35 protein-coding genes (2 of these 35 only partly in view) are annotated in these 57,671 nt (G+C 52.7%); 30 read left to right on the top strand and 5 right to left on the bottom strand.

Annotation, left to right across the window (positions count from 1 at the left end):
• The 13 genes from EV294_RS13925 to EV294_RS13865 form a co-directional block, all read left to right on the top strand.
• Nucleotides 1-174: the 3' end of a carbohydrate ABC transporter permease gene (locus EV294_RS13925; RefSeq protein WP_132308030.1), read on the top strand. 702 nt of this gene lie to the left of the window's left edge; 174 of the gene's 876 nt are visible here — the last part of the coding sequence; the start codon falls outside the window, past its left edge; the stop codon is at nt 172-174.
• Nucleotides 167-985, top strand: coding sequence for a carbohydrate ABC transporter permease (locus tag EV294_RS13920; RefSeq protein WP_132307697.1), 819 nt, complete (start codon nt 167-169; stop codon nt 983-985). Before EV294_RS13925 ends, EV294_RS13920 begins: the two co-directional genes overlap by 8 nt.
• A gap of 83 nt (nt 986-1,068) precedes the next feature.
• Nucleotides 1,069-4,125 carry a beta-galactosidase, LacZ type gene (gene lacZ, locus EV294_RS13915; RefSeq protein WP_132307695.1) on the top strand — a complete coding sequence of 1,019 codons (3,057 nt, stop codon included), beginning with the start codon at nt 1,069-1,071 and terminating at the stop codon, nt 4,123-4,125.
• A gap of 629 nt (nt 4,126-4,754) precedes the next feature.
• Nucleotides 4,755-5,558, top strand: coding sequence for an ABC transporter ATP-binding protein (locus tag EV294_RS13910; RefSeq protein ID WP_207918146.1), 804 nt, complete (start codon nt 4,755-4,757; stop codon nt 5,556-5,558).
• Between the two features lie 57 nt (nt 5,559-5,615).
• Nucleotides 5,616-6,431 carry an ABC transporter permease gene (locus tag EV294_RS13905; protein WP_132307694.1) on the top strand — a complete coding sequence of 272 codons (816 nt, stop codon included), beginning with the start codon at nt 5,616-5,618 and terminating at the stop codon, nt 6,429-6,431.
• Entirely contained in the window at nt 6,428-7,324 is an 897-nt protein-coding gene (locus EV294_RS13900; RefSeq protein ID WP_132307692.1) for an ABC transporter permease, read from the top strand. The genes EV294_RS13905 and EV294_RS13900 overlap by 4 nt, the downstream gene beginning before the upstream one ends.
• Before the next feature lie 65 nt (nt 7,325-7,389).
• A complete protein-coding gene (locus tag EV294_RS13895) occupies nt 7,390-8,448 on the top strand; it encodes an ABC transporter substrate-binding protein (protein ID WP_132307690.1) in 1,059 nt (352 codons plus the stop codon).
• Nucleotides 8,449-8,562: 114 nt separating this feature from the next.
• Complete coding sequence (locus EV294_RS13890) at nt 8,563-9,837, top strand: M20 family metallo-hydrolase (protein WP_132307688.1); 1,275 nt, start codon at nt 8,563-8,565, stop codon at nt 9,835-9,837.
• A complete protein-coding gene (locus EV294_RS13885) occupies nt 9,830-10,711 on the top strand; it encodes a nitrilase-related carbon-nitrogen hydrolase (protein ID WP_132307686.1) in 882 nt (293 codons plus the stop codon). The genes EV294_RS13890 and EV294_RS13885 overlap by 8 nt, the downstream gene beginning before the upstream one ends.
• Nucleotides 10,712-10,739: 28 nt before the next feature.
• Nucleotides 10,740-12,095: an NAD(P)-dependent oxidoreductase gene (locus EV294_RS13880; protein ID WP_132307684.1), complete on the top strand. Its 1,356-nt coding sequence runs from the start codon at nt 10,740-10,742 to the stop codon at nt 12,093-12,095.
• Between the two features lie 80 nt (nt 12,096-12,175).
• Nucleotides 12,176-13,480 carry an NAD-dependent dihydropyrimidine dehydrogenase subunit PreA gene (gene preA, locus EV294_RS13875; protein ID WP_132307682.1) on the top strand — a complete coding sequence of 435 codons (1,305 nt, stop codon included), beginning with the start codon at nt 12,176-12,178 and terminating at the stop codon, nt 13,478-13,480.
• Between the two features lie 3 nt (nt 13,481-13,483).
• The gene (gene hydA / locus EV294_RS13870; RefSeq protein WP_132307681.1) at nt 13,484-14,905 is read left to right on the top strand and encodes a dihydropyrimidinase; all 1,422 of its coding nucleotides are present in this window, start codon (nt 13,484-13,486) and stop codon (nt 14,903-14,905) included.
• Nucleotides 14,906-14,960: 55 nt separating this feature from the next.
• Nucleotides 14,961-15,191, top strand: coding sequence for a hypothetical protein (locus tag EV294_RS13865; RefSeq protein ID WP_132307679.1), 231 nt, complete (start codon nt 14,961-14,963; stop codon nt 15,189-15,191).
• A gap of 8 nt (nt 15,192-15,199) precedes the next feature.
• Here EV294_RS13865 and EV294_RS13860 read toward each other — a convergent pair whose 3' ends face one another.
• A complete protein-coding gene (locus EV294_RS13860) occupies nt 15,200-16,813 on the bottom strand; it encodes a PucR family transcriptional regulator (protein WP_132307677.1) in 1,614 nt (537 codons plus the stop codon).
• A 149-nt stretch (nt 16,814-16,962) separates the two neighbouring features.
• Between EV294_RS13860 and ald the strand changes: the two genes are divergently transcribed.
• From ald to EV294_RS13820, 8 genes are all read left to right on the top strand, one after another.
• Nucleotides 16,963-18,090, top strand: coding sequence for an alanine dehydrogenase (ald, locus tag EV294_RS13855; RefSeq protein WP_132307675.1), 1,128 nt, complete (start codon nt 16,963-16,965; stop codon nt 18,088-18,090).
• A 510-nt stretch (nt 18,091-18,600) separates the two neighbouring features.
• Complete coding sequence (locus EV294_RS13850) at nt 18,601-19,791, top strand: HupE/UreJ family protein (protein ID WP_132307673.1); 1,191 nt, start codon at nt 18,601-18,603, stop codon at nt 19,789-19,791.
• A gap of 37 nt (nt 19,792-19,828) precedes the next feature.
• Nucleotides 19,829-26,626 carry an S-layer homology domain-containing protein gene (locus EV294_RS13845; RefSeq protein ID WP_132307671.1) on the top strand — a complete coding sequence of 2,266 codons (6,798 nt, stop codon included), beginning with the start codon at nt 19,829-19,831 and terminating at the stop codon, nt 26,624-26,626.
• Between the two features lie 166 nt (nt 26,627-26,792).
• Nucleotides 26,793-27,329 (top strand): DUF402 domain-containing protein, encoded by a 537-nt coding sequence (locus EV294_RS13840; RefSeq protein WP_132307669.1) that lies wholly within the window; start codon nt 26,793-26,795, stop codon nt 27,327-27,329.
• A 77-nt stretch (nt 27,330-27,406) separates the two neighbouring features.
• Complete coding sequence (locus tag EV294_RS13835; protein ID WP_132307667.1) at nt 27,407-28,348, top strand: methylenetetrahydrofolate reductase; 942 nt, start codon at nt 27,407-27,409, stop codon at nt 28,346-28,348.
• 449 nt (nt 28,349-28,797) lie between these two features.
• Nucleotides 28,798-32,328: a PA14 domain-containing protein gene (locus EV294_RS13830; RefSeq protein WP_132307665.1), complete on the top strand. Its 3,531-nt coding sequence runs from the start codon at nt 28,798-28,800 to the stop codon at nt 32,326-32,328.
• A 26-nt stretch (nt 32,329-32,354) separates the two neighbouring features.
• Entirely contained in the window at nt 32,355-33,929 is a 1,575-nt protein-coding gene (locus EV294_RS13825; RefSeq protein WP_132307663.1) for an S-layer homology domain-containing protein, read from the top strand.
• Nucleotides 33,930-33,957: 28 nt separating this feature from the next.
• On the top strand, nt 33,958-39,756 hold the full coding sequence (locus EV294_RS13820; protein WP_132307661.1) for a glycoside hydrolase domain-containing protein: 5,799 nt from the start codon (nt 33,958-33,960) through the stop codon (nt 39,754-39,756).
• 99 nt (nt 39,757-39,855) lie between these two features.
• On the opposite strand, the gene EV294_RS13815 is transcribed toward EV294_RS13820, so the two are convergent.
• Together EV294_RS13815 and tlp are read right to left on the bottom strand one after the other, a co-directional pair.
• Nucleotides 39,856-41,433: an acetate--CoA ligase gene (locus tag EV294_RS13815; RefSeq protein ID WP_132307659.1), complete on the bottom strand. Its 1,578-nt coding sequence runs from the start codon at nt 41,431-41,433 to the stop codon at nt 39,856-39,858.
• Between the two features lie 117 nt (nt 41,434-41,550).
• Nucleotides 41,551-41,763, bottom strand: a complete 213-nt coding sequence (gene tlp / locus EV294_RS13810; RefSeq protein WP_132307657.1) for a small acid-soluble spore protein Tlp — start codon at nt 41,761-41,763, stop codon at nt 41,551-41,553.
• A gap of 229 nt (nt 41,764-41,992) precedes the next feature.
• On the opposite strand from tlp, the gene EV294_RS30680 reads away from it, so the two are divergent.
• The 4 genes from EV294_RS30680 to melA all read left to right on the top strand — a co-directional run bounded on the left by EV294_RS30680 (nt 41,993) and on the right by melA (nt 45,718).
• Complete coding sequence (locus tag EV294_RS30680; RefSeq protein ID WP_243711660.1) at nt 41,993-42,535, top strand: DUF1232 domain-containing protein; 543 nt, start codon at nt 41,993-41,995, stop codon at nt 42,533-42,535.
• Between the two features lie 95 nt (nt 42,536-42,630).
• A complete protein-coding gene (locus EV294_RS13800) occupies nt 42,631-43,119 on the top strand; it encodes a hypothetical protein (RefSeq protein WP_132307655.1) in 489 nt (162 codons plus the stop codon).
• A 64-nt stretch (nt 43,120-43,183) separates the two neighbouring features.
• On the top strand, nt 43,184-44,110 hold the full coding sequence (locus EV294_RS13795) for an AraC family transcriptional regulator (protein ID WP_132307653.1): 927 nt from the start codon (nt 43,184-43,186) through the stop codon (nt 44,108-44,110).
• 99 nt (nt 44,111-44,209) lie between these two features.
• A complete protein-coding gene (melA, locus tag EV294_RS13790) occupies nt 44,210-45,718 on the top strand; it encodes an alpha-glucosidase/alpha-galactosidase (RefSeq protein ID WP_132307651.1) in 1,509 nt (502 codons plus the stop codon).
• 367 nt (nt 45,719-46,085) lie between these two features.
• Here the strand turns inward: melA and EV294_RS13785 are convergent, their stop codons facing one another.
• Together EV294_RS13785 and EV294_RS13780 are read right to left on the bottom strand one after the other, a co-directional pair.
• The gene (locus EV294_RS13785) at nt 46,086-46,499 is read right to left on the bottom strand and encodes a very short patch repair endonuclease (RefSeq protein ID WP_279513578.1); all 414 of its coding nucleotides are present in this window, start codon (nt 46,497-46,499) and stop codon (nt 46,086-46,088) included.
• A gap of 159 nt (nt 46,500-46,658) precedes the next feature.
• Complete coding sequence (locus tag EV294_RS13780) at nt 46,659-52,739, bottom strand: S-layer homology domain-containing protein (protein ID WP_132307647.1); 6,081 nt, start codon at nt 52,737-52,739, stop codon at nt 46,659-46,661.
• 449 nt (nt 52,740-53,188) lie between these two features.
• Between EV294_RS13780 and EV294_RS13775 the strand changes: the two genes are divergently transcribed.
• From EV294_RS13775 to EV294_RS13755, 5 genes are all read left to right on the top strand, one after another.
• Entirely contained in the window at nt 53,189-53,824 is a 636-nt protein-coding gene (locus EV294_RS13775) for a glycoside hydrolase family 11 protein (RefSeq protein WP_132307645.1), read from the top strand.
• A gap of 118 nt (nt 53,825-53,942) precedes the next feature.
• Nucleotides 53,943-54,854 (top strand): formylglycine-generating enzyme family protein, encoded by a 912-nt coding sequence (locus EV294_RS13770; protein WP_132307643.1) that lies wholly within the window; start codon nt 53,943-53,945, stop codon nt 54,852-54,854.
• A 112-nt stretch (nt 54,855-54,966) separates the two neighbouring features.
• Nucleotides 54,967-55,419, top strand: a complete 453-nt coding sequence (locus tag EV294_RS13765; protein ID WP_132307641.1) for an SRPBCC family protein — start codon at nt 54,967-54,969, stop codon at nt 55,417-55,419.
• A 57-nt stretch (nt 55,420-55,476) separates the two neighbouring features.
• Nucleotides 55,477-56,133: a M48 family metallopeptidase gene (locus EV294_RS13760; protein WP_132307639.1), complete on the top strand. Its 657-nt coding sequence runs from the start codon at nt 55,477-55,479 to the stop codon at nt 56,131-56,133.
• Nucleotides 56,134-56,327: 194 nt separating this feature from the next.
• Nucleotides 56,328-57,671, top strand: partial view of a DUF3320 domain-containing protein gene (locus tag EV294_RS13755; protein WP_132307637.1) — the 5' end (the start) only. Its footprint extends 4,533 nt past the window's final position; 1,344 of the gene's 5,877 nt are visible here — the first part of the coding sequence; it begins with the start codon at nt 56,328-56,330; its stop codon lies off the right edge, out of view.

The raw sequence follows: 57,671 nt of genomic DNA, 5'->3' as shown, positions 1-57,671 counted from the left end.
ACGAAGGGCGGACCCGGTAACTCAACCATGACGCTGTCGCAGTATATTTACAACCTTTCGTTCAAATATACGCCGGACTTCGGTTATGCCGCGACCGTCTCGTACGCTGTCGTTATCCTTATTGTAATCTTCTCGATTCTTCAGTTTAAACTGGCAGGTGATAAAAATGGCTAAACGGATTTTCACCTATGTATTCCTGAGCATTGCGGCCATTGTATCGATCTTCCCATTTATTTGGATGATCATAAGCGCAACGAACAAGTCGGTTGACGTAACGAAGGGCACCTTGCTGCCCGGCTCCAATCTGGGGGCGAACTGGTCGAAAATTATGGATCAGATCGATCTTGGACCGGCGCTTCTCAACTCGGCAAAAATCTCAATCTCGACAACCCTACTGGCTCTTCTGATTGCATCGCTTGCCGGTTATGGCTTTGAAATTTTCCGCAGCAAAGCGAAGGACGTTGTTTTTAACATCCTGCTGCTCTCGATGATGATTCCTTTTGCCGCTCTGATGGTTCCTCTATACCGGATGTTTGGCACGATCACGCAAAACATCCCGGCAATCGGGATCAATACCATGACGGCCGTCGTACTGCCTACGGTGACGACCGCGTTCTTAATTTTCTTTTTCCGTCAAAGTACAAAGATGTTCCCGAAGGAAATGCTCGAAGCGGGTCGAATAGATGGATTAAACGAACTTGGCGTATTCTTCCGCATTTACGTTCCAACGATGAGAACTTCGTATGCGGCAGCAGCCATTATTACGTTTATGTCCAGCTGGAACAACTATTTGTGGCCGCTCGTCGTGCTGCAATCCCCGGAGAAACGGACGATTCCGCTCCTGATCTCGAACCTCGGCTCCAGCTACTCGCCGGATTACGGCGTGAACATGCTTGTTATTCTGATTGCGACGCTGCCAACGGCCATTGTCTTCTTCCTGATGCAGAAGCATTTTGTCGCGGGAATGACAGGATCGGTGAAATAGGCTCGCAAGCAATGAATCATCACAATAGCCCGTAATAACGGGCTATTGTGGTGATAATTCATTTTAGGGAGGATTCAAACAGAATGAAAGCAACAAGGGCAGACATCAATTGGCTCAGCGATCCGACCGTTTACCGCGTAAACCGTCTGGACGCGCACTCCGATCATCGGTATTACGGCACGATGGAGGAAGCGGAGCGCAAAGCGCCAATGGCGATGCGCCATGGTTTGAACGGCGGTTGGAAATTCAGCTATGCCGTAAATGCGGCGAGCCGAATCGAAAACTTCTATAAGCAGGATTTTGATTGCAGCGGCTGGGATGATATTCAAGTGCCGGGGCATATCCAGATGCAGGGCTATGGCCAGCTGCAATATGTAAATACGATGTACCCTTGGGACGGCCTCGACGCCGTTCGTCCTCCGGCTATTCCGGTCGTCAGCAATCCGGTCGGCAGCTACGTGAAGCATTTCCGCAAGCCGGAATCCTTAAACGGTCCTGTCTATATTTCGTTTCAAGGCGTCGAATCGGCCTTCTATGTATGGCTAAACGGCGAATTTGTCGGCTATGCGGAAGACAGCTTTACGCCTTCGGAGTTTGATCTTACTCCGTTTATCCAAGAGGGCGACAACAAGCTTGCGGTGGAGGTATACCAACGCAGCTCCGGCGCTTGGCTCGAGGATCAGGACTTCTGGCGTTTCTCGGGTATTTTCCGCGACGTCTATCTGTACACGGTTCCGGAAGTCCATGTTAGAGACCTGTTTATCCATGCGGATCTGGATGACAGCTACAAGCAAGGCTCTTTGAAGGTTGACCTGGAGCTGCTCGAGCAAGCCGGCAATGCCGGCGCTTCGGTGAAACTTGAGCTGAAGGACGCGGAAGGCGTTGTTGTTGCCGCGGGCGAAGGTGCTTTTGCGGATGGCAAGCTGTCTGTTGCGGTTGAGGCAGGCGAAGTAAAGCCGTGGAGCGCGGAAGCGCCGTATTTGTACAGCGTAAGCTTGTCTGTATTGAATGCGCAGGGTCAGCTGGTTGAAGCCATCGTGCAAAAAGCCGGTTTCCGCCGCTTTGAAATGATCGATAAAGTGATGCATCTGAACGGCAAACGAATCGTATTCAAAGGCGTTAACCGCCATGAATTCAACGTACGCCGCGGCCGCGCCATTACGGCTGAGGACATGATCTGGGATATTAAGACGATCAAGGCGAATAATATGAACGCCGTTCGTACTTCGCATTATCCGAACCAGACCTTGTGGTACGAGCTGTGCGACGAGTACGGCATTTATCTGATCGATGAGATGAACCTCGAATCCCACGGCTCGTGGCAGAAGATGGGCGCGGTTGAGCCATCCTGGAACGTGCCGGGCAATCTGCCGGAATGGCAGGGCTCCGTGCTGGATCGTGCCGAGTCGATGCTTGAGCGCGACAAGAACCATCCTTCGATTCTTATCTGGTCTTGCGGAAACGAATCGTATGCGGGCGAAGTCATTCTGAACGCGACGAAGTACTTCCATGCGAAGGACCCAAGCCGTCTTGTCCATTACGAAGGCGTGTTCCACAACCGGAAATACGACGCGACAAGCGACATGGAAAGCCGGATGTACGCCAAGCCTGCGGACATTATCGAATATCTGGAAAGCAATCCGTCCAAGCCTTACATCAGCTGCGAATACATGCATGCGATGGGCAATTCGGTTGGCGGCATGCACAAATACACCGAGCTCGAGCAGAAGTACCCGATGTACCAAGGCGGCTTCATTTGGGATTACATGGACCAATCCATTATGACCAAGGACCGCTATGGCAAAGAGTTCTTTGCTTACGGCGGCGACTTTGGCGACCGTCCGACGGACTACAGCTTCTGCGGCAACGGCATTGTATTTGCGGACCGCCGCGTAACGCCTAAGATGCAGGAAGTGAAGTTCCTGTATCAGAACGTGAAGCTGGTGCCTTCGCGCACGGGCGTTAAAGTGATAAACGAGAACCTGTTCGTGAATACAAGCGAGTGGGATTTGACTGTCCGCGTATACCGCGATGGCGTAGAAGTATTCGGCTGGAACGGGGAAACGGCCGTGGAACCGGGAAGCGAAGACGTTGTGCCGCTCTCGCTGCCAGCGGAAGTAACGAAGATTGCCGGCGAATATGCGGTTCATGCCGCACTTGTACTCAAGCGGGATGAGCTGTGGGCGGAAGCCGGCCATGAAGTAGCTTTTGGCGAGTACGTATTCGAAGTGGCTGCGGAGGAAGCCGTTCCCGCGGGATCGCTTCGCGTTGTAGAAGGCGACGTGAACATTGGCGTAATGGGCGATGGCTTCACCATTCAGTTCTCGAAAGGCGTCGGCTCGTTGGCCTCGATCCGCTACGGCAGCCGCGAGTTTATCGCAGCACCGCCGGTGCCGCAGTTCTGGCGCGCGCAGACGGATAACGATAAAGGTTACGCGCATGGCTATGATGCCGGTCTGTGGTATGCGGCAAGCTTGGCGCGCAAATGCCTGAAGGTGGAGCTGGACGCAGCCGCGTCGGGCGACCGCGTTACGGTTGCCTTCGAATACGGCTTCAGCATTAGCGCCGACCTGCGCGTACGCACGACCTATACGGTATTTGCGGACGGAAGCATTGAAGTGAAGACGGACTACAAAGGTGCGGCCGGGCTTCCGAATGTGCCGATTGTTGGCCTGACGTTCAAGCTGTCTGCGGACTATGATCAGACCGAGTGGTATGCCATGGGGCCGGAAGAGAACTACATCGACCGTGCTTTTGGCGCGCGTCTCGGAACGTTCAGCCGTGCGGTGAAGGACCTGCCAACGCCGTATCTGGTACCGCAAGAGACGGGCAACCGTACGGGCGTGCGCCGCGTACGCATCACGGACAGCCAAGGCTTTGGACTGCAGCTGAGTGCAGCTCCATCAGCACCGGTGGAATGCAACGTATCGCCTTGGACAGCCTTTGAGCTGGAAAACGCCGCTCATTGGTATGAGCTGCCGCAGCCGCATTACACCGTTGTAACGGTCGCCGGACGCCAAATGGGCGTAGGCGGCGACGACAGCTGGGGCGCTCCGGTTCATCCGGAATACCAAATTTCGGCGGATCAGGACCTGAGCTTCACGTTTACGATTTCGGCGGTTGACCGCTCCACGATATAGAAGGCTGCAGAATAGAGGTTGTCCCCGAGGGGACAGCCTCTATTTTTTTGTGCGGAGAGCTGTAAGGCCGTAAGACCGCAGCCCGCCTTGCAGCAGCAAAAATTGTCCCTTGAGCTCCATACGAGGACCGTACCGGTCACTTCCCCGCCCGCCGTACTGCACGAAATACAGCATAATAAGGCTCTACGGCCCAGTAACTTGTTCGACATTGTACGTTGTGCAGCATATGGCGCAGAATATGCGTGAGAACAACAACATGAGGCCCGATTACTGCATTCCGTGCAATGTAATCTTCTACTTAGAACGTTTTACGTCCCTTATCCTGCAAAATGTACAACGTAACGGAAATGGGAGTTAGTTAAACCACGAGCTGCTCCGGTGCATCTTCGTTGGCTTAGTAACCCAACCTATTTCACGGCAGTTAACACACAAGTATTGTAACTTAGCCCTCACATCGTATGAACGCCGTCCAGCTACTTCTATACATAACGTCCATCGTTCACGCCATTTTATAAAACAGTTTGTATAATGTAATCCGAATTTCGTGTTATATAATATTACATAACAACATAAACGGCGCGTAAAGGATGACATAAACAATCTTCATCAAGAGCGAGGGGGTTGGGAAATTGTCACAAGCGAGTCAGAGGGAAATAGAGATACGGATCGACGGTGTATCGATGGTGTTTGGCCGGAAGGGCAGAGAGGTGACGGCGCTCTCGCAAGTCAGCTTTGATATCCATCGGAGCGAATTCGTCTCTCTGCTAGGGCCTTCGGGCTGCGGCAAATCCACCTTGCTCCGGTTAATCGCGGATCTCCTGCAGCCAACAAGCGGACGGATAACAATCGGAGAAGAGGAGCCGCGTGAAGTCCGGTTAAAGCGAAGGTTCGGGATTGTATTTCAAAGCCCTACTTTATTCGAATGGCGCACGGTGAAGGATAATATCGAGCTTCCGATGGAAGTGCTTGGCCTTAAAAAATCTGAATATTCAGCCATATCAAAGCGTTTGATTGACATGGTTGGCCTAACAAATTTCAAGGATCATTATCCTTGGCAGCTAAGCGGCGGCATGCAGCAACGGGTTGCGATTGCAAGAGCGTTGGCGCTTGACCCGCCGATCCTGCTGATGGATGAACCGTTCTCCGCTTTGGATGAGTTTACGAAGGAGAAGCTTCAGCTGGATCTGCTCGACATTCAGAAACAGACCAGCAAGACGATCGTATTTGTGACTCACAGCATTCCGGAAGCAGTGTTCCTGTCCGATCGCGTTATCGTCCTGTCGGCACATCCCGGACGCGTCCATGCGATCTTGGACATCGAACGCGAGGAAGGCAGCTACGAGCAAATCCGCGATTCACGCCGTTTCCACGAGATGACGGCCAAGGTGAGGGCTTGTTTTGTAGAAGATAAGAATTGCATTCGCAATTCTTAAGTAGATGCTTACGAAGTAAGAATTGCATTCGCAATTCTTTTTAGGAGCGTGATCCCCTTGATAACCGGATGGCTTAGAAAAAGCGGCCAGGGCGGCATTATCGCCATATGGGCGGCGGGAGCTCTGGCGCTATGGGAAGTCGCGGCCTGGTACATAGCCGAAATTGCCCATGTGATGGCTCCGGCCTCCAAGCTCCCTTATCTTCACCTTGTCATGGAGGCCCTGATCAAGCATTGGTCCGCATTAGCCGAGCAAGGCATGATCACCTTCGGAAACTCGATACTGGGATTTGCAGCTGGAACCGCAGTTGGGGTTGCCCTTGCCATTATCATGAGCCTGTCCAGAGCGATCGAGCTGACCTTATCTCCCTATATGATCGCTTCGCAAATGGTTCCGATCATTGGGCTAGCCCCAATCTTGTACGGCATTATTCACGATCCTGCCTTGTCGAGGGTGCTGATGGCGGGATACGTAACCTTTTTTCCGGTAGCCATCCATATGCTTCGCGGCCTTCGGAGCATTAAGCCGGAGCAGGAGGAGCTGATGCGCTCGTACGCAGCCTCTGGATGGACGACGTACACCAAGCTGCGGCTGAAGGCATCGCTTCCCGGTCTTTTTGCCGGACTGAAGCTGTCCGCCCCCCTCGCGATTACCGCTTCTATTATCGTTGAGCTGATGGGCGCGCCAAACGGCATTGGCGTATTAATGCTCAGCTCTCTTTACTACGGCAGCTCGCAGGTGTATATGTTCTGGTCCACGATTCTAATCAGCGTTGCAATCGGGTTAATTTGGTTTCTGCTGGTCACGCTGGCTGAGCGGTTATGGACTCCATGGCAGCCGGAATTCCGCTCGCAAGGAGGTGGGGAGAGATGAAGGAGATGACCGCCCTCCATACGGAGCCGCCCCCAGTCCCGCCCCCGCAGCCTAGATTAGCAACAGACCATACGGCAGGACGGAACGCTAAGATTAGCGGTCTAACCCCAAGCTCCTTACGAAAACAATCCGCAAGCGCGCTTTGGCTGCCTATCGGATTCGGCCTCCTCTTTCTGGTTATCTGGCAGCTAAAAGGATTCCACAAGCTCTTTCACCTGGAGCTTTATCAGTTGCCGATTCCGTCAGCCATCGGAAAGGCTATTCAGACAAACCGCGATCTCCTCTGGAACTATTCCCTCTACACCGGCGCGGAAATGCTGGGAGGCTGTCTGATTGGCTCGTCTATTGGGCTCCTCGCTGCTGTTGCAGCTTCCTTTTTTCCGCAACTGGGCAAAGGCGCCGTCACCTTAGTCGCTGCCTTCAACGCCGTACCCATCGTTGCGCTCGCGCCGGTAATGAACAATTGGTTCGGTGACGGCATCGCCTCCAAGATGGCGATTGTCGCGATCATGACGATGGCCGCAATGGCGGTTAGCGCCTACAAGGGGCTGCGTTCCGTTGAGCCCGCCTATCTGGAGTTGATGCACTCTTACGCGGCAGGGGGGTTCGCCATCTTTTACAAGCTGCGACTTCGGCTTGCACTGCCATATATTTTTACAGCGCTCAAGATTAATATGGCAACCGGCATTATTGGGGCGATAGTTGGCGAATTTTTTATTTCCTCCAGAGGGCTGGGCTTTCTGCTATCCGATCAGATCAAGCTGGGCAATATGCCGATTGCCTGGTCCTGCATCGTTATCGCTGCCGCGCTTGGCATTGCTTTCTATTCCCTCATACAGCTAATTGAGAGAATCGCGATTCCGTGGCATGTCGCCCGGCGCAAGCTGCAATAACTTCTTACGCAACAGGGGATGTCATTATCTTGCAAATAGATAGCGATAGGGAGAGGATGAGGTAGATGAGAAAGAGAAACCGGGTCATTAAGGGCGTAACCTCGCTGACGATGGCATTGGCGCTGGTTATTGTCGCGGCCTGCGGCAATAACAGTCCATCGGAGTCTTCTGCGAACGAGGGCAAGTCAAGTGAACCGCTGAAGAAGGTAAAGATCCAGCTGAAATGGGTGCCGCAGGCCCAGTTCGCGGGGATATTCGTTGCCAAGGAAAAAGGCTTCTACGAGCAAGAAGGATTAGATGTGGAGATTGTGCCGGGCGGGCCGGATGTCGTTATTGAGCAGCAGGTGGTGAACGGCGCGGCGGATATCGGCGTCACGAGCTTCGACAGCCTGTTGGTGAACCGGGACAACGGATTGCCGCTCGTCTCGGTGGCGCAGATTTTGCAGAAAAGCTCTTATCGGTTTGTTGCCGGCAAAGCTTCCGGGATTGACGCGCCGGCGAAGATGAAAGGCAAGAAGGTAGGCATGTGGACGGGAAGCCAGCAGTTCCAGGTGCTCGCTTTTATGGAGAAGAACGGCCTTGATCCGCAGAAGGATGTCGAGCTGGTGAAGCAGGGCTTTACGATGGACCAGTTCTTTAACAAGCAGCTGGATGTAGCGATCTCTACCGTCTATAACGAGTATCATGTCGTGCTGGAGAGCGGGGTAAAACCGGAGGATTTGTTCGTTTACGACTTTGAGGATGCGGGCGTTGGGATGCTGGAGGATACGCTGGTGGTGAAGGAGGATTGGCTGAAAAATAACCGGGACACCGCGGTTAAGGCCATCCGCGCCACGATGAAGGGCTGGAACTACGCCATCGCCAATCAGGGGGAAGCCGTCGATATCGTGATGAAGGCGGTAACGGAAGGCAGTACGACGAAGGAGCATCAGACGACCATGCTGATGGAGATGGCGAAGCTTGTGAAGCCGGAAGGATTCACGGATGCCCAGGTCGGCTCCTTCGTAGATGATGCCGTGCAGCGGACGGTAGATATTTCGCTCAAATACGGATTAATCAAAGCGGCGCCTGATCTAAGCAAAGCAATAGACAAGACTATTCTGGCGGACGCGGAAAAAAGCTAGCTATTAGATGGAGAAGCTGCCCTCACCCGAGGGCAGCTCTCTGACTAGCCGTATAAATTCGAATCTCGTACATACTTATATGTCATCGGAGACTTGGACGGGAGGGAACGGGACATGAGTGTGGAGCAGCACGCAACGATTAATGCGGAACGGCTGAACCGGCATATCGAGGAGCTGGCGCAGATCGGAAGGATTGGGGAGACCGGCGTATGCCGGCTGGCTTTGTCGAAGGAAGACAGAGCCGGCGTAGAGCAGGTAAAGAGCTGGATGGAAGAAGCGGGAATGAGCGCAAGAATAGATCCTTTTGGCAATCTGATCGGCGTATATAGAGGAAAACATCCGGAGCTTCCGGTCCTTATGCTTGGCTCCCATGTCGACTCCCAGCCTTACGGCGGACGGTATGACGGGGCTATCGGCGTTCTTGGAGCGATTGAAGCGGTACAGACGATGGCGGAAAAAGGCATTATGCCCGAAATGGACATTGAAGTCGTCGCTTTCTGCGATGAAGAGGGCTGCCGCTTCAACAAAGGGTTATTTGGCGTCCGCGGCATGACGGGCAAGCTTGAGGAAGGGGAGCTTGACCGGACGGACAAGAATGGCGTAACTCGCCGGGAAGCCTTGCTGGAGTTCGGCTGCGACCCGGCAGAGTTTGAAGGATATACATTCGAGGCGGGCAGGATCGGCGCGTTCCTGGAGCTTCATATTGAACAAGGGCCGGTGCTCGAAGCGCTGGATTCGCCAATCGGCATTGTAACCGGCATTTCCGGTCCGCTCTGGTGGACGGTTGAGCTAAACGGCTTTGCCGGACATGCGGGCTCGGTGCCCATGCCGATGAGGCGGGACGCGCTGGTTGGAGCGGCCAAGGTAATCGTCGCTCTTAACGACCTCGCCCGTCTGGAGGAAGGGGCTTCGACGGTGGGGACGGTAGGCTCGCTGTCCGTATTCCCGGATTCGCGCAACATTATCCCGGAAAAGGTGACGTTTACGGTTGACCTGCGGGATATCGTGCTTTCCCGCCGGAACGAGCGGGAGCAGCAGCTGCTGGATACCATTCAGGATATCTGCGATGAGCATGGCCTGCAATATCTGATCCGGGAGGATACGAACAGCGAGCCGCGGTATTGCGCGGAATGGATGAAGGACATCTTGCGGAAGGAAGCGTCCGGCATGGGAATGAAGCCGCCCGAGCTGATGAGCGGGCCGTTCCACGATTCGCTGACGATGTCTTACGTGACGGATTACGGCATGATTTTTGTCCGGTGCAAGGACGGCATCAGCCATAACCCCAAGGAGTATTCGTCTCCGGAGGATATCGCGCTGGGTGCGGAGCTGCTGTACCGGTCGGCTGTACGCATTGCGAGCGGGAAAGGGAGGAGAAGCGATGAGTAAGGTAACGATTGGGCTAATTCAGGCATCCCATGACGTACATGGCGATGAACCGGTAGAAGCTCACAAGAAGGCTGCTATTGAGAACCATATTCGTCTCGTACGCGAAGCCGCTGCCAAAGGCGCTCAGATGATCTCGCTGCAGGAGATTTTCTACGGCCCGTATTTCTGCGCGGAGCAGGTTACCAAATGGTATGACGCGGCGGAAGAAATTCCGAACGGTCCTACAACTAAGCTGTTCCGGGAGCTTGCCAGGGAGCTGTCCGTCGTTATTATCCTTCCGATTTATGAGCGGGACGGCATTGCGAGCTACTATAACACCGCTGCGGTCATTGACGCGGACGGCGCTTATCTCGGCAAATACCGCAAGCATCACATCCCGCATGTAGCGGCAGGCGACGGGGGCTGCGGCTTTTGGGAGAAGTATTATTTCAAGCCGGGCAATCTGGGTTATCCGGTATTCGATACGGCTTACGCGAAGGTTGGCGTATACATCTGTTATGACCGGCATTTTCCGGAGGGGGCCCGTGCGCTTGGGCTGAACGGGGCGGAGATTGTTTTTAATCCGTCCGCGACGGTTGCGGGGACCTCGGAATATTTGTGGAAGCTGGAGCAGCCGGCTCATGCGGTGGCAAACGGCTATTACGTGGCGGCTATTAATCGGGTCGGATACGAGGCGCCTTGGAATATGGGGGAGTTTTACGGACAGTCGTATTTGGCGGATCCGCGCGGCTCAATCGTCGCCATCGGCAGCCGGGATAAAGATGAGGTTGTCGTCGGCGTGATGGACAAAGAACTGATCCGCGAGGTGCGAAATATTTGGCAGTTTTATCGGGATCGCAGGCCGGAAACGTACGACAGCATCATAAACCTATAATAAGCGCTGAGGGAAGGGGGATGAACGGATGACTGCAACGTTTATATCCGCAGAATCTTTGCGGCGCAATTTTGCCGAGGTGAAAGCCGGGATGAAGCCCAAGGAAGCGATCGAGGAGTCGAACCGCTGCCTGTATTGCTATGATGCACCGTGTATCAAGGCTTGTCCGACAGGCATCAACATTCCGTCCTTTATCAAGAAGATCGCCTCCGGCAACATGAAAGGCTCGGCCCGCGCCATCATGGAGGCGAATCCGGTCGGAGCAAGCTGCTCGCGGGTATGCCCGACGGAGGAGCTCTGCGAAGGGGCTTGCGTGCTTAATCATTCGTCCAAGCCGATTATGATCGGGGATTTGCAGCGTTACGCGACCGATTGGGCAATCCGCAACGAGCAGGTGCTTTTCAAAGCGGGAAGCAGCAACGGGAAAAAGGCCGCTATTATCGGAGGTGGACCCGCAGGCTTGTCGGCGGCCAGGGAGCTTGCCCGATTCGGCTTTGCGGTCACCGTGTTCGAAGCGAAGGAGCAGGCAGGCGGCCTTGATACGTACGGCATTGTAAGCTTCCGATTGCCGCAGGAAATCTCGCTCTGGGAAGTCGAGCAGGTCAGGCAGCTTGGCGTAGAGATCCGTACGGGCGTAAGGGTTGGGATTGATATCAGCATCGAGGAAATCAAGCAGCAGTACGATGCGATTGTGCTGGCCATCGGCATGTCCAAGGTGCCTAAGCTGGGAATCGAAGGGGAGGAGCTCCAAGGCGTGCATGACGCGATCGAGTTCGTGGAATCAACGAAATCGTCTATCCGGACGGACTTTGCGGGGAAAAAGGTTGCCGTTATCGGTGCCGGCAATACCGCCATTGACGCGGCGACCTGTTCGGTTCGGCTTGGAGCGGACGAGGTAACGATTGTCTACCGCAGGACTTCCGCGGAGATGACGGCCTACGATTTCGAATACGACTTTGCGAAGCAGGACGGCGTTAGGTTCCAATGGCTGACCGCGCCAAAGCGGATTGTTGGAGATTCGGCGGGCCATGTTACGGCGCTTGAATGCACGCTGATGAAGCTTGAAGAGAGCGGCGGCCGGATCCGGCCGGTGCCGGTGGAAGGCTCGGAGTTTTTTATGGATGTGGATGCGGTTGTTCTTGCCATTGGTCAAACGCGCCATATCGGCTTGATCGAGCAGCTTGGCCTTACGCATAAACGCGGAATCGTTGCGATTGATCCGGTTACGTTCCAAACGTCCGATCCGCAGGTGTATGCGGCCGGCGATGTGATTTTTGGCGACGGGCAAGGGGAAGCAATGGTTGTGTCGGCGGCGCAGCAGGGCAAGAAAGCGGCGTATGCCATCTATCGGCAGCTGGTGAAGGAGCAGGAGGAGACGGCGTAATGGATGCTTACGAGGCAAGAAACACCACCAATGGCTTAGATTAACCATTTTTATGGCAATTCTTTTTAGGAGGGAACGCGATGGCTGATTTGCGTATCAATCTGGCGGGCATATCCTCGCCGAATCCGTTCTGGTTAGCGTCGGCGCCGCCAACGAATACGGGCTACCAGGTGCAGCGGGCTTTCGAGGCGGGTTGGGGCGGAGCGGTATGGAAGACGCTTGGGGATCCGATTATCAATACCTCGTCGAGGTTTGCGGCCGTGCATTTTAACGGGCAGCGCGTGGCGGGCTTCAACAATATCGAGCTGATTACGGACCGGCCGCTTGAGGTCAATCTGAAGGAGATTTACGAGACGAAGAAACGGTTTCCGAACCATGCCGTCGTGGTGTCCCTCATGGTAGAGCCGAAGCGGGAGAAGTGGCATGAGATTGTAAAAAAAGTCGAGGCCGCAGGCGTAGACGGACTGGAGCTAAACTTCGGCTGTCCGCATGGCATGGCGGAGCGCGGCATGGGCTCGGCTTCCGGCCAGCAGCCGGATCTCGTTGAAGCGCAAACGATGTGGGCGAAGGAAGCGGCCAAAACGCCGGTCATCGTAAAGCTGACGCCCAACATTACGGATATTACGGCCACTGCCAAAGCGGCGGTTCGAGGAGGTGCGGATGCGATCTCGCTCATCAATACGATCAACTCGCTGGCCGGGGTGGATCTCGATACCTGGAACACGATCCCGCATGTCGGAGGCAAAGGCGCTCATGGCGGCTATTGCGGTCCGGCGGTGAAGCCCATCGCGCTGAACATGGTGGCGGAATGCGCGCGCAATGCTCATGTTAATGTGCCGATTTCCGGAATTGGAGGCGTCTCCAATTGGCGCGACGCGGTCGAGTTTATGCTGATGGGCGCAACGGGCGTGCAGGTCTGTACGGCGGCTATGCATCACGGCTTCAGCATCGTGGAGGATATGATTGACGGGTTGAGCAACTACCTGGACGACAAAGGATTATCCTCGGTTACCGAGCTGATTGGCAAATCCGTTCCCCGGTATTCGGATTGGGGCGATCTTGATCTGAACTATCAGGTGGTTGCGCGGATTCATGAGGAGAACTGCATCGTCTGCAACAAATGCCATATTGCCTGCGAGGATACGTCGCATCAATGCATTGAGCGCCTGACAACGGATGACGGCCGTGCTTACCTGAAGGTGCGGGAAGAGGATTGCGTCGGCTGCAATCTTTGTTCGATCGTTTGTCCGGTGGAAGATGCGATCTCCATGGTCGAGATTCCTTCCGGCGAGCTGCCCATGTCCTGGAATGAGCGCCAGAAGGCGGTTGCTTCCGTCGGCGATTCCAATCAAGCGCAAGACGGCGCGAGCAAGGAGGCGGTATAAGCGATGGGTACGAAAATCATACGAAACGGCACAGTAGTAACCGCAGCGGACACGTATCAAGCGGATGTGCTTATTGAGGACGGCGTTATTAAGCAGATTGGCCTCGGCCTTGCGGCGGAGGGGGCGGAAATCATTGACGCAGCGGGGAAATACGTGTTCCCGGGCGGGGTAGATCCGCATACCCATCTGGATATGCCGTTTGGCGGGACCGTGACGGCCGATGATTTCGAGACGGGGACAAGAGCGGCGGCCTTTGGCGGGACAACAACGATTATCGATTTTTGCCTGACGGACAAAGGAAAGCCGCTAAGCGAGTCGCTTCGGAAGTGGCACGCGAAAGCCGGCGGCAAAGCCGTTATCGACTACAGCTTCCATCTGATGATCAGCGAGATCAATGAAGCCGTGCTGGCGGAGCTGCCTTCCATCGTGAAGGACGAAGGGATTACTTCGTTTAAGGTATTTATGGCGTACAAAAACGTGTTCCAAGCGGATGACGGAACATTATACCGGACTATGTTATCGGCCAAGGAGCTTGGCGCCATGGTGATGGTGCATGCCGAGAATGGCGATGTCATCGAGTTTCTGGTAGGGAAGGCGCTTGCCGAAGGGAATACGGACCCGATCTACCATGCGCTCACCCGGCCGTCCGCCATCGAAGGCGAGGCAACGGCACGCGCGGCCGCTCTAGCCGAACTCACGGGAGCAAGGCTGTATGTCGTGCATGTCACCTGTGCGGAAGCGGTGAAGGCGATCAGCGAAGCGAGAACCCGCGGCGTTGACGTATGGGGCGAGACCTGCCCGCAATATTTGGTGCTCGATCAGACGTGCCTCGCGCTGCCGGATTTCGAAGGGGCCAAGTATGTCTGGTCTCCGCCGCTCCGGGAGAAGAGCCATCAAGAGGTGCTCTGGAATGCGCTTATAACGGGTTCATTGCAGACGCTGGGCTCCGATCAATGCTCCTTTAACTTCAAAGGGCAGAAGGATCTGGGGAAGGGCGATTTCAGCAAAATTCCAAACGGAGGTCCGGTCATTGAGGACCGATTCTCGATCTTGTATTCGGAAGGAGTTGCGAAAGGCCGGCTGACGCTTAACCAATTCGTGGAGATTGTCTCGACCCGCAACGCCAAGCTGTTCGGCTTATTCCCGCGCAAAGGGACGATTGCCGTCGGCAGCGACGCGGATATCGTTATTTTCGATCCAACGGCGGAAAGAACGATCTCGGCGGAGACTCATCATATGAACGTGGATTACAACCCCTTTGAAGGGCTGCGGGTGAGCGGCATGCCGGAAAGCGTATTGTCGCGCGGCGAGTTTGTGATACGGAATCAAGCTTTCGTAGGGGAAGCGGGGACGGGGCAATTCCTGAAGCGCGCGACATATAAGCAGGACAATGCGGGCGCCAAAGAACAGGTTGAACAGCTGTAAGCAGTGATAAGGATGCAGGCGGGAAGAGGAAGACATTCAACGGAGGTGCTTACTTATGTCCGCTTACCAGGAGTTTCTCGAAGAGAAGCAAAAGCTGGATGCTTATATCGGCAGGCAGTTCAGAATTCATAACGTAGTGGAGAATTTGAGCGGCGCAACCATTGAGCTTGTTCATCCCGGCGGGGAGAGCGCGGTGCTGCAGCTGCTCTCCGCGGATGCCCGGAAATATATGTCCAATCTGGTGGTGAAGCAGCTGGCTTCCTCCGGTTGGAACGATGCCGGGTAACTATTAAACTACTGGATCGCTCCGTAGGTGTATTCGTATGCATGTAATGCGAGCTCAATAGCCAGCCGTTTGTCCGCAACAAGGTAGTCATCCCCTAACAGCGACGCTATTTTCTCGAGCCGATGATAAAGCGTCTGCCGGACGATAAACAGCTCCTTGGCCGCATCCTGCTTGGAGCCGGACAGAGAGAGAAATACCTTCAGCGTCTTGAGCAGCTGCCCGTTTTTCTCCTGATCGTACCGCGCCAGCGGGCCGATATATTCCTCGATGAGGGCGGGCAGCATTCCGGTCTTCTTGAGACCCGATATGATTCGGTACGTGTGCAGATCGTTGAAAAAAGGCGAGCTCAGCGGTCCGATATCCGTCTGGATGGCAACCGTCTCTTGCGCGGACTCGTAGCCCTCCTTGGCGCGGGACAGATCGGTTACATATTTGCCGATGCCCATCGTTCCCGCGAATAAGGCCGTATCCGGGTTATGTTCGGTTCTTCTCAGGCGGTCAATGGCGCGGAGGAGGCGCTCCTTCCACTTGAGCTGCTTCATCTGATCGATAAGGACAAAGACGATATGATCATGAAAAATAGCGGGGAGAAGAAAGTAGCCTTCGCCTTCGAAGATGGCACGGGCTACCATGTTTTTCTGGATAAGCAGCTCTTCGCCTTCCTTCCACTCCGCCAGCTTCACGTTCAAACGGAATACGCAAACGGTCAAGCCGTACAGCTTGGCGGCGGGCTTAATCGAGCCGATATACTCCCGGACCTCCTTCTCGGCATGCTTGCCGCCCAGCCAATCCGTCACCCACATTTCATCCTTGTAGCGCCGTCTCTCCTCCATATATTTGGTACGCATCATTTCTTGGGCGACAGCGGTAGCGCAGCGGTCTAAAGCGAGAATCTGAAATTCGCTCAGCTCCTGCTCCGACTGCAGCAGCAAATCGGCAAACAGATGGTCCAGGGCAAGAATCGGGCGGTGCGCGAGACCGCGCTTCTGGTCGGGGGTGGCAAACATTTCGCCGTAAATCCATTGCTCGTAGAAGCTGTCTGCTTTGGCTTTGGGCATAGGCGGAACAAACTCTGCTTCGGCATTTAGCGGGAAGAATGCGACTTGGGTGCCGGTCGAGTGGTGGAGAAGCTTAAGCAGCGGCACAATGCCTTTGCCGGAGAGCAGCAGCTGGTTCAGCTTGGTGGAGAGTGCTTCGAGCTCGTAGACCATGCGGTGATGCTGATCGATGAAGTAAGCGTGCAGGTCTTGGGTAATGTCGATATAACGAACCTCCTCGTGAAAAAAAAGGAGAGGAAAGTTCTCGCTTTTAGCCAGCTCGATCATGGCATCGGATGGCTTTTTGGTGTAGGTGCCGAGCTCGATGCAGAGGCCGGAGGCTCCGGAATCGATGAGCTGCCTGAGGAAGGATAGGCTTAGCTCCTCGTCGTCATGCCAGCCGATGCCGGTAGAGAGGATCAGCTCATTGCCGCTTAGAAGCTTGCCAATCTGGGTAACTTCCATAATGTGGACCCATCGTACGGTGCGACTCAGCGCTTCTTCGCTTGCGATCGCCTCCGCCTTCTGAAACAGCGGGCGCTGCAGGATGTCTCTAACGGTTAGCTGCATTAACGTTTCAACCATGGACATTCACCGCCCTAACGTGGAATAGTGGGGGAATCTTTCTTCGATAGGCCTCGATATTGGTTTTCTCACATTATACAAGAGGTTAGAATCGGCAGGCAACGTAACGCATAGCGGCAGGTGGATAAGGAGAAAGGGAGGGAGCGTATATGGAGATTGGGGTTCCGAAAGAGAGAAAAAGCTCGGAGCATCGCGTTGCTCTGACGCCCGGCGGCGTTTATGAGCTCGTGAGGCATGGGCATCGCGTGTTTGTGGAGACGGAAGCGGGAGCGTCCTCAGGATTTTCGGATGAACAGTATCTGGCGGCTGGAGCTATAGTTGTGGCGGATGCGGATGAAGCTTGGTCAAGGGATATGGTCGTGAAGGTGAAGGAGCCGCTGAAGGAAGAGTACCGGCATTTCCGTGAAGGGCTGGTGCTGTTTACTTATTTGCATCTGGCCGCGGAGCGGGAGTTGACCGAGGCTTTGGTGCAGCATAAAGTGACGGCGATCGCTTACGAGACCGTTCAGCTGGCAAGCGGGCAGCTGCCGCTGCTCACCCCGATGAGCGATATCGCCGGAAGAATGGCGGCTCAGGTCGGAGCGCAGTTTTTGGAAAAGGTGCATGGAGGCAGAGGGATTCTGCTGGGCGGCGTTCCCGGCGTGCGGAAAGGGCGCGTCGCCATTATCGGCGGCGGCGTTGTAGGAACGGGCGCCGCGCAGATTGCGCTTGGACTTGGCGCCGACGTGTCCATTATAGACCGCGATGCCGATAGGCTGCGGGTGCTGGAGGACCGGTTCGGCGGCCGGGTGCAGACGCTCGCCTCGCATTCCCGGCAAATCGCCGAGGCTGTAGCCGAATCGGATCTTGTAATTGGAGCGGTACTGATTCCCGGCGCCCGTGCGCCAAAGCTAGTGACGGAGGACATGGTCCGCGCCATGCCGGCAGGCTCGGTTATCGTAGACGTCGCCATTGACCAGGGCGGCAGCGTGGAGACCATCGACCGGATTACGACGCATGCCGAGCCGGTCTTCGAGAGGTTTGGCGTCCTGCATTACGCCGTCGCCAACATGCCGGGCGCCGTGCCGTATACGGCAACGGCGGCACTAACGAACGCCACGCTGCCGTACATGCTCGCGCTTGCCGACCGCGGCGTCCGCACCGCGCTTGCCGGCAGCGAGCCGATCCGGCGCGGCGTGAATGCCATGGACGGCTGCGTCACCCATGAAGCCGTCGCCGCCGCGCATCAAATGAGCTATACCCATGTGAGCGAGCTGCTAAACTCATCGATCGCGTGAGAGAGCCCCCGTGAGGCTGGATTGTTCCAGCTTGCGGGGTTCTTTTTTGCCTAAGAGGGGTGCGCCGCTTGCTTGGCTTCCGGCTGTAAGGCTAGAAATACTCTAGAAAAAGCAGCTAATCCGGCAGTGAAGGGCTGGAAACCGTCTATCAGGCTGTCGGTAGGACTCTAAGGGGGCTGAAATAGGCCCGGCGTCCTTATAGGGTCCTTAACCCGGCTCGCACAGGCAAGAAGAAAGCTCTTAAAGTCCCTAAGGGACCTTAAGGAACCGCGAATAGCCCGGCATCGCCACCTGTTTGTCCGTTCCGGCCTTACTTCCGAATCTCTTGCGAGCGCGCAGCAACGGCACATCCTCCAATCATTTATTCTACGATTTTCCTCATTCTCAATAATTTCTTCATCTACCATTTACGTTCCTCAAACACTTGAAAACTATAATCGCTAAGTATGCCTAGCATTCGATAGATAGAGAGAAGAAGGAAGCCAAGCAATAGGGAGAGAGGAGACACATGTGAAATTACACAAAAAAGCTGGGGTTGTACTAGCCGCATTTTGGCTGTTTTTGACCGTAATGGGCGGAACGGCCGAGGCGCATTTCAGCTCGACGGGGTTCTCGGATATTACCGTTAAGGATAAGAACCTGGAATACAGCTTGTTCTTGCTGGAGAGGGAATTGCTTGAGGCTATGCCACGACTTGATGGCAACGGTGACGGCAGGCTTTCAGAAGACGAGCTGTCCAGTGAAAACGACGCGCTCACCGCGCTCGTTCATGACAAGCTTATCGTCACGGGCAACAGCAAGGTTGGCACGGGAGTTGTACTCGCAGCCAAACAGACCGAAAAAGCAAAAGTGCCGATGATCGAGATCGACATCAACTATGATTTCGCCGAGCCTGTCGACCGGTACATGGTTCAATATAACTTTTATGACGGAACAAACCCCGATCACCGCAGCTATGCAACTATCCGGATGGGGAAGCAATCCATCGTGCAGGTGATTAACAGCTCGAACAATATTTTGCAGATGGAAGGCTACCATGGAACGGATGCGGCAAGCTCCGATGCGGGCACCGCTCAAGGTGATGCTGATTCGAAGCCATTAGCCGCTTCATCCACGTGGACAAGCACCCTGAAGGATTACGTGACGATGGGGATGGAACATATCTGGTCGGGCGCCGATCACATGCTGTTCCTCTGCGGGCTAATCCTTGCCTCGGGCACAAGCGGCTGGACGATGCTGAAGCTGGTCTCGGCCTTTACGGTTGGACACAGCATCACGTTGGTTCTATCCGCGATGGATCTGGCGTCGTTGTCACCGCTTATCGTGGAGCCTCTTATTGCGCTCAGTATCGTCTTTGTCGCTTTTGAGACGATGTTCCGCAAAAGATTCCCGCAGCTGCAAGGCAAGCAGATTGCCGTCACGGTGTTGTTCGGGATGGTGCATGGCTTTGGCTTTGCGGAGATTTTGCACGGAACGATGTCGGGCAACATTGCATTGCCGCTCTTCTCCTTTAATCTTGGCGTTGAGATTGGCCAGCTCGTTGTACTGGCGATCGTCATACCGATTCTGTGGTTGATCCGGAAGCTGATTACAAGCTCACGCAACCGTCAAATCTGGTGGACGTATGCGACCTCCTCGGTGGTTGGTTTAATGGGGCTTTATTGGCTGATCGAACGCCTGATTTCAGACTTCACGATGTAACAACCTATCTATTCATTCAGAAGGAGTGTTTCCTATTATGGTAAGCAAGAGATACAAGAAATGGATCTCTAGCATTCTGCTGGCAAGCATGCTCATGAGCTTGTTGTCCTCTGTAGGCGTTGTTGCGGCTGCAGAAGAAAATACCGTGCCGGAGCTGTTTGTCTCCGAGATTCATCCTGACGTAGCGGGTACGGATGATTACGAGTTTTTCGAAGTATACAATAACTCGAATAAAACGATTCGTTTGAACGATTATACATTCCTGTACCGTTATCCTGACCCAACAGCTTCGCCGGATGCAACGTTCAGCTTCGGTGAGAAGACGTTGGACCCGGAGCAAGCAATGGTGTTTTGGTATAATCCCAAAAACTTTGCTCTGACTGATTTTAATGCCAAATACGGCGTAAACCTGACGGACAGCCAGATCGTCCAGGTTACAGGCTTTAACGGATTTTCCAACTCGGCTGACCGCGCGGTTGTCATTAAAAACAGCCAAGGAACGGAAATTTCGAGTTCCAGCTACACGGCCTCTACAGATGTTGGCGCCGGTCTTGGCGACCACTACATGCTGCCAGCAGCAGGCGGCGTGCCAACCGATAAATTTGCAGTGAAATCTGCTCCAACTCCGGGCACACTGGCACAAGGACAAATTCCGACGGTTCACTACCAATTCCCTGAAGGCCCGGTTAACCAGGCTCCGGTTATTACCCATTCTCCGGTAACGGCAGGAAGCAGTGAACAGGACCTTACGATTACGGCGCAAATTACGGATGCCGATGACACGGCTACGGCGGCGGTCTTTTACAAGAACCCGTCCGACGCTGCGTTTACCTCGGTACCGATGAGCAATACGGGCGGTTCGGATTTTTCCGCGGTTATTCCAAAAGCTTCTCTTACGGGAACCGAGCTGCAGTACTATATTGAAGCTGCGGATGCGGTTAACCATGTAAAATCGTCTACATACACGGTTGCAATCGAGCAGCATAACTTTGATTACTCGAAAGTGCCTCCCATGCTTATTACGGAGCTTGTACCGGATAGTGCAAACATAAACGTTGACGGGAAAGACTGGGACGCTTACGAATTTGTCGAGCTGTATAACAATACGACTCGTCCGATTTTATTAAGTGATTACAAGCTGCTCTATCGTTATACGGATTCTTCAAAGCCGGACGGAATATGGGAGCTGCCAAGCACGGCGGTTATTCCTCCTCTAAGCAACGTTGTATTATGGGTCATGAACGGGGCTAATAAAGATCTTAAAGCAGAAGATTTTAACGCCAACTATAAATCGTCCCTTGTAGAAAATACAAACCTGTTCCGCATCGATGGCGGCGACGGTATGGCTAACGGCGGCCAGCGCAAAATCGTTATCGCATCGAAGACGGGCAAGGAAATTTCCGAGGCATTTTATGAGACAGATCAACAGACTGTCGCGAACAAAGGGATATTCTATCAATATCCGGTAGATGGCACCAACAAGATGAAGCTGGTCAACGCAGGCGTTAATGCAGCAACTCCGGGTAATGTCGAAGCAACCCTGCTTCCGCTTCAACCGGCTCCAGCCATTAATGAACTGCCTGTTATCACGCATACGCCACCCGCATCCGGGAGCATCGATAGTGACCTGATGGTACAAGCAGCCATCGTGGACTCGGACAGCAGCTCTGTAACAGCATCGTTATACTATAAACTTGGCGATTCGGCAGAATACACTTCCATTTCAATGACAGCCGGAGACAACGACGTGTTCTCGGCGAACATTCCGAAGGAAGCTTTTACCGACTCCCAGCTGCAATATTACATTCAAGCAAGCGACGGTACCGATACGGTCAAATCGAACACCTTCACGATAACGATTGAGCTTGGCAACGTAGATTATTCGAAGCTTTCACCTTTGATGGTGACGGAGATTGTTCCGGACTCCACAAACGTAGGTACGGCGGACGGCTACGAGTTTGTCGAGATCTACAACAACACGGACAAAACCGTTAACTTTAAAGACTACAAGATCCAATACCGTTATACCGCTTCGGGACCGGATGCCGATGTGGTCTGGCCGACGGATTCGGAGGACCTGCTTATTCCTTCGAAAAAGACGCTGGTGTTCTGGGTCATCAACAGCCAGAACAAGCAAAAAACCGTTGCCGACTTCAACGCTAACTACGGCACGAATCTTGTAGAAGGCACGGATATCGTCAAGATGTACAGCGACGGCATGGCAAACGGCGGCGGACGCGGCATTGTTATTGCATCGAATACGAAGACGGAAATCTCGGCCGTTTATTACGACACGGACGCGGAGACAGTTGCGAACAAAGGGATTTTCTACAAATATTCGCCAACCGGCAGCACGCAGATGGTCAAATACAGCGCCGGTACGGAAGCGGCGACACCGGGCTCCGCAGCTCCGGTTCAGGTACCTGTCATTACCGTTAAGACGCCGGTGGATACATTAAATCCTACCTATAAGGATTTGACGGCAACGCCGGAAATCGACAAATCGAAAAACCTCTCGATCGTAGCGGAAGCCCATGACGAGAACAATGTTAAATCCGTAGCTCTCTATTACAAGAGCAACCTGGATGCGCAATATACGAAGCGTTACCTGGCAGAAAGCTTTGACGACACGCTGTATCACTACACGATCTACTCGCCGGAGCTGATCGGCCGCGATTACATCGAGTATTATTACGTTATCTCAGATGGCCAGAATGAAGTAACGACAGATAAATACCGCACAAACGTGACTGGCAATACGGATCATTCGCCGCTGCGCCTGAATGTCAAAGACGGGGATTTCCTTGGCGGCATTAAGGTGCTGAAGGCAACAGCGGAGAGTGCGCCTGCTTCGGAGCTTCATCTGTCCATCGACCAGACTGAAGCGACAGAAGGAACGTACAGCGCGGTCGAGCAGGATGCCTACTTCGCTTTCGAAGCGAACGGCGTTAACTACTATTTTAAGAACGGCGTTACAATGGGAGACGAAATTCTGTCGATCTTCCTGGATCCGATCAACACGTATACAACGCTGACGGTACCCATCGCGGCGGAACGCCTGAAGGGCGGAAGCAACATTATCTCCATCCGTGCAGGTACAAAGGCATCGCCGTTTGATGACCGCCCGGAAGAGAACAAGGATGATTTCACCGTACGTAATGTAAGACTTGTATTTGCGGACGGTACGGAAATCTTTGACGATCGTTACAAAAACCGGGATACCGTTATCCCGATGGGCGACAGTGCCGGCAAAAATCCGGTTGTAGATTTCAACTTTGTTATTCCGGATGAGCTGCTTGCATCGAAGGCTTATGCGCTGGATACAACAAAGCTGTCCGACGGTGAGCATACCGTGAAGGTGAGCCACTCCCAATATGGAGAGAAAGCTGCCGTTGTGAAGGTGGATAATACCGCGCCGGCTGTTACAACCACTCTTCAAGACGGAAAAGAATACCGCGGTGCGTTCACGATTGACGCTGCCGCTCAAGACGCGTTGTCCGGCGTGGATAAAGTACAGGTGTGGCTCGACGAGACGCCAATCGCAATCCCGTATGCAACGGCCTCCAAGGATTTGACGGGCGGAGAGCATGTATTCAAAGTCCAGGCAACCGATAAAGTCGGCAACGTAGCCGTGAAGGAAGTTACCTTCTCCGTACCGGACGAGAATCCGCTCAAGCCGGAGCTGGTGTCGCCAACGGATGCTGCAACGGGTACTGACCGCAACGCGGTTCTGTCCGTTAAAGTGAAGGATCCTACGAACGACAAAATGGATGTTTCCTTCTACCAAGGCTTTAAGTATGACGGAGCCAATAAAGACGGCTTTATGGGCTTCCGCAACGCAGCGGATGTCGAGCCTCCGAAGGAAGTTGCTCCTGCCGGGGAACAAGCGATGACGGATGAAGATTATTCGCTGATCGGGTCAGCTGACGGTCAATATCTCACCGATGATTCCACGGAGAAATTCCCTTATCAGCGGTTCCAGGTGCAGCTTGATCCTTCCGTGAAGGATACGGACCAGATTGAACTGAGCTGGAAAGGAAAATCGCTGGAAGGCCGTAAAGTCAGCATGTATGTATGGAGTCCGTCCAAAAAACAATGGATTAGCGTAGATTACAAAGTAGCGGGCGCGGAAGACTTTACGCTTGGCGCCTGGGTTACAGCCGGAGAATTTGCGGATAATCACACGCTGCAGGTGATGGTCCAGGACGAGCTGCCGGCATCGCAAGAAAACTATGATTTCTCGTTTGCCTGGATGTCCGATACGCAGTATTACTCGGAAAGCTATCCGTACATCTACGAGGATATCGTCAACTGGATTGCCGACAACAAAGAGAAGAACAAAATCAAATACGTCATTCACACCGGCGATATTGTCGATGAAGCGGATAAAGAAATTCAATGGCAGCGTGCGGATAAAGACATGAAGGTGCTGGAAGACGCGAACATTCCTTACGGCGTGCTTGCCGGCAACCATGACGTTGACCATCAGCTCGGCGCTTACGATTACTACTGGAACTACTTCGGGGAAGACCGGTTCAAGGATCAACCGACTTACGGCGGTTCCCTGGATAACAACCGCGGTCACTATGACCTTGTATCCTCGAACGGCAATGACTTTATTATGTTATACATGGGCTGGGGGATCCGCGATTCGGATATCGACTGGATGAACGAGGTGCTGGCGAAATATCCGGACCGCAAAGCGATCCTGAACTTCCATGAATTCCTGCTTGTATCCGGCAACCGGGCTCCGATTGCGGATAAGATTTTTGAAGAGGTCGTGCAAAAGAACAAAAACGTATTTGCCGTCCTTTCCGGCCACTACCATGACTCCAAGCTTCTTGTAAGCGAACTGGACGACAATGGCGACGGCCAGGCAGACCGCAAGGTTTATCAAATGCTGTCCGACTACCAAGGCGGTCCGGAAGGCGGTCAAGGCTATATCAAGCTGCTTCAGTTCGATATCGCCAATGACAAAATGTACGTAAAAACGTATTCGCCGTACATGGACGACTATAACTTCTACGATCCAAGCGATACGACAAAACAAGAAGAATTTACGCTGGATGTGGATCTGACACCGCAAGTAAAACGCGTATCGACCGACTACATGGGCGTGAACGTTTATTCCGATCAGCCGATCGGCAAGGCAGATCAGGTAACAAGCGGAGAGCAGGCGTCCGTGAATTGGAGCGGCTTAAACGCCAATACCAAGTATCAATGGTACGCGGTAGCCGAAGATGCATTTTCCGGCAAGACTTTGTCCGACATTTGGAGCTTTAAGACAGGTACATCAGCTGCCGATCAAACGGCTCCAACCTGGAACAACGGAAGCCTAACCGTATCGAATATCGGCAAAACCTCGCTGAATCTGTCTTGGACAGGCGCATCCGATGACGTAGGGGTTACGGAGTACAAGGTATACAAAAACAACGTAGAGCTCGCAACCGTATCGGGTACGACCTACAATGTTACCGGCTTGACGGCCGATACTTCCTACTCGTTCAAAGTGGAAGCGGGAGATGCTTCCGGTAAATGGAGCACAAACGGACCTTCGGCGACGGGCAAAACAACGGCCGATTCCGGCACGACTCCTCCTGTTGAAGTGCCTGGCGGCGGTTCGGGCAATGGCGGACAAACACCGGTGAAAACCTCCGATGGCGTCAGCCTGGAAGGAACAACGAACGGTTCTACTCTGACCGTAACGGCTAAGGCGCTGAATCAGGCAATCGATATGATTGCGGGACAAAAAGGCCAAACGATTGAAATTACGGCGGATTCCACGCAAGCCGTAAGCGCGGAACTGCCAGCACGCGTGCTGCTCGAAGCGTTGAAAAAAGCACCGAATCTGACGATTTCGGTTCATATCGGCGTTATGAGCTATGATCTGCCGATTAGCGCCCTTAATCTGCCAGCTACTATTGGCACGGACGCTTCGATCGTAATCAAGATTGATCCGGTAGACAGCACATTGTCGAGCACGATGAAGGATAAGGCAGCACAATCTGGCGTCAAGCTGGTTGGTACTCCGGTTGAGTTTAGCGTCATTCTTCAATCGAACGGTAATACGCAAGAAATTCATGATTTCGGCAAGACGTATGTATCCCGTACGCTCGACATCAACCAGACTTTGGATGCTTCGCATTCCACAGCGGTGATGTACAACGAGGCGACTGGCACGTTTACATTCGTGCCGGCAACCTTCAAAACCGCAAACGGACATACGATTGTGACGATTCAACGTAACGGCAACAGTATTTATGCGGTTGCGCAGCTGAGCAAAACCTTCAGCGACCTGAGCAAGCATTGGGCAAAGGCGGATATCGAGCTGATGGCCTCCAAGCTGATTGTCAAAGGCACCAGCAACGATAAATTCGCTCCTAATGCCGTTGTAACGCGCGCTGAATTTGCGGCTATGGTCGTTCGTGCGCTTGGTATCTCCGAAGATCAAGCAGCAGCATCCTTCAAGGATGTAAGCAGCAAGGACTGGTTCGCAGGCGCGGTAGGCGCAGCGGTGAAAGCAGGCATTGTAAAAGGCTACGAAGGCAATAGCTTCAAGCCTAATGCTTCGATTACCCGCGAAGAGATGGCGGTAATGATCTCCCGTGCTCTCGCGTTTACAGGCAAACAGCCTGCCGGAGCTGCCTCGGAGCTGAATGCCTTTAAGGACAAAGCTTCGATCGAAGCTTGGGCGAAGCAGGCTGTCGCGCAAGCGGTTGAAGCGAGGATTATCGAAGGCAAGACGGGCGGCAATTTTGCACCGGACAGCAAAGCTACCCGCGCGGAAGCAACCGTTTTGCTGAAGCGACTGCTCGAATACGTAGATTTTATTTAAAGTAATGTGTGCATGAAAAATAGGTCAGCCAGACTTTTCTGGCTGGCTTATTTTTTTGTCGATTTTGGTGACAGGGCAATATGAGGAAGTCGAAGAGTAACGACGAATAGGCGTATTGTATGATATACTTTCTTAACCTAACGATTGTTGAAGGGAAGACCATTTCGTGAATAATTCGGTTCAAATAAAAGCGTTGAAACATGGCAATCTCCTGCATTACGAGTGGAACACCGATCTGCTGGAGGAAGGGGACGGCTATGTGTTTGTTCTTGGCCGTTACGGCAGGAAGCTTCAGCATCATACGAAGAAATCCGTGTTTACCGTAAACAACTGGTCCATCGAGTTTTTCTCGAGCAAGCATTGGTTCACAGTCAGCGCGGCTGTTGTAGACGGCAAGATTAATGAATATTATTGCAATATTAATCAGCCTGCGCTCATTAACGGCAGCGAAATATCCTTTGTTGACTATGACCTGGATCTTGTTCAGCGAGGCGGCGAATGGATGGTTATAGATGAAGACGAATTTGCCGAAAAAGCGATTAAGTTCGGATATCCGGAGCAGCTGATGAAGCAGGTCAGGGAAGAGCTGGCCGGGCTGCAGAAGCGGGTGGCGGAGCGGCAGTTTCCTTTTGACGGAACCATTGAACGGTTGATGGCTCGAATTCCGGACCAGCAAGCAAATGTTACAAATCCGACTGTATAAGAAGGAATTTAGCGCGGGATGTAGAAGTAAACAAGAAATTATTCCACTACTACTATGGACGTTAAGGATGAAGAACGATGCTTAAGGATAAAATTTTGAACAGACAGGCGGGCATCATCACCTACGGCATGACTCCGCCTAAATCAAGCCACACGCCGGAGAAGCTGGCCGAAATTTCGGAAAAGCAGTACGAGCGTCTGAAGAACCTCGACATTGACGGCTTAATTCTGTATGACGTTCAGGATGAAGCGGACCGGACGGATGAGGAGAGACCTTTCCCGTACCTTGAAGCGCTCGATCCAACCTCTTACAGCAAGAACTACCTGAACTACTGGAAGGTTCCCAAAATTATTTACCGCGTGGTTGGCAACAACTCGGAAGAAAGCTTCGCGGAATGGCTGAAGCAGGATGCCGAAGAAGACCGGTTCTCGGTCTTTGTGGGTACTTCCTCGAGCAAGCAGCAGACTACGATGAAGCTGCCGGAAGCCTATGAGCTCAGCAAAAAACTGAACGACCGGTTAACGCTGGGCGGCGTCGTTATTCCAGAGCGCCACATGAAGAAAAACGACGAGCATCTGCGTATCAGGGAGAAGGTAGACGGCGGATGCAAGTTCTTTATCTCGCAGGCCACCTTTAATGTGGAAGCATCGAAGAATATGCTGTCCGACTACTACTATTATTGCCAAGAGCAAGGCATCGAGACCGTGCCGATTCTGTTCAACTTAGCACCATGCGGGTCGCAGAAAACGCTCGAGTTCATGAAGTGGCTGGGCATCAGCATTCCGAAGTGGCTGGAGAACGATCTGATTAAGTCCACCGATATTTTGGACAAGTCGGTTGCGCTGTCGTTGAAAATCTTCGAAGAGCTGTTTGAGTTCGGCATCGAGAAAGGCATCCCGATTGGCTGCAGTATCGAAAGCGTATCGACGCGCAAAGTCGAGATCGAAGCTTCGGTGCAGCTGGTGAAAGACATTAAAACGATGATTGACCGTAAGCTTGGCGTTCACGCCATTGTATAAACCAAAGGCCGCTGTTAAAGCCGGAGCTTGTTAAGAGCCCCGCTTGAACAGCGGCTTTTTTTCCTCTTATAGCCTCCTTTTTTAATGTAAACCTATCCCCTTAATGCCTGTCATCTAGTAGGGAATATCCCATTAAATAGGGTAATTCCATAGATCGAATATTGAAATACCAATACAATATCTATCGGAACAAGCCGTATCGTCAATTCAAAGCCAAATGATGCTTAGATACCATAGTTATAATAATTATTTTCGAAAATAAAAATATCACGTGAAAAATATGAAATTTATAACACAATCAATTATCAAATAATTAATTTAGAATAATTAACTAAAATAATCGATAAAAAAACGTGCATTTACTATTTCTTTAAACGTTTTTTACATTCGCCAAATTATTCTACTCTATTATGATGCAGAAGCATGAGGCAGAGTAGGAGGAATCGGGAGTGAAGAGAAGTTATAAGCTGACAAGCCGTATGTTGGCCGTCGTGACGCTGTGGACAACCGTAGCTGCGTCCGGCGGTTATTTCATGGTGCAGCAGGCTAATGCCGGAACATCCGCCGAGAACGTGTTTGCGAGAGCGGGAGTCACCGCAACCGCAAACGGTTATGTATCGGATGCGTTTGCGCCTTCCTTGGCCATTGACGGACACAGAGAGAGCGGTGAATGGGTATTCCAAGGCAACGACGGTCTGCCGACGGCGGACAATCCGTATTGGCTGGAGGTGGATGCCGGCGCGGAGGTCAGCGTAGAGAAATTTATCATTGGACATGCCGGAGCAGGCGGCCAAGAGGAACCGTACAACACGAAGGATTTTACGATTGAAACAAGCGATGACAATGTCAATTGGACTCCTGTCGTAACGGTAACCGGCAACACCGAAGACACAACAACGCATGAGCTGGACACGCCGGTGACGGCCAGGTACTTCAAGCTTAACATTACGAATCCGGGTGAAGTGGATGCCGATACCGGATTTTACGCCGCACGGATTTACGAATTTGAAGCCATTGGCTTCGATCGAAGCGAGACAGCTCCGGAAACGCCTGAAAATACGAATCAAGGGACTACCTCCGATTCGGCCGCAGTAGCGGGCGATGCGCAGGGCTTGCTCGGCGAATATTACCTGAACACGGGTTCGGGCAACGATTTTGCATTCGGCGATTATAAAGCGACAACGGTAGACTCGCAGATTAACTTTACGGACCTGAATCCGGTATTAAAAGGGATGACGGGCGTTGAGGATGGCGCCAACGTGCGCTGGACCGGCCAGATCATGCCGCCGGAGTCCGGTGACTACACCTTCTACATGATGGGCGACAACGGTTTCCGACTATGGATCGACAACCGGCTTGTGATCGACCATTGGGTGAACGATTGGGATAAAGAGCAGACAAGCACCCCGGTTACGCTCGAAGGCAATCGCAAGTACGATATCAAGATCGAATATTTCGAGGACTTTGGCGGTTCCAATCTGTATCTGCGCTGGTCAACGCCAACGATTGCCAAGGAGATCATTCCGGGCAACGCCTTCTATCTCCCGGCAGAGTATACAGGCCCTAGGGCGGCAAGCGTTGCCGCAGACGGAAAAACCGTCTCGCTTAGCATGCTCTCCGGGCTTGGCGAGCTGCCTGCTGACCTAAATAATCACCTTACCGTCATGGCGAACGGGCAACCGGTATCCGTACAGCAGATTGCAGCCGGCGAAGATTCCTCAAGCTTGACGTTTAGTCTGGCGAAGATCGTACTGCCGGGTCAAACCGTCTCCCTTGCTTACGACGGTCAAGGCAATCTGAACTATGCGGATGGATCAGCCGTTAAGGCGTTTGCATTCGGTGCTGCCAACTTCTCCGAGGTGACGGATTACTCGCCGATCGCAATCGCGATGTCGCTCTACGGCAGCGCGAAGACGAACCGCTCCTTTGCCTGGTATACCCCTTACGACCGTCCGCAAAGCGCTCCAACGAACATAAAGGACAGCATCGTTGAGATCGTGCCTGCGGCGGAAGGATTTGATTCGCCAAATAAAATCCGTGTAATAGGCAAGCCGGAGGATACGCGGGTTCTCAACAATCTGAAGATTACGAGCAGCACGACGGGCTCGTTCATCAGCCATAAAGTGCTCGTTGAAGGATTGACGCCGGGCACCGCGTACAAATATCGCCTTGGCGCTGACGGGTACTGGAGCGAGACGGGTTCTTTCACAACGGAGAGCGATAACGAGAATGACTTCAACTTCCTGTATCTGACCGACTCGCAAGGCTCCAATTCGCAGGATTACGACGTGTGGGGCAACACGATGGAGCAAGCCATCACGAAGTTCCCGGATGCGAAGTTCCTGCTGATGACCGGCGACCAGGTGGATGCGGGCGCGCTTGAATCGCAATGGCTGGATTACTTCAAGAAGCCGCAGTCGATTCTGATGAATCTGCCGCTGATGGCTGCTGTCGGCAACCACGAAGGTCCGTATAACGACAACTATTACTACCATTTCAACTATCCGAACGATTCGATCAAGAACCCGCTGCCGCCGGGCAGCGTGTACGCGTATGACTACGGCGATGCGCATATCATGGTGCTTAACACGATGGATATCGGCTGGGACCAGGCTCAGAAGGATTCCTTCGAGCAGGAGATTGAATGGCTGAAGCATGAGGTTGCGGCGACGGACAAGAAGTGGAAGATTGTAGCGTTCCACAAAGCGATCTATTCCGTGGGTAACCATGCGCTCGACAGCGATATTCTGGCCCTTCGTCAGAAAATGTATCCGATCTTTGACGAGTTGGGCATCGACGTTGTCCTGCAAGGCCATGACCATACGTTTATGCGTTCCTATCAAATGTACAACGATAAGCCGGTTCAGAATGTACAGACGGATGCGCAGGGCAGAGCCCTTAATCCGGACGGTACGCTCTACATGATCAACAATTCGGCGGCAACCAAGTTCTACGATGTCAAAGACGGCGTTGACCGCTACTATGCGGCTGTCTACCAGCAGCCGAAGAAAGCCATCTTCTCCGGCGTCAGCATGACGGATAACAGCTTTACGATTAATTCCTTTATGACAGGCGAGACCACTCCGTTCGATACGTACTCGATTGTACGCGAAGACGAGAAGCCTAAGCCGGTTGAGCAATTGGAAGTAAGCAAATCCGAGGACGGCAAACGGACCATTACCTGGAACAAGCCGCAGGACGAAGGCGTACGAGGCTTCCGTATCTACGAGAAGAACGACAAGCTGGGCATGAACTGGAACGTGTACATTCCAACGGTTGAGGGTCAGGACAGCTACCAATATGTCGTTGACAAAGACAAAACCAATCTTGATCAGTCCTATCAATTCGTTGTGAAGGCCGTTAACAAACGCGATAATTCGGAAGCGAAAATCGCCGTCAGCGCGGGCAACCAGCCGGCTGCTCCTACGGCACCGGTCGTGGACGATGCGCATAACACCTTTGGCTGGACCAACGTAAAAGGTTACGATGCGGTAACCAACTACGAGTACAGCGTAGATAACGGCAACACCTGGAGTCCGACTACGGCTAACCCTCAGCCAATAGCGGATGGCGACTATGCGGCCGGAGCGGTGCAGGTTCGCGTCGCGGCGAATGAATCGCTTGGCGTTATGGCCGGTATGCCGCTTGTATCGACAAAGGCATTCACGAAGAACGATTCCCGGGATACCTTCCTGCTTACGGGTGAAATCGAACGCGGCCAGCAGCTGAAGGTCAGCGTGAATGTCGAGCAGCTGAGGGACTACGAAGAGGATGCTTACGTGGTGTTCCAGCTGATGAAGGGGGAGAGTCCGCAGCCCATTCTCGTCAGCGCCGTACCGCTCAAGAAGACCAAGCTTACGATGACGCAGTACTTCAATGAGACCGGTAAGGATTACAAGGTGAAGGTATTCGTCGTGAACAAGTTCGACAGCAAGAACGAAACTCCGGTTCAATTGGCGAGACCAATGCTGTTCCAATAACGGCTGGAAAGAGAGGATCATGTGCAGTGAAAAAAGTTTTGGCAGCCCTACTGGCGTTGTGTATTGTTGTCCTGCCGGCAACCGGCTATGCGGCTGCAGCAGCCTTTGCGCTTAATATAAGCGCGAAGGAAGTGCTGCGCGGCGGCGAGATTACGTTCTCCGGAACGGCAGAGGACGATGTCGTCCTGAAGATCATCCGTCCGAACCGGACAACCTTCTATATGGATGTTATTGAGCCTGCTAACGGCACTTATACCGCAACCATTACCATTCCCGAGACGCAGGATTTTGCTCCTTGGGGCGTGTATAACGTTACGGCAACCAGCGGCTCTACTACGGTGAACAAGACGTTCTCGGTTGTTGAAGGGTCGGGTGGAGGCTCGAATCCGGGTAACGGGGGGACCGTAACGCCTCCGGCATCAACCATTCCCGCCGATGCCGGCGATTCGACGGGCTCTACCATCAAGCCGGAGCTTGGCAAAGACGGCTATCTATTCGGCAGCGGCACTTTAGCTTCCGCCGCTAACAGCGCGCAAGGCTCCATTACGGTAGAATTGCCTGCGGCAACAGGCGAAACGGGCAGCGCGCTGAACTTCCCGGCAGAGACGCTGAAGACACTCAAGGATAAGAACCTGGATCTGATTGTGACTTCGGGAAGCTCGACGATCCGATTCCCTGCAGGTTCAATCGGGACATCCGATACATCGGCAAGCTCGCAGGTCCGCATTGTCGTAAATACGGTTCTGACAAGCGATGCCAAGAACGCCGTTAACCAAGCGCTTCAATCGAACCCGGACTACGTCTCGACTGGGATTGTGCTTACGGCAACTATTCAAGTGATCAACGGCAGCAGCGTCACGGAGATTCATAACTTGGACAAGCCTGCCGAAGTAGCCCTTAAGCTGACGGACGAGCAAGCGAAGCAGATCCATTCCGGTCTGGCTGGCGTTTATTATGTGAACGGCAAGCAGCTTGACTATGTCGGCGGCAAGCTTGAGGGCAATACGTTCAAGTTTAATGCCCGCCATTTCTCGACGTATACCATTTTGGAATACAGCAAAACATTCGTTGACGTGCCGGCTGGCCATTGGGCGGAAGCAGCCGTGAAATCCTTGAGCGCCAAGCACATTGTATCCGGCGTGGACCAGCAGCATTATGCGCCTAACCGCAACATTACGCGCGCGGAGTTCGCGACTATGATGATGCGCGCGGTGGATTACACGGGTAAAGCGGCAGACGCGGCGGCAGCCAATCCGTTCAAGGATGTACCTGCTGGCCAATATTACACCGATGCGGTAACGCGCGCGGCTTCGCTTGGCATGATGTCGGGCTACGGAGGTTCGTTTAGACCAAACGATCCGATTACGCGCGAAGAAGCGGTCGTTACGCTTGTACGGACCGTTAAGTACTTTGAAGTAAAAGATACCGGCAAAGGTGCGCCTGCATTCGCGGATAAGAAACAAATCTCGGCTTGGGCCAGCGCCGCTGTCGATCAGGCTTGGAAGCTTGGATTAATCGAAGGCGACGGCAAGCAGTTCCATCCGAAAGCCGCTCTGACACGCGCGGAAATCGCCGTTATGATCAACCGGCTGATGCCGTAAGAAAGACGAAAGAAGGAGGACCCGGCAAATGTTTAAGAAGCTTTTTGCGGTGGCGATGACCGTTCTGTGCTTGACCGGCATTCTGGTGCCTGTCGGATCCAATGCCGCGTTTGCGGCAGCGGCCGAAGGGATTACGACCAGGAACGTGGCCATTAACGCGACGGCTACGGCTTCCGGCCAGTGCAACGCGAACGAAATCCCGAGCAACGCCGTGGACGGCAAGACCGATACGAAATGGTGCGATAACACTTCCGCCCAGAAGAAATGGCTCAAGCTTGATTTGGGCAAGGAATATCTGGTTAACGAATGGGTGCTGCAGAACGCTGCGATTAACGAGTCCGGCAACAGCCCGTTCTGGAATACGAAAAACTTCCGGCTTCAAAAAAGCGACGACGGCGAGACATGGACGGACGTTAACGTCGTGACGAACAACGCTCAGACGATTGTTGACCGGTTTGTTACCCCGTTCACGACGCGGTACATTCGTCTCTACATCGACAAGGCGGCGTATGACAGCAACATCGCCCGCATCTATGAGCTGGAAGTATACGGGGTTGAGACCGATCAAATTCCGGCTGAACCGGAGACGAATCTGGCGCCAATCGATTACGTGGATCCTTTCATCAATACGCTTGGCGATAACGGTCAGACCAACCCTGGCCCTACAACGCCGTTTGGACTGGTATCGCTTGGTCCGGACAGCGACGGCGGAGCATTCAGCGGTTATTACTACGAGAACAAAAACCTGAAGGGCTTCTCCCATCTTCGCTTCAGCGGCGTAGGCTGCAGCGGCGGAGGCGGCAACATCCTGATGATGCCGGAGACGCGCGATTTCACGAAGAACGTAGCGGAATACAAGCAGAAATACGACAAAAGCAGCGAGCAGGCTTCCGCAGGCTTTTACGGCGTAACGCTAGCCTCCGGCATTAACGTGCAGCTGACTTCTTCCGATAACGTAGGCTTCCACAAGTATACGTTCCCGGATACGGCCAATACCGGCTCCGTTCTGGTCGATCTGTCGAACTCGTACGCGGGTATGGTGGATGCGAACCTGAAGGTAACGGGCAGCAACGAAATTACGGGGATGATCAAGTCCCAGAACGTGTGCGGCCATGGCTACTATACAATTTATTACTCGATTCAATTCGATCATAACTTTGATTCCTACAGCTCGTGGCAAGGCGATTCCGTAGGCGCGGTAGCTCAGCGCAGCGGTTCGAACAGCGGCGTATGGCTGAACTTCAACACGGCGGAGAGCAAAACGGTTCAAGCGAAGGTAGGTCTGTCCACGATTAGCGTGGAGCAGGCGCAAGCGGAGCGAGGCATGTACTCGGACTGGAATTTCGACGCCCGTCACGAGGAAGCAAGAGCCGCTTGGAGCAACGTCCTTAACAAGGTTGAAATTACGGATGCGGATGAGCAGAACAAGCGCGTATTTTATACGCAAATGTACCATTCTTATCTGAGCCCGAAAAACGTAACAAGCTCGGCCGGCACGTTCAAAGCGGGCAGAGACGAGAATACGATTCGTCAGGCTTCCGAGCTGGGCGATGACTTCGAGTACTACAACGGCTGGACGACATGGGACGACTTCCGCAAATACGCGATGTTCTCCTTGTTCGAGCCGCAACGTTACGACAATATGGTGAAGTCGCTCGTGGATCTGTACAGCACCCGCGGCACTTATACCCAATGGGGCGACGGTTATTGGCCAAGCCCAACGGTCCGGAACGAATTCAACGGACAAGTTATTCTTGATGCGTACGCGAAAGGCTTCCAGGACTTCGACGTCTATAAAGCGTTAAAAGGCATGGCGGTTGACGCCGACAACTTCTCCATCAGCGACGGAGAGATCTCCGGCAAGCTGGAGAAAGCGAACAGCGCATCGTTCCCGATGAAGCTTGCTCAGCTGATCGGCGATAAAGCAACGTTCGAGAAGTACAAAGAGCTTGCCCTGTCGTACAAAAAGCTGTGGAATCCCACGCAGGTGGATGAAAAGGGCACACCAACCGGCTTCTTTACTCCAAATGGAACGACGGTAGGTGCCGGCGACATTCAGGCGGTTGACCGCTATGCTTATCAGGGCAACCTGTGGCAATACCGCTGGTCCGCGCCGCAGGATATCAACGGCCTCGCCGAGCTGATGGGCGGCAAGACCGAGATGGCGAAGCAGCTGAAGCATTTCTTCGGGATCGACGAGTATATGGCGATCAACGAGGAGGATATCTCGGCGCCGTATCTGTTCAACTATCTGGGTTATCCATACCTGACGCAATACTATGCAAGAGAGTTTACGACGGAAGTCGTTATGCAGAAGTACCATAACCACGGGGCTTACGCTTACCCGCTTAAATCCCGCGTATACCGCGACGATCCGGAAGGCTACCTGTCTTCGATGGACGATGACGCGGGCGGCATGTCCTCCTGGTACGTTTTCAGCGCGCTTGGCTTATTCCCCGGCAACCCGGGCGAAGCTTACTTCCTGATCGGCTCGCCGATCTTCTCCGAAGTGAAGCTGCATATGGGCAGCGGGAAGACGCTTGTGATCAAGGCGGATAACGTGTCGAGCGAGAACCGCTTTATCCAATCGGCTGAGCTGAACGGCAAAGACTTCAATCAATCCTGGATCAAGTACGATGATCTGATGGCTGGCGGCACGCTTGAATTCCATATGGGCAGCACGCCGAACATGAGCTGGGGCGCGAAAGCAAGCGCAGCACCTCCAACGACCGATTTCAATGCCAAGATCGACAATAACTACAACCATGAGCAGCTAATCCCTGAGAAATCGACTTGGAGCTATTACGACAAAGGCAAGGAAGCCGGCAAGGGCTGGACGCAGGTAGATTTCGACGACAGCAGCTGGAGCTCCGGCAAAGCGATGCTTGGTTATGACAATTACGGCAAACCGGCAACGACGATCAGTTACGGGCCAAATGCCAACAATAAGTACATTACCACCTATTTCCGCAAAACGTTCGAAGCGAAGGATCTGGACGGCATCCTTGAGCTGGGTGGCAGCCTAATCCGCGACGATGGCGCAATCGTCTATTTGAACGGACATGAAATTTTCCGTACCAATATGCCTTCGGGTGCCGTGAACTACAGCACGCTTGCCAATGCAACGGTTGGCGATGAGCGGGATAAGAACGGCTTCAGTCTTGATCCTTCCTATCTGGTTGAAGGCACCAACGTATTGACGGCTGAGGTGCATCAGGCGAATGCAACCAGCTCGGACATCGCGTTCGACTTCAGTCTCGAAGCGGTGCGCAAGCTGAACGTTCCGGCTGCTCCAACCCATCCGGTCGTTGATGACAAAGCCAATACGTTTGGCTGGACGCCGGTAGAAGGGATCACGAACGCATCGGATTACGAGTTCAGCACGAATGGCGGCAAGTCCTGGACGCAAGCGAAGGCGAATCCGCAGACGGTTGGACCGCTGAGCTATGAAGCTGGCGATGTGCAGGTCAGAGTGATGGCTAATGCGGCGGAGAATCTCGCCCCAAGTAAAGCTCTTCTGTCCACCGAGGCCTACACCTCGGATGTGAAGTGGGATGTGTTTGATCTGAACGCGGATATTCACCAGGACGGCAACATGGTTGTGGATGTTACCGGTACGCTTAAAGGCGACTATACCGATTCGGCGGTGGTTGTCTTCCAGCTCATGGACGGCAAGGAGCATGCTTGGGTATCCAGCGCGGTGCCCGTTCAGACCGGAAGCTTCGACATCTCGCAAATCTATAACGTAGACGCTAACAAATATAAGGTGAATATCTATTTAGTAAACGAATTTAACGGAGATATTTACGAATCTCCGCTCTGGCTGGCCGATCCAATCGTGCAGCAGTCCGAGCCGGGATCGCTTCCGGACAGCCCGCCGGTTATCGACGAGCCGCTGCCGGAACCAATTCCGCTGCCGGATCCGAAGCCGGATGAGCCGGAAGAACCGGAAGTGCCGGAAGAGCCGCAAGAGCCTGGCGACGAATTGACGGTTCAATTCGAGAGCCGCGCACAGTGGACGTCGGAAGGACATCCGGATGGCAAGGGTGGCCTGGGGACCGAAGCCGGCAACGGCGGAACGGTTGTTGCCCATACCTTTAACGGTGCATGGCTGGCCTACGATGTGAATTTCGGTTCGAAAGGCTTTAATAACGTAACCGTTCAATACGACGCGCCTACGGATAAAGTACCTGCCGGCTCCAAGCTGGAGTTCAGACTCGGCAGCGAAACCGGCGAGCTTGTCGGAACCGTTAATCTGGTTGACGACACGAATACGGGCTGGGGAAGTTATGTCCTAACAAACGAGAAGCTGACCAAAACGTTAACCGGCAAGCAGAAGCTATACGTTGTCATGGTGGCGGGAACGCCTAATCCAAACAAATTGCCGTACATCGGAAACTTCGACTGGTTCAAATTCGAGAAGATCAGATCGGATTATGCAAAGCTTGAGCTTGAAGCCTATGACGACTGGTCTACGGAATTAAACCCGGCCAACAGCCAGCCGCTTGGAACGGAAGCAGGAAAAGGCGGAGTTGGCCAACAAGTGAAGAATACGTTTAACGGCGCATGGCTGGCCTACAAGCGTATGGACTTTGGCAGTGAGGGTGCAGATAAGTTCTCGATTGAATACGCGGGCAACTCTACCAACACCTTTAACAACTCGTCAGTAGAGGTTCGCCTTGGAAGTCCGACAGGTAAGCTTGTTGGCACAGTAGCCACACCTCCAACTGCGGCTGCTTGGGGAACGTATGCGACGGTAAGCGGCAGCTTGACGCAGAAGCTGACGGGCATTCAAGATATCTATCTGGTGCTGACCGGATCTGCAGCTAACGGCGAGACCGGCAAGAAATACATTGGCAACTTCGATAATGCTTCCTTCTCCTTGAATGCGCAAGAGCCGGAAGAGCCGGAGCAATTGACCGTTCAATTCGAGAACAAGACCGAATGGAATACCGCACTGAACACGTTCAACAATCAAGCCATGAGGATCGAGAATAACAATGGCGGCCAGACGGTCGGCAATACGTACACAGGCGCATGGCTGGGCTTCAAGGATGTTGATTTTGGTTCGGAAAAAGGCAAAAACCAAGTATCCATCGTCTACGACGCGCCAACCAATAGAGCTCCTGCGGACGTAAAAGCGGAGATCAGACTCGGAAGCCCAACGGGCACCTTGGTTGGAGCTGTAGCGATCCCTAATACAGGCAGTACATGGGGTCAATACAATAGGGCGACAGCGGATCTGAATACGACGATCAAAGGCAAGCAGGATTTGTACATCGTAATGACGGGCAGCACGACTTCAAGCCTCCTATACGTAGGCAACTATGACAGCTTAACCTTTGGCTACAAGCCGGTTCGCAGCGATTATGCGAAGCTGGAGCTGGAATCGTACGACGAATGGACGACGGCATTGAATCCGGCGAACAGCACCGCGCTCGGAACGGAAGCGGGCAAGGGCGGAGTTGGCTTGCAAGTGAAGAACACGTTCAACGGCGCATGGCTGGCCTACAAACGAATGGATTTTGGCACAGAAGGCGTTAATACATTCGCCGTTGAGTATTCAAGCAACTCGGGCAACTGCTTTGCAAACTCTGCTGTTGAAATACGACTGGGCAGCCCAACAGGTACGCTTGTGGGTACAATCTCCGTTCCTCCTACGGCGGGAAGCTGGGGAACGTACAAAACGGAGAGCGGTGCCTTGACGCAAAAGCTTACAGGCATCCAAGACGTATACCTGGTGCTTACCGGCTCGGCCGGCAATGGCGAGACCGGCAAGAAATACATCGGCAACTTCGATAACGCGGCATTTTCGTTAAAAGTATAAGGCAGTAACAGCACAGCCCCCAATCCTTTCGAAGGATTGGGGGCTGTTTTTTGCGCGAAATGCAGGCTGTCCCTCTTAAGGATGCACAGCCAATTACGCTTAAGAGTTCAGAAACGCCTCGCGCTGGCGAAGCTCAATCCGGCGGATTTTGCCGGAACTCGTCTTGGGCAGTTCATTGATGAATTCGATTTTACGCGGATATTTGTAAGGCGCCGTTACGGATTTGACATGATCCTGCAGCTCTTTGACCAGCTCCGGGGAGCCGGAGACGCCGTCCCTCAGCACGATAAACGCCTTGACGATATGGCCGCGGATTTCATCCGGACTTGCGACGGCCGCGCATTCCTTAACGGATGGATGGCGGAGCAAGGCCTCCTCAACCTCAAACGGACCAATCGTATAGCCGGAGCTGATAATAATATCGTCCCCGCGTCCCTCGAACCACAGATAACCTTCCTCATCCCTGCTTGCGCGGTCGCCGGTGATGAAGTAGGAACCAACAATGTTGGCGCCTTTGCGATCGGGATCCTTGTAATACGACTTGAACAGGGCAGGCATGTCAGTATGAACGGCAATGCTGCCGACCTCTCCCATCGGCTGCGGACGGCCTTCGTCATCAATAATCTCGACGAGACCCGGAACGATAGACTTGCCCATGGAGCCAATCTTAATCGGGGAATCCTTCAGATTGCCGATTAGAAGTGTATTTTCCGTCTGACCGTAGCCGTCGCGAATGATGAAGCGGAACAGCTCCTCGAACTGCTTAATCACGGCTTGGTTAAGCGGCTCGCCGGCCGATACGGCGCTGCGGATCGACGACAGGTCGTAAGCGGACAACCCATCCGTCTTCGCCATAATGCGGTATTCCGTTGGCGTGCAGCACAGCACCTGAACCTGGTTGTCCTGAATGATTCGCAAGTAACGCTCCGCGCTGAACGATCCGTTATAGATCAAGCCGGTTGCGCCGCTGCCGAGCACGGATAGGAACGGCGTCCAAATCCATTTCTGCCATCCCGGCGCAGCGGTTGCCCAGACGAGATCGGAGCTTTGGATGCCAAGCCATGAAGCGGTAATGCGCAGATGCGCGTAGCCCCAGCCGTGGCTGTGAACGACGCCCTTCGGATTGCCTGTTGTCCCCGACGTATAAGAGAGCATCGCCGTATCGTCGCGGTGGGTAGGCTCGGCTTCTCGTTCTTCCGGCTGACCTTCCATTAAGGAGCTTAAGGTCATCCAGCCTTCGGCTTGTCCGCCGCTTGCGTCAATCCGGAACTGCAGGGCGGGCAGCTCTTCCGTAATGCGGTCTACTTCAACGGTTCCCTCCGTCCAAGCGATCACCGCGCGAGCTTCGGAATGCTGGAGGCGGTAGGACAGATCCTTGGAACGGAGCATTTCGGAGGATGGAATAATGACAAGACCAAGCTTCAAGCAGGCCACGTAGATTATATACGCCTCGATAGTTCTAGGAACCATGACGAGAACGCGGTCGCCTTTTGCAAGTCCAAGCTCGCTTAAGCCGCCCGCCAGCCGGTTTACCTGCTTCAGCAGCTCGTTATATGTAATCGTCGTAGTATGGCCCTGATCGTCCAGCAAACGGAGAGCAAGCTTGTCCGACTTGTGACGCTCAATCTCAGAGCTGATGTTATATTGTTCGGGTGCGATCCATTGATCGAAATTCATGTAGGCCTGCTCCTTTGCCAATGCGTGATTCATAGCGGATTAGCGACAGTATAGCATAGGTTGTGAGCATGAAAAAGATGACTTCCGACGAAGCAGAAGTCATCTTTGCTTTTCCTTTTAGCCTTGTTCGTCTTGCAGTTCTTCTTTGAAGCCTGCAACGCTTTCTCTCCGGCGCTCGTTCTTTTCTTCGAGCTGGTTTTGTTCCGTGCTGCTGATTTCGGAGCTGAACTCGTTCAAATATTGTTCAGTCTCTTGGATGTTCTGCTGCGTGTTGGCGATATGCTCCTGCAGATGTTCTGCATTGTCCGCGCGATTGTCTGGCTTTGCCATACGTATACCTCTCCTTTTATTCGTGTTTGTAGTCGGGCGCCGTTTAGCACCCAACAGCTATTGTGACCCACGGACTGGATTTTTTATGCAAAAATAAACCAAAGTTAATTGTCTAAAGATTGGTTTTTCTGTTTAATTATATAAGAGGGCTTGTTTTGCCCGGTTTTACGCTAATCCAGCTGTATGCCGTTAACGAATATATAACTATTTAATAGGCGGGTGAATCTCGATGTCGGAAATTACGGTTGAATGTCCGAATTGCGGACACAGAAATCAGGTTGATGCCCTGAAGCTGAGGCAGGCCAAATGCGAAGCATGCCACGAAAGCTTCATTCAAGAGGATGTCCTTCCGGCCGACTTGTCGGATGAGGAAATTGCAAGCAGCGTCGAATCGCTTCCTGCGGAGAGGCAGGAGGAAGAGGTCGACACGGACTCCTGGTCCGCGAAGATCGGCGACCATGAGGAGCAAGTGAAATACGTAAACAAAGGCTTCTGGTCCAAGATGAGAAAATATGCGGGCAAGGTGCCTTTTGCCCATGAAGCGGTAGCGATGTACTATTGCGCGATGGACCCCAATACGCCGGCCAAAGTAAAAGTAACGGCCATTAGCGCGCTGGCCTATTGGATTCTGCCGATCGACCTTGTACCGGATATTTTCCCTGTTATCGGCTATGGGGATGACGCTACCGCGATTTTCGTTGCCTATAAGGCCATAAGCTCGCATATTACGCACGAGCACCGGGATAAGGCTGCAACCTTTTTCAAGAAATAACAGTTAAATATTTATAAAGTACCTCGCTTATTGTTAGCGGGGTATTTGCATCGGAAGATGATTCAGTGAGGAGAGGGCTAGGAGGAAGCAGCACCATGAATATGACGGAAGAGAGATGCGCGATAGAAGCGATAGAAGCGATAGAGGAAGGGCGGAAAGAGGTGATGGCCTACATCCATTCGGATGCGGATGGCTGGATGGAAGCCAAGACGGCGTTGCAGCTCCGTCAGGTGTATGAACAGCATCGTCCGCTGCAATACGATCTTTATCTGGACTTGAGCAAAGGGGAATGGCTGGCGAGGGGCCAGGCTATGGAGCTGTCTGAGGGAGATGTCTGCGTGTTATTCCGAATGGTTACCGAAGGCTTGTCCTGTACCTCGGAGATGATCTTCACGGCCAGGTACAAACAGGAGCTTGAGCCCGGCAACAAGAAGGATCGAGGAAGACTCGACAGCTACTATCGAAGGTTGAAGGAACGCTTGAAGCTGTACGGCATTATAACCGAGCACTACACCGTAAAGCCGGGCACCAGGTATTTTGTCATTTATCCGGAGCAATGGAACGAGAAGACCGGGAAGCGTTGACCTTCCTTGCCGGCAGGTATATGCTGACCTTAGAGGCTATACCGGTTGCAAAGGTGGGAAAAGCATGAATGCGAACAGCTTTTACGATGCAAAGTGGAGAGACGGGGAATTCCGGCCCAAGATCATGGCGTATTACTACAAGCAGTGGGAGGATTTCCACATGGGCTTCCATCAGCACGACTGGACGGAGTTCATGTACGTCATTTCCGGAAACTGCACGGTGGAGACGAATAAGGACGTCATCGCGATGCGTAAAGGCGATCTAATTATGCTGGACGCCGGCGTACCGCATAGACTGATCGTTGAGAGCGGTAGTCCGTGCCGGATGCTGAACGTAGAGTTTGGGTTCCAGCCCTGCGAAGGCATCTACCCGTCGATGAATCAAATGGCCAATCATAACCCGATGTTCTCCAAGCTGCTGGAGCAGCGGCTCGATACCATCGTGCTGAGAGATTATGAAGATATTCAGGTGAATCTGCGAAATCTCGTGTTCGAGCTGGATCTAGGCGGCGAAGGGAAGGAGCAGGGTCGCGAGATGATGACCAATCTTCTGATGTCCCAGCTGCTGGTCCGCGTTGGAAGGCTGGTTGCCGTTGAGGCGAAAAATAGCACGGAGCGCCAAATCCATCATTACGTGCGGCAAGCAACGGAATACATTCATCAATATTACGATACGGCGATCCAAGCCAAGGATATTGCGGCTGCCGTTAATCTGCATCCCGTGTATCTCCAACGTATTTTCAAATCGAATATGAACAAGACCATCAATGAATATCTGGTGGACTTGCGTATGGATAAAGCCAAAATGCTGCTCGCCCGGACGGATGTGCCCATCATCGAGGTGGCGGATCATATCGGGCTGAACAGCCGCCAATATTTCAGTATGTTATTCAAGAAAATGACGGGCATATCGCCTGCCGAATATCGTAAATCCAAGAATACCATCTCCAGCTGGACCGATTATGAAGTTGAAATAGTTGACAACATCTAACGCAAGCTGTTGCGAATGTGGAAACGCCTTCTTTTTCCGCCTGTTAGAATAAGGGTAACGAAAGACAACACCCTTATAGGCGAAGAGGAGGCGTTTTTTATGAGTTTTAAGGTGGCATTCGTAGGTGCGGGAAGTATCGGGTTCACACGCGGCTTGATGAGAGACTTGCTCGCCGTGCCGGAGTTTAAGGATATCCAGGTTGCTTTTACAGACATTAACGAACATAATCTCGACATGGTCACACAGCTCGTGCAAAGAGACATCAACGAGAACGGCTTGTCCATCGAGATTCAGGCCACAACCAACCGCAGAGAGGCGCTTAAGGATGCGCGTTACGTGTTCTGCGTGGTACGGATTGGCGGACTTGAGGCGTTCCAATACGATATCGATATTCCATTAAAATACGGCATCGATCAATGCGTCGGAGATACCTTGTGCGCAGGGGGGATCATGTACGGCCAGCGCGGCATTGCCGAGATGCTGAACATCTGCAAGGACATCCGTGAGGTGGCGGAGCCTAATGCACTGCTCCTTAACTACGCGAACCCAATGGCGATGCTGACTTGGGCATGCAATAAGTACGGCGGTGTACGTACCATCGGCCTATGCCATGGCGTACAAGGCGGTCACCACCAAATCGCTCGTGCGCTCGGTCGTGAGAAGAAGGATGTCGACATCATCTGCGCGGGTATTAACCATCAGACGTGGTATATCTCTGTGAAGACAGATGGCGTTGATCGTACAGGGGATCTGTTGGAGGCATTCGAATCGGTGCCGGAATTCGCTCAGACCGAAAAGGTCCGCATCGACATGCTGCGCCGCTTCGGCTACTACTCCACCGAATCCAATGGTCACTTAAGCGAATACGTGCCTTGGTACCGCAAACGCGCCGATGAGATCAAGGACTGGATCGATCTTGGCGTATGGATCAACGGCGAGACCGGCGGCTACTTGCGCGTCTGTACCGAAGGCCGCAATTGGTTCGAGACCGACTTCCCGAACTGGATGAAGGCAGAGCCGTTCAAGTACACGGCTGAGAATCGTGGGGAAGAACATGGCTCTTACATTATTGAAGGCCTCGAGACAGGCCGAGTCTACCGCGGTCACTTCAATGTCGTGAACAACGGCGTCATCACCAACCTGCCGGACGATGCCATCATCGAAGCACCGGGCTATGTCGACCGCAACGGCATCAACATGCCGGTTGTCGGCGACCTGCCGCTCGGCCCAGCAGCCGTCTGCAACGTCAGCATCTCCGTCCAACGCATGGCCGTAGAAGCCGCCGTGCACGGCGACGACAAGCTGCTCCGCCAAGCGATGATGATGGACCCGCTCACCGGTGCGGTGTGCAATCCGAAGGAGATCTGGCAGATGGCCGACGAGATGCTCGTCGCGCAGGCGAAGTGGCTGCCGCAGTATACGGAAGCGATCGCCGCAGCGGAGGAGCGGTTGGCAAGTGGTAACTTGTTGCCAACGCGGGAGAATTATCAGGGCGCTGCGCGCCTGAAGACGAAGTCGATCGAGGAGCTCAGCCAGGATCGGGAAGCGGCGACTCGCAACGCGATCGAGTCGGATAAGGCGAAAGAGCGGCCTGCGGCCGGGGTTTAAGAGATGATGTAAAAGAACTCGCTCGATGTTGAGCGAGTTCTTTTGTACAATGATGACTATAGAACCATCGTGAAAAAAGAGAACGGGAAGTATCCCAAGCTTCGTAGTACTTTAGATAAGAGAATGGGTATTCTTATTGCTTCAACATCTTATACCTGACAACCTGTCGGAGGACATCTAGTAATGAATTAATTAGTTACATGCTGTAATAAAGAGCCCTCCGCGTTGCATACAATGTCGATTTAAAAACTTAAAAGTCAAACGAGTGTCAATGCGTCTCCTTATGTGGTGGATAATGCGCAGCACGCATTCTCTTTGAACTAGATTGACCGATCTATATTGAAGACCGGGGGATTATTGAACGGACTTATTTAGCCTTCAAAATGATCACGCAAATTTGACTGATAATTAACTCAAAATTAACTTTAAGATCATGTTCCCAAACTCTAATTAAATTCCAATTATTATTTATGTAGTATTCCGTAACTTCTATATCTCTTTCCACGTTACGATTTATTTTTTTCTTCCAATAATCTGAATTCTTAGATGGCAACTTAAAATGCCGTTCACATCCATGCCAGAAACAAGAATCAATAAAAATGACTAATTTATACTTTTTTATTGCTATATCAGGTCTCCCGTACAACGAAAGAACATTTTTCCGAAATCTAAAGCCGTATTTCCAAAGAGCTTTAGATACAGATTGTTCTAATTTAGTGTTCTTACTTTTTATTTTTCCCATTAGCTTTCTTCTATTATCAGTCTTGTTAACTTCGAACACCTCCTTAGTACACAAATAGAGAACGTATGTTCTGTTCTGTTCTTTGAATATACTATACTACACGATAAAAGTTGAGAGTTTTTAATTGAAGCAGCTTTATCTACGTAGCATAAAAACAAGATGCCACTTCCCTGGGGAAATAGCATCTTGTTTTAGTTTTTATAAAAGACTAATCAAATTCCCTATAACCTGCGCGCCTTCTGCGCGGGTCATAAGCGCCTGCGGAGCAAACATATTATTGTCACGGCCATTAATCAAGCCAAGTTCCTGCGCAAGGCCTGCTGCATCCTGTGCCCAAGCACTGATGCTGCTGCCATCCACGAATGTTGCAGCACCATTCGCGACATCCGCCTGTTCACCCTTCACATACTCATAAGCCCGAACGGTCATAACGACCATTTCTTCCCGGGTAATAGCATCGTTCGGTGCAAACGTATTGGAGCTGCGCCCCATCACGATACCTGCCTTGCTAACCGCTCCAATATACCCAGCGTACCAAGCATCGGCTTTCACGTCGAGGAAGCTTACTGATCCATCAACATCTTCAAGGCCTAGAGCACGTGCGATCATTGCAGCAAATTCAGCTCGAGTAACATTGCCTTCCGGATTAAACAGGGTATCGCTAATTCCTGTCACAATATGCCTAGCAGCCATTTGCTGAATGACATCATGTGCCCAGAAGGCGGGGCTAACGTCAGTGAACGACTTATCGTACTCTAGCACGGCATAATGCGAGAAGTGCTTAACATAAGCTGTCATCACACCATCTGCTAAAGTGCCGCCAACATATTGCAAAGCTCCGTCAGTTGCGATGTAGTACACGCCAAGCAGATCAGGATTCGCGTTCGGGTCAACGGTGAATGTCAGCTTCAATGGCTCATCGAAGGTAGGCACCGGCACTGCAGTTCCATCTGCTCTGATAACCGACAAGCTGAAGTCGTAGACCGTGCTTGCTGTTGTCAGATTCACAGTACCATTAACAGCCTGGTTGTTAATCAGACTATTCACTTCACCGTTCGGCACCTTAACAGCCGAGAAGCTGATATTTGCCCCAGATGCTTGAGTACCTGTTACAGCTCCCATGATCCCGGCCAGATCATCCTTCGTAAACGAAATGGTCATGCCATTCATTACAAGCTTTAGGGTATTGTCACCCACAAGCTGAACGACATTGCTAGGGAACTGAACGGTATTCTTACCATTTGCTACAGTGACGGTAATCGTACCCGAAACCGCATTTTGCAGATCTGCGCTCGTCAGTACCTGTGTAGTTGCAGGAACAGTTGGATCAGATGGCGTTGGATTCGTTACGACTGGCGGTTGTATCCGCTCCGCTACAATAACCGTTCTAGTTACTTCATCGGCAGCATTACCGGCAGCATCAGATACGTTGTAGTGGAAGGTGTAAGTGCCAGCGACGGAAGTATCCAGCGTTGTGCCGTTATTGACGTTATTAGTAATGGTCCTCACAATTTGGCCGGTAATATCGCCATCCCGGTCGTCAGATGCGGTAGCCCCGGTGTCGGTATAGCTAGCTCCATTCGCCAGATTAACAGTGGCATCGCCAAGCAACCTGATAACCGGCTTAACCGTATCCGGATCCTCGCTCACAACAATGGTTCTAGTCACTTCATCCGCTGCATTACCGGCAGCGTCACTCACGTTGTAGTGGAAGATGTAAGTACCGGCGACGGAAGTATCCAGCGTGGTTCCGTCATTCACGTCGTTCGTAATCGTCGTAATGATACTTCCAGTAAGATCGCCATCCCAATCATCCAACGCGGTAGCGCCCGCATCGGTATATTCGGCACCGATTGGCAGGTTAACGACGGCATCTCCGTTCAGGGAGATAACCGGTTTAACGGTATCTTTTGTTGCAATAACTCCTTCAGAAGCTGCCGTCTCCTTCGCAAGCCCTTTCGACAATTGAACGGTAAAGCTGAAGCTGCCGTTGGTATCTTCGGTTGCGGCCTGGAAGGCATCCAGCGTAATGCTATCAACGGAAGCGCCGGTTGCACTTAACCCATCCAAGCCTTGGATCGCATCCTCAAGCCATGCCTTCACTTCATCCTCCGAGTTTGCTGTCACTTTCTTGACCGTATAATTACCCGCTTCAATGAGACTTTTCGCAGTCTTGAGAGCCTGCACATCCGCAGGGTCCGCAACCCGCTTCGCAACACCCAGATAGCTGATCAATGCTGCCTGGTTGCCGGTATACGTGTTGTTAATCGAATAGGTGACCGTGCTATCGACTGGCAGGGTAAAATCATAGGTCACCGTTGTGCCGTCAGGTCCAGCGATAAGACCGGTACGTACAGGCAATGCAACAACATTGTTGTCGGCATCCTTGTAGCTCAGGGTAATATCCATCGTCCGGTTCGTGTTATTCCACCAGTCACGATGGAAGGAAGTGATGGTATAGTCGCCCGCGGTTAACGGAAGGACGTAGCCGAGCGGGTTGTTCATGGTGTCGGAGCCGTAGACCCCGGTCTGACTTTTATTCGTTGCAACAACAGCTCCCGATATCGCCTTATACTTGTAGTTCGTATCAGTTGGGGTATGTCCCCAGACGGTATCGCCGGTGGAAGGCTGGTCGGCTGCATTATTAAGCAGGGAGTCTCCCACTAAAGTTTTGACCGCATTATAAGGTGGCGTCGTTGTGCTGTCCGATACTCCTGGATCTAGGAAATAGACCAGGTTGTCAGGAACAACTTCGACCTGCACGTTAATGGACAGATTGTTGCCGCCGACAATTTCGCCGGTCACTTGTACGCTGGAGTATGGCGTGCTGAAGCGCTCCGGCGTGTTGTTCAGCCAATGAACCGTTGCATCCGCATCCGTTGTTCCGTCAGCAAGCGTGACTTTAACGGTATCCGGAAGTCCCGTAACGGCTTGACCGGATCGGGTTGCGATAATCGTTGGGTACGTACCCGTGACCGCAACAGGCTGAGTCCGCAGCTTGAGGGCGCCAGATGCATCCTTCAAGTTGTTCAAGGCAAGGTCAACCTTATATTGCGTAGCCGCTTCATCGGCCAGAACCGCTTGCGCAGCCTCTATTGCCGCCGTAAAAGCTCCCCATTCCGTTGGCATGTAATCCGCTTCCTCATATCCGCTAACCTGAGTGATGAGGTCGGCGAGTGCCGCTTTGGATACCGTTCCGTACACCTCTCCCAAAATATCGATCGCATCGATGGAGAAGCTGCCGTCCTTCACGGAGACCTTCAGCGTATGAGGGCCATAGCTTAAGCCTTCATAGGAATAAGTATCCGTCCGATTGACCGAGGCGGCAGGAATAGCAATGTTCGTTCCTACAAGCTTGTCGTCTACAGCAACATCAATGGTTGCCGCTCCGGTATCGCCTACGAGACGGAAGCCGCTGCCCGTAAACGGCAGTTCAAAAGAAGTCGGATCCGCTGCATCGGCGGTTACGACGGCTTTCTCAATGGAAAGGTAGTTGCCACTGCCGGATGCCGCGGCGGTTTTGACGATTTTGACATTATGCACGCCTGGCGCAAGTCCGCTGATCTGGTAGATAAGTTGGCTGCTGCTGTTGTTGGCATAGGCTTTGCTCGTAACGACTCTCTTCGAAGCGTCATGATTATAGCCCGTTCCAAAATCGTCCAAGTACACGTCCATCCGGACAACCGCGTTGGTGCCTTGCCCTTGGCCGTATACGGAAACGCCGGTCCCGTTAAAGGTGAGGGAGGCATAGCTGCCCGTCTCGCCGGCCCATGCATTGGTGTTGTTCGAGCTCCAGGCGGCGGTATTGCCTTCGTTCTTCACCATGTACCAACGGTTCAACGTACCTTCGGTCTTGGAGGCGCTGCTGAACATAATGCTTGTTCCGCTGGTGGAGATCGTCCGGTTCAACCGGCCTGCGCCGCCGGACAAGCTATGCGCCCACGGGAAGCTGCCTTCATGGTAGGTAACGCGGGAATCCAGATCATCGACCCGTTCCGCTACGTAAGGCACATAACCGTTAACGGCTTCAACCTTCAGGTTGTCGAAAACGGATTGCTGCAGGCTTGTTTGAATCATCACCTGACCGGAGAGCGGAGCACCGCTGGCCGTATCGTTATAGGTTGTTACAACCTTGCCGTCAAGGGATGCGGTAATGAACTGGCTGGCTCCCTTAATTGAGATGCGGTGCCATTTGGAAGCATCGAACCCTGTTAAAGTGCCGCTTGCAACGGTTGCGGTCAAGCGGATCAAGCGCCAAGTGCCGTCCGCATAAACCCGGAATTTATAGCCGGATTCCGAATCGGAGGTGGTGCCGTTCAGCTTGTGGCGCATGCCAATCGCGACGTAGTTGTCTCCGGTATGCGTTGGGTCCTGATCCATCTTGAAATCGACGGAGGTCTCATAGTTCGCCCAGCGTTCATCGCCAAGTACCGTATAGGAGAATGGCGTCGTTGCCCAAGTGCCCGGCTTGTTGCCGGAGTAAATCATCTGCTTCATGCCGTTAGAACCGTCTTGGCCGATGCCCGGATACACCTCGAAGGCACCGCCTTGGTCGGCGGTATAACGAGGCGTGCCGCCGCGGCGCTCGATGTAGCTGAGGCCATTGCTGTCCGCAGGATAATCGGCGTATTCGAAATCGTCCTCGTACAGGACGGCCGGATTGCTTCCGTCAACATCCAGCACGGACTGCTCCGGAATATCGTTATTGCGCGTGTATGGCGTGCGCGGATTGCCCGTATTCGGGTTTACCGTCGTGCTTGTCACGCTGACCATGGAATGCGGTTTGACCGTAAGGGTATACGAATACACGTCACCATTATCGGTTGAAGCAAGGTTAGCAAGCTGTTTGTACCAGTTGGCGTCATAAGCTTGCCCGGCGTCGGCGCCGCGTGTTTCCCAGACCTGAAGCGGGCTGCCGGCGTTTGCGATATTTTTCTTCACGTCGAATTGGTATTCGGCCACCCGGTCGCTGTCATTAACCATGACGACGGAGAAGTCCTTCTTATCCGGGCTGACAAAAGCAAGGCGGTTATATTCCGCTCCAGCCGCGTTGCCGTCCATCTCGCTGTTGCCGCGGCTGCCGATGACGCCAAGGCTTGCGTTCGGAATGTACATCCAGCCATCGGCGGCGAATTGCGTAAATTGCATGACCGTCTGTATACCCACGTCTGGCACATAATAGCCGGACCATGGATCTCTGGCGCCGATCAGCTCCTTGCTGCTGTACGGAGCGCCGCTGTAGAAAGCGCCAATCGCGGGCTGGAACATGTAATGCGTCCGTTTGCCCTGCGTGTACATGCCGATGAAGCGGCCGGCCACGTCCAGCGCGCTGGCGACGCCGCCGAATTTTTCATCCGAGTTGGCCCGGTACTTGGCGAACGTCTGAGGCGCAACGCCTTCGCTGTACCAGACCTCCTTCTGGTTCTGCTCGTTGACCTTCAGGTAGTCGGCGCTGGTCGCCATGTTATAGTGATAAGCCATTACATCCACGGCATTCATCAGATCCGGATCTGCGAGCATCCGGGTCGGAATGTTGAGGGAAGTATTTTCGTCGGAAGCGATAATCTTGATTTTGTCGTAGTTAGGGAATTCCGCGTCGCTGCGCATGCGGTTTGCGAACCACTTGATGAAGTTGACGTTGGGAGTGCCGGTCTCGTTGCGGTCCGGGTTAATGTAGTCGAGGTCGTAGCCGTAGGTGTCATGAATGGCAATGGCCGTATCCTTGTACCATTTGTACATTCTCTCGTAGGCGGCTAATGTAGCGGGTTGGGAAGGGTCGGTATTGCCGTCGCTCCAGGGCTGTACCCAGCCTGGCTGCGTCCAGCGGAGGATGCTGACTTTTATGTCGGGATTGATGGTTTTGGCATCGGCAGCGAATAGATAACCGGCTCCGCGGCGGACATTGGCTTCTTCGTCGGCCGACCGTTTGGTAGCGGGCTCGGTGCCGGAGGAGGTGTTGGAGTCGTTGCCCATCTCGATCTTAATATCGTTGATGCCAGCGCCTGTATCCTGATTGAATAACAAATTCATCATTTCCCAGTACTGGTCGGGATGCTCTTCCTTATAATCCAGCAGCAGGCGGGATGTATTATTGGCGGACACAAGGCCGTAGCCTTTGAACGTATTGGCAGGGTTCGTATCGGCGGCGTCGCCGTCAATGGTAACCACGGTAGGCGCCGATTCGGCGGCAGCAGCCGGGGCAGGGGAGATCAGTGGTATAGCAAGAACAAGCGCTAGAACAAAAGAAAGGCTTTTTTGAAGCGGATTGCTTATCTTCATTACCTGCTCACTCCTTAATGGACGATGGTCATGCTGCAAGATGTCTCGTCTAAGATGCGATGGTGAATGCGTCTGCCATGCAACGGCTCGCGGATGTTCCCCCTTTCCGTATTCGATTACGCCGCTTTATTATAGGAAAGTTTGGAAGCGTATTCATCCAATTAATTTTACATGTAATGGAACTATCTTTACTTCTTGCGCAGTAGCTCAAAAAATAAAAATACTTGCATACAAGTTAAATCCAAGGGGGATAACCCTTTAATTTGTTCCTTATGATGAAAGCGTTTTCTCTCTATAATCTTGTTCAGAAGGAGGTGGCAGCCGAGCTTAGCAGAGAGGGTCAGACACAATAACAATCTACTTCATAGAGAATCAACGCGCAGAGATGATTCAAGTTAAGTCGTAGGTAAATGTTGTGACAAGCCATTTCAAATCCCAGGAGGTAGATTATGTTTAAGTTGAAAAAGAAAGTTATGACAGCAGTACTGGCAGCATCCATGAGTATCGGTTTATTCGCGGCAACGGCAAATGCGGCAACAGACTACTGGCAGAACTGGACGGATGGCGGCGGAACGGTGAACGCGGTTAACGGCTCCGGCGGCAACTACAGCGTGAATTGGTCGAATACCGGCAACTTCGTTGTAGGTAAAGGCTGGACTACCGGCTCTGCTTCCCGTGTTATTAACTACAATGCAGGCGTATGGGCGCCTAATGGCAACGGTTATCTGACTCTCTACGGATGGACTAGAAATTCCCTGATCGAATATTACGTGGTAGACAGCTGGGGTACATACCGGCCTACCGGTACTTATAAAGGGACTGTGAGCAGCGACGGCGGCACTTACGATATCTATACCGCTCAACGCGTCAACGCGCCATCCATTGATGGAACGGCTACCTTCACGCAATACTGGAGCGTCCGCCAATCGAAGAGAGCAACCGGCAGCAACGTTGCCATTACCTTCGCTAACCACGTTAACGCTTGGAAAAGCAAAGGCATGAACCTGGGCAGCAGCTGGTCCTACCAGGTCCTCGCGACGGAAGGCTATCAAAGCAGCGGCAGCTCGAACGTAACGGTGTGGTAAGCTAATAAGTTACTAAGAGAGCCTGAATGCTTCTTACCATATGAAAAAAAGAGCCAAGGCCGGCCGGTCTCCCTGACGGCGGCCTTCTCTATTTCGAATGCTCAAAGGAGATCAACCGATGAGAAAGCTTATTGTCTGCTCTCTATTAACAGCACTAGTCATGGTCAGCGCTTGCACGGAGGAGCCGCAGCCGGACAAAAATGCGCAGAATCAGCCTGCTCAAGCGGAGGCCGTGGTTCAGTCTTCCGCCAAGCCGGAGAATAACAAGGATGATAGCTTTGTGCTGGTGAAGGGCGGAGCCTTCGCCAATAAGAAGTCGAGCTATTACGGGAAAGACACGAAGCTCCCGGACTTCTATATCGGCAAATACGAGGTCACGCAGGAAGAGTGGGTTAACGTCATGGGAAGCAACCCCTCCCAGTTTAACGGCGGCAAGCTGCCGGTCGAGATGGTCAGCTGGTACGACGTGATCGAATATTGCAATGCAAGAAGCGTGAAGGAAGGGCTTAAGCCCTATTACAGCATCGATAAGAACACGAAGGACCCGAATAACAGGAGCGAGCATGATCAGCTCAAATGGACGGTTACGATTAACGAAGGCGCTAACGGGTACCGGTTGCCGACGGAGGCAGAATGGGAATATGCCGCAAGCGGAGGGCAGAAGAGTGGAAGCTTCACCTACAGCGGAAGCAATAACGTGAACGAAGTCGCTTGGTATTGGAGAAACGCCGGAGACAAGTATCTAGAAGGAGACTGGACCTGGCCTGCGATAGAGAACAACCACGATGCGACCAAAACGATCGGCATTAAGAAGCCTAATGAATTAGGCTTATACGATATGACGGGGAATGTACGGGAATGGTGCTGGGACTGGTACGTGGGGCAGGATGTACCGCAAGGCGCTATGCGGGTCGTCAAGGGCGGCGGCTGGATAGGCGATATCGGCAGCGCCGTGTCGGCCTTCCGGGGCAAGTTCGAGCCTAACGGCTTTGGGCCGGATCAAGGCTTCCGATTGGTTCGCGGGGAATAGATGGTGCGTAGACATACCGTCAACACGAATAAAAGCACATTGCATCAGAAGCACTGTTCGAGTAGAACAAGCGGCTGATGTGGTGTGCTTTGTTATTTGATACACTATAAGCATGGAGACTACCTTTGCTTATACCCTTTACATTGCCACGACACCGAAAAAGCTATGGGAAGCTTTGACGAGCAGCGTATATACGACGAGATATTTTTTTGGCAGCCGCATTCAGTCCGACTGGAAGGAAGGCTCGAGCATTACTTACTTAAGGAACGAAGAGGTAACGGATTACGGGATTATCCTGAAATGCGAGCCGTATCGGCTGCTTTCTTTTACCTGGACCTATGCAGCTGACAAAACGGTTCGTGATGAACCGCAAAAAGTAACCTTCGAATTAACGCCGCTGGATTCTACAGTAAAGCTAAAGCTTAAACACGAAGGTCTTGCCCCGTCAGACATTGTTGAGAAGGAAGATACCTTTGAAGGGATCAACAATGGCTGGCCGGCGATTCTGAGTAATTTAAAAAGCCTGCTGGAGACGGGAACAACGCTGCGCGCCGTTACGATATAGCCGAGTATATCTACTCAAACACAAATTAGAATTTATTTTGCGGGAACGATGGTGACTATGAAGGTTCAGTTAGACAATTACACGATAGACGTTAACGTCCTCTATGGCGTGAGGAAGAAGCTTTATCTCCAGATGGATTCGATGGGGCATATTACGATTAAGGCTCCTAACGATACAAGCGATGAAGTGATTGAGCAGGCTGTGAAGCAGCATGAAAAAGAAATCGTAAGCCGACTGCAGGCCATTGCGAAAGCGCAGGCTATAACGCCAAAGACAAGGGAATATGAGGACGAAGGGAAGTTCCTTCACCTCGGCAAGTATTATTCTCTCCATGAATTAATCGAGACGGAAGGCTTATCGGAAGAGGAGCTGCGGCTGAATCTCCGGAGGTTCTATTTTGCCAGCTGCAAGAAGGTAATAGCGGAACGGATCAAGCCTTATCAGGAGAAGCTGAAGGTCAGACCTAAGTCGATTGACATTGTTGAATCGGCGACCAAATGGGGGAGCTGCAGCTCCAGCAAAAAGCTGACCTTTAACTACCGCCTCGCGATGGCTCCGGTTGAAGTGATTGATTACGTCATTATCCATGAGCTCTGCCATCTTACGCATATGAACCATGACCGTTCCTTCTGGCGACTGCTCGGAAGCATCATGCCCGACTACAAGGACAAGGAAGCGTATCTGGCCCGTTACGGGCAGGCGATGACGCTGTAATTGGCAGGTTTTATCCATAGACATGAAATCGGCTATGCGTCAGTATAATATTGGAGCGATCTGTTTAAAAAAGAGAGAGAGGAATCTCTCTCTTTTTTTATGTCGAATTTAGCAGAAATGATGATCCTTTAGTGCTATATTAAATCTATTGACAGCATTTGATAGAAACTGAATAGCAAGGAGGTTCGAAGCCTTTGAATCCTACGCGTTTATCCTGCGACTGGTCCTACAGCGAGATTGTCAATTACGGCATCCAGCAAAATCATGTGCCGGTCGTAAGAAGTATAGAAATACATAATCATACGGAAGAGGATCTAACTAACTTTACGGTCCGGCTTACAGCCGAGCCGGATTTCGCTTACGAGTGGAGCAAAAGCTACAGCCTGCTGCCTGCCGGCCAATCGCTGAATCTCGGAACGATTCATCTGCAGATGTCGGCGTCTTATCTGGCTAATTTATCTGAACGGCAGTCGGGGACGCTTACGCTGCAGGTGCTTCAAGGGGATACGGAGGTCTGCCGAGAGCGCGGGACGATAGCCGTATTAGCCTTCGACGAGTGGAGCGGGCTTGCCGTGCTGCCGGAGCTGACGGCTGCTTTTGTCATGCCGAACCATCACCATATTGCGCAGGTCGTCCGGGAAGCCGCGGATATTCTAGCCAAATGGACCGGAAGCTCCTCGTTCACCGCTTATCAGAGCAAGGATCCGAATAAGGTGCGCATGCAAGCGGCGGCAATCTACGCGGCTTTGCAGAACCGGAAAATCGCGTATAACGTAGCGCCTCCAAGCTTTGAAGTTATTGGTCAGCGCGTACGTCTGCCGGAGACGGTCTTTACGCACCGCATGGGGAATTGCCTGGACCTGTCCCTTCTTTACACGGCCTGTCTGGAAGCGGTTGGGCTGCATCCGCTGCTCGTCTTCACGAAGGGGCATGCGTTCTCCGGCTTATGGCTGGAGGAGGAGACCTTCGCGGAAAGCGTGCAGGATGACATCTCCGTTCTCACGAAGCGGATCGCGGCGGGAATGAACCAGATCTGCGTGGTGGAGGCTACGGCTTTTGTGGAGGGCGAGACGATAAGCTTTGATCAAGCGGTTGGATTAGCGGAAAAACATCTGCAGGATCCCGACAAGTTCGACTGCGTGCTGGATATTCGAAGAGCCCGCGCCGCGGCGGTACGCCCGCTGCCGATTCGGACGGCTACGCCGGAAGGCTGGATTGTGGAGCCGCAAGCGGCAGTACCTGGCGAGACGGATGCGGCGGCGCCTGAGCTGGTTGACGTTTTTGAAAAACCGCTCGAAGTGGATGCACTGTCGCAATCCCCTCGCCAGAAGCTATGGGAACGCAGGCTGCTCGATCTGACGCTTCGGAATTCGCTTCTGAACTTCCGCTTGTCCAAGTCGAGTATTCCGGTCATTACGGCTCAGTTAGGAGATTTGGAGGACGCACTCGCTGACGGCGAGGAATTTCAGCTGCTTGCGAAGCCGAATGACTGGCAGAACAACGGCCGGAATGCGGATTTGTACCAAAGCATTAACAGC

It is taken from the genome of Paenibacillus sp. BK033 (assembly GCF_004345425.1).
Lineage (GTDB): Bacteria > Bacillota > Bacilli > Paenibacillales > Paenibacillaceae > Pristimantibacillus.
This window is presented reverse-complemented; position numbering and strand designations above follow the sequence as displayed.

Excerpts from the sequence above, each read along its gene's own strand:
- EV294_RS13920 (WP_132307697.1), top strand. The coding sequence starts at position 167 with ATGGCTAAACGGATTTTCACCTATGTATTCCTGAGCATTGCGGCCATT.
- lacZ (WP_132307695.1), top strand. The coding sequence starts at position 1,069 with ATGAAAGCAACAAGGGCAGACATCAATTGGCTCAGCGATCCGACCGTT.
- EV294_RS13900 (WP_132307692.1), top strand. The coding sequence starts at position 6,428 with ATGAAGGAGATGACCGCCCTCCATACGGAGCCGCCCCCAGTCCCGCCC.
- EV294_RS13895 (WP_132307690.1), top strand. The coding sequence starts at position 7,390 with ATGAGAAAGAGAAACCGGGTCATTAAGGGCGTAACCTCGCTGACGATG.
- EV294_RS13890 (WP_132307688.1), top strand. The coding sequence starts at position 8,563 with ATGAGTGTGGAGCAGCACGCAACGATTAATGCGGAACGGCTGAACCGG.
- EV294_RS13885 (WP_132307686.1), top strand. The coding sequence starts at position 9,830 with ATGAGTAAGGTAACGATTGGGCTAATTCAGGCATCCCATGACGTACAT.
- EV294_RS13880 (WP_132307684.1), top strand. The coding sequence starts at position 10,740 with ATGACTGCAACGTTTATATCCGCAGAATCTTTGCGGCGCAATTTTGCC.
- preA (WP_132307682.1), top strand. The coding sequence starts at position 12,176 with ATGGCTGATTTGCGTATCAATCTGGCGGGCATATCCTCGCCGAATCCG.
- hydA (WP_132307681.1), top strand. The coding sequence starts at position 13,484 with ATGGGTACGAAAATCATACGAAACGGCACAGTAGTAACCGCAGCGGAC.
- EV294_RS13865 (WP_132307679.1), top strand. The coding sequence starts at position 14,961 with ATGTCCGCTTACCAGGAGTTTCTCGAAGAGAAGCAAAAGCTGGATGCT.
- EV294_RS13860 (WP_132307677.1), bottom strand. The coding sequence starts at position 16,813 with ATGGTTGAAACGTTAATGCAGCTAACCGTTAGAGACATCCTGCAGCGC.
- ald (WP_132307675.1), top strand. The coding sequence starts at position 16,963 with ATGGAGATTGGGGTTCCGAAAGAGAGAAAAAGCTCGGAGCATCGCGTT.
- EV294_RS13845 (WP_132307671.1), top strand. The coding sequence starts at position 19,829 with ATGGTAAGCAAGAGATACAAGAAATGGATCTCTAGCATTCTGCTGGCA.
- EV294_RS13835 (WP_132307667.1), top strand. The coding sequence starts at position 27,407 with ATGCTTAAGGATAAAATTTTGAACAGACAGGCGGGCATCATCACCTAC.
- EV294_RS13820 (WP_132307661.1), top strand. The coding sequence starts at position 33,958 with ATGTTTAAGAAGCTTTTTGCGGTGGCGATGACCGTTCTGTGCTTGACC.
- EV294_RS13815 (WP_132307659.1), bottom strand. The coding sequence starts at position 41,433 with ATGAATTTCGATCAATGGATCGCACCCGAACAATATAACATCAGCTCT.
- tlp (WP_132307657.1), bottom strand. The coding sequence starts at position 41,763 with ATGGCAAAGCCAGACAATCGCGCGGACAATGCAGAACATCTGCAGGAG.
- EV294_RS30680 (WP_243711660.1), top strand. The coding sequence starts at position 41,993 with ATGTCGGAAATTACGGTTGAATGTCCGAATTGCGGACACAGAAATCAG.
- EV294_RS13800 (WP_132307655.1), top strand. The coding sequence starts at position 42,631 with ATGAATATGACGGAAGAGAGATGCGCGATAGAAGCGATAGAAGCGATA.
- EV294_RS13795 (WP_132307653.1), top strand. The coding sequence starts at position 43,184 with ATGAATGCGAACAGCTTTTACGATGCAAAGTGGAGAGACGGGGAATTC.
- melA (WP_132307651.1), top strand. The coding sequence starts at position 44,210 with ATGAGTTTTAAGGTGGCATTCGTAGGTGCGGGAAGTATCGGGTTCACA.
- EV294_RS13780 (WP_132307647.1), bottom strand. The coding sequence starts at position 52,739 with ATGAAGATAAGCAATCCGCTTCAAAAAAGCCTTTCTTTTGTTCTAGCG.
- EV294_RS13775 (WP_132307645.1), top strand. The coding sequence starts at position 53,189 with ATGTTTAAGTTGAAAAAGAAAGTTATGACAGCAGTACTGGCAGCATCC.
- EV294_RS13770 (WP_132307643.1), top strand. The coding sequence starts at position 53,943 with ATGAGAAAGCTTATTGTCTGCTCTCTATTAACAGCACTAGTCATGGTC.
- EV294_RS13765 (WP_132307641.1), top strand. The coding sequence starts at position 54,967 with ATGGAGACTACCTTTGCTTATACCCTTTACATTGCCACGACACCGAAA.
- EV294_RS13760 (WP_132307639.1), top strand. The coding sequence starts at position 55,477 with ATGAAGGTTCAGTTAGACAATTACACGATAGACGTTAACGTCCTCTAT.